Source organism: Streptomyces sp. NPDC048275, assembly GCF_040652275.1.
Lineage (GTDB): Bacteria > Actinomycetota > Actinomycetes > Streptomycetales > Streptomycetaceae > Streptomyces.
This window is the reverse complement of sequence record NZ_JBEZLR010000033.1, coordinates 1-56,740: the sequence shown is the minus strand read 5'-3', so window position 1 is coordinate 56,740 and position 56,740 is coordinate 1. Positions and strand designations below refer to the sequence as shown.

Annotated in this window: 56 protein-coding genes and 1 pseudogene (1 of these 57 cut by a window edge); 22 read left to right on the top strand and 35 right to left on the bottom strand. The window is 69.0% G+C overall.

The genetic code is table 11. The features are described 5' to 3' along the window. Both AB0D57_RS20995 and AB0D57_RS20990 read right to left on the bottom strand, forming a co-directional pair. Positions 1–12: the 5' end (the start) of a hypothetical protein gene (locus AB0D57_RS20995; RefSeq protein ID WP_362074738.1), read on the bottom strand. Its footprint begins 381 nt before the window's first position; only the first 12 of its 393 coding nucleotides appear in the window; its start codon is at positions 10–12; the stop codon falls past the left edge of the window. A gap of 293 nt (positions 13–305) precedes the next feature. Further along, complete coding sequence (locus tag AB0D57_RS20990; protein ID WP_362074735.1) at positions 306–641, bottom strand: hypothetical protein; 336 nt, start codon at positions 639–641, stop codon at positions 306–308. 46 nt (positions 642–687) lie between these two features. Between AB0D57_RS20990 and AB0D57_RS20985 the strand changes: the two genes are divergently transcribed. From AB0D57_RS20985 to AB0D57_RS20970, 4 genes are read left to right on the top strand one after another with little or no spacing between them, the layout of a single operon-like run. Continuing rightward, positions 688–1,002, top strand: a complete 315-nt coding sequence (locus AB0D57_RS20985; RefSeq protein WP_362074732.1) for a type VII secretion target — start codon at positions 688–690, stop codon at positions 1,000–1,002. A 29-nt stretch (positions 1,003–1,031) separates the two neighbouring features. Beyond that, the gene (locus AB0D57_RS20980) at positions 1,032–1,778 is read left to right on the top strand and encodes a hypothetical protein (RefSeq protein ID WP_362074729.1); all 747 of its coding nucleotides are present in this window, start codon (positions 1,032–1,034) and stop codon (positions 1,776–1,778) included. Between the two features lie 26 nt (positions 1,779–1,804). Beyond that, on the top strand, positions 1,805–2,197 hold the full coding sequence (locus AB0D57_RS20975) for a hypothetical protein (protein ID WP_362074726.1): 393 nt from the start codon (positions 1,805–1,807) through the stop codon (positions 2,195–2,197). Positions 2,198–2,214: 17 nt separating this feature from the next. After that, a complete protein-coding gene (locus tag AB0D57_RS20970; RefSeq protein ID WP_362074723.1) occupies positions 2,215–2,532 on the top strand; it encodes a hypothetical protein in 318 nt (105 codons plus the stop codon). A 443-nt stretch (positions 2,533–2,975) separates the two neighbouring features. On the opposite strand, the gene AB0D57_RS20965 is transcribed toward AB0D57_RS20970, so the two are convergent. After that, positions 2,976–3,179: a DUF397 domain-containing protein gene (locus AB0D57_RS20965; RefSeq protein WP_362074720.1), complete on the bottom strand. Its 204-nt coding sequence runs from the start codon at positions 3,177–3,179 to the stop codon at positions 2,976–2,978. Then, positions 3,176–4,060 carry a helix-turn-helix transcriptional regulator gene (locus tag AB0D57_RS20960; RefSeq protein WP_362074717.1) on the bottom strand — a complete coding sequence of 295 codons (885 nt, stop codon included), beginning with the start codon at positions 4,058–4,060 and terminating at the stop codon, positions 3,176–3,178. Before AB0D57_RS20960 ends, AB0D57_RS20965 begins: the two co-directional genes overlap by 4 nt. Positions 4,061–4,263: 203 nt before the next feature. Here AB0D57_RS20960 and AB0D57_RS20955 point away from each other — a divergent pair, with 203 nt between their 5' ends. Continuing rightward, positions 4,264–4,917: an ATP-binding protein gene (locus AB0D57_RS20955; protein ID WP_362074714.1), complete on the top strand. Its 654-nt coding sequence runs from the start codon at positions 4,264–4,266 to the stop codon at positions 4,915–4,917. Positions 4,918–4,947: 30 nt separating this feature from the next. On the opposite strand, the gene AB0D57_RS20950 is transcribed toward AB0D57_RS20955, so the two are convergent. Genes AB0D57_RS20950 through AB0D57_RS20935 form a run of 4 tightly spaced genes read right to left on the bottom strand, consistent with a single transcriptional unit; the run spans position 4,948 to position 7,976 of the window. Next, the gene (locus tag AB0D57_RS20950; RefSeq protein ID WP_362074711.1) at positions 4,948–5,571 is read right to left on the bottom strand and encodes a hypothetical protein; all 624 of its coding nucleotides are present in this window, start codon (positions 5,569–5,571) and stop codon (positions 4,948–4,950) included. Positions 5,572–5,587: 16 nt separating this feature from the next. Next, positions 5,588–6,367: a hypothetical protein gene (locus AB0D57_RS20945; RefSeq protein WP_362074708.1), complete on the bottom strand. Its 780-nt coding sequence runs from the start codon at positions 6,365–6,367 to the stop codon at positions 5,588–5,590. Continuing rightward, entirely contained in the window at positions 6,364–7,665 is a 1,302-nt protein-coding gene (locus AB0D57_RS20940) for a hypothetical protein (protein WP_362074705.1), read from the bottom strand. Before AB0D57_RS20940 ends, AB0D57_RS20945 begins: the two co-directional genes overlap by 4 nt. A gap of 5 nt (positions 7,666–7,670) precedes the next feature. Continuing rightward, on the bottom strand, positions 7,671–7,976 hold the full coding sequence (locus AB0D57_RS20935) for a hypothetical protein (protein ID WP_362074702.1): 306 nt from the start codon (positions 7,974–7,976) through the stop codon (positions 7,671–7,673). A gap of 144 nt (positions 7,977–8,120) precedes the next feature. Between AB0D57_RS20935 and AB0D57_RS20930 the strand changes: the two are divergent. The 4 genes and pseudogenes from AB0D57_RS20930 to AB0D57_RS20915 form a co-directional block, all read left to right on the top strand. Further along, positions 8,121–8,243, top strand: a pseudogene (locus AB0D57_RS20930) (hypothetical protein); the annotation flags it as partial. A gap of 464 nt (positions 8,244–8,707) precedes the next feature. Then, positions 8,708–9,016, top strand: a complete 309-nt coding sequence (locus tag AB0D57_RS20925) for a hypothetical protein (protein WP_362074699.1) — start codon at positions 8,708–8,710, stop codon at positions 9,014–9,016. 2 nt (positions 9,017–9,018) lie between these two features. After that, on the top strand, positions 9,019–9,987 hold the full coding sequence (locus AB0D57_RS20920) for a WXG100 family type VII secretion target (RefSeq protein WP_362074696.1): 969 nt from the start codon (positions 9,019–9,021) through the stop codon (positions 9,985–9,987). A gap of 432 nt (positions 9,988–10,419) precedes the next feature. Then, positions 10,420–10,650 (top strand): hypothetical protein, encoded by a 231-nt coding sequence (locus AB0D57_RS20915; RefSeq protein WP_362074693.1) that lies wholly within the window; start codon positions 10,420–10,422, stop codon positions 10,648–10,650. Between the two features lie 123 nt (positions 10,651–10,773). Here the strand turns inward: AB0D57_RS20915 and AB0D57_RS20910 are convergent, their stop codons facing one another. Together AB0D57_RS20910 and AB0D57_RS20905 are read right to left on the bottom strand one after the other, a co-directional pair. Further along, the gene (locus tag AB0D57_RS20910; RefSeq protein WP_362074690.1) at positions 10,774–10,983 is read right to left on the bottom strand and encodes a DUF397 domain-containing protein; all 210 of its coding nucleotides are present in this window, start codon (positions 10,981–10,983) and stop codon (positions 10,774–10,776) included. Positions 10,984–10,991: 8 nt separating this feature from the next. Further along, positions 10,992–11,843, bottom strand: a complete 852-nt coding sequence (locus AB0D57_RS20905; RefSeq protein ID WP_362074687.1) for a helix-turn-helix transcriptional regulator — start codon at positions 11,841–11,843, stop codon at positions 10,992–10,994. A 236-nt stretch (positions 11,844–12,079) separates the two neighbouring features. Between AB0D57_RS20905 and AB0D57_RS20900 the strand changes: the two genes are divergently transcribed. After that, on the top strand, positions 12,080–12,517 hold the full coding sequence (locus AB0D57_RS20900) for an ATP-binding protein (protein ID WP_362074684.1): 438 nt from the start codon (positions 12,080–12,082) through the stop codon (positions 12,515–12,517). Between the two features lie 148 nt (positions 12,518–12,665). On the opposite strand, the gene AB0D57_RS20895 is transcribed toward AB0D57_RS20900, so the two are convergent. The 11 genes from AB0D57_RS20895 to eccB all read right to left on the bottom strand — a co-directional run bounded on the left by AB0D57_RS20895 (position 12,666) and on the right by eccB (position 23,886). After that, positions 12,666–13,199 (bottom strand): hypothetical protein, encoded by a 534-nt coding sequence (locus AB0D57_RS20895; protein ID WP_362074681.1) that lies wholly within the window; start codon positions 13,197–13,199, stop codon positions 12,666–12,668. Further along, positions 13,199–13,810 (bottom strand): hypothetical protein, encoded by a 612-nt coding sequence (locus AB0D57_RS20890; protein ID WP_362074678.1) that lies wholly within the window; start codon positions 13,808–13,810, stop codon positions 13,199–13,201. Before AB0D57_RS20890 ends, AB0D57_RS20895 begins: the two co-directional genes overlap by 1 nt. A gap of 30 nt (positions 13,811–13,840) precedes the next feature. After that, on the bottom strand, positions 13,841–14,173 hold the full coding sequence (locus tag AB0D57_RS20885; RefSeq protein WP_362074675.1) for a hypothetical protein: 333 nt from the start codon (positions 14,171–14,173) through the stop codon (positions 13,841–13,843). Between the two features lie 680 nt (positions 14,174–14,853). Beyond that, on the bottom strand, positions 14,854–16,212 hold the full coding sequence (gene mycP / locus AB0D57_RS20880) for a type VII secretion-associated serine protease mycosin (protein WP_362074672.1): 1,359 nt from the start codon (positions 16,210–16,212) through the stop codon (positions 14,854–14,856). Positions 16,213–16,535: 323 nt separating this feature from the next. Further along, entirely contained in the window at positions 16,536–17,774 is a 1,239-nt protein-coding gene (gene mycP, locus AB0D57_RS20875) for a type VII secretion-associated serine protease mycosin (RefSeq protein ID WP_362074669.1), read from the bottom strand. A 201-nt stretch (positions 17,775–17,975) separates the two neighbouring features. Next, the gene (locus tag AB0D57_RS20870; protein ID WP_362074666.1) at positions 17,976–19,415 is read right to left on the bottom strand and encodes a hypothetical protein; all 1,440 of its coding nucleotides are present in this window, start codon (positions 19,413–19,415) and stop codon (positions 17,976–17,978) included. A 38-nt stretch (positions 19,416–19,453) separates the two neighbouring features. Continuing rightward, positions 19,454–19,804, bottom strand: coding sequence for a hypothetical protein (locus AB0D57_RS20865; protein WP_362074663.1), 351 nt, complete (start codon positions 19,802–19,804; stop codon positions 19,454–19,456). A gap of 69 nt (positions 19,805–19,873) precedes the next feature. Next, positions 19,874–21,160 carry a type VII secretion-associated serine protease mycosin gene (gene mycP / locus AB0D57_RS20860; RefSeq protein ID WP_362074660.1) on the bottom strand — a complete coding sequence of 429 codons (1,287 nt, stop codon included), beginning with the start codon at positions 21,158–21,160 and terminating at the stop codon, positions 19,874–19,876. Positions 21,161–21,376: 216 nt separating this feature from the next. Continuing rightward, the gene (locus AB0D57_RS20855) at positions 21,377–21,661 is read right to left on the bottom strand and encodes a WXG100 family type VII secretion target (RefSeq protein ID WP_362074657.1); all 285 of its coding nucleotides are present in this window, start codon (positions 21,659–21,661) and stop codon (positions 21,377–21,379) included. Positions 21,662–21,783: 122 nt separating this feature from the next. Next, positions 21,784–22,095, bottom strand: coding sequence for a WXG100 family type VII secretion target (locus AB0D57_RS20850; RefSeq protein WP_362074654.1), 312 nt, complete (start codon positions 22,093–22,095; stop codon positions 21,784–21,786). 207 nt (positions 22,096–22,302) lie between these two features. Next, entirely contained in the window at positions 22,303–23,886 is a 1,584-nt protein-coding gene (gene eccB / locus AB0D57_RS20845) for a type VII secretion protein EccB (protein WP_362074651.1), read from the bottom strand. A 431-nt stretch (positions 23,887–24,317) separates the two neighbouring features. On the opposite strand from eccB, the gene eccE reads away from it, so the two are divergent. The 8 genes from eccE (at position 24,318) to AB0D57_RS20805 (ending at position 36,019) form a co-directional block, all read left to right on the top strand. Next, positions 24,318–25,634, top strand: a complete 1,317-nt coding sequence (gene eccE / locus AB0D57_RS20840) for a type VII secretion protein EccE (RefSeq protein WP_362074648.1) — start codon at positions 24,318–24,320, stop codon at positions 25,632–25,634. Then, the gene (locus AB0D57_RS20835; RefSeq protein ID WP_362074645.1) at positions 25,634–26,467 is read left to right on the top strand and encodes a hypothetical protein; all 834 of its coding nucleotides are present in this window, start codon (positions 25,634–25,636) and stop codon (positions 26,465–26,467) included. Before eccE ends, AB0D57_RS20835 begins: the two co-directional genes overlap by 1 nt. Positions 26,468–26,676: 209 nt before the next feature. Beyond that, the gene (locus tag AB0D57_RS20830; protein ID WP_362074642.1) at positions 26,677–29,610 is read left to right on the top strand and encodes an SCO5717 family growth-regulating ATPase; all 2,934 of its coding nucleotides are present in this window, start codon (positions 26,677–26,679) and stop codon (positions 29,608–29,610) included. Between the two features lie 367 nt (positions 29,611–29,977). Beyond that, positions 29,978–31,819 (top strand): ABC transporter substrate-binding protein, encoded by a 1,842-nt coding sequence (locus AB0D57_RS20825; protein WP_362074639.1) that lies wholly within the window; start codon positions 29,978–29,980, stop codon positions 31,817–31,819. 120 nt (positions 31,820–31,939) lie between these two features. Further along, the gene (locus AB0D57_RS20820; RefSeq protein WP_362074636.1) at positions 31,940–33,007 is read left to right on the top strand and encodes an ABC transporter permease; all 1,068 of its coding nucleotides are present in this window, start codon (positions 31,940–31,942) and stop codon (positions 33,005–33,007) included. Next, positions 33,004–33,996 (top strand): ABC transporter permease, encoded by a 993-nt coding sequence (locus AB0D57_RS20815; RefSeq protein WP_362074633.1) that lies wholly within the window; start codon positions 33,004–33,006, stop codon positions 33,994–33,996. Before AB0D57_RS20820 ends, AB0D57_RS20815 begins: the two co-directional genes overlap by 4 nt. Beyond that, positions 33,993–34,979 carry an ABC transporter ATP-binding protein gene (locus AB0D57_RS20810; protein WP_362074630.1) on the top strand — a complete coding sequence of 329 codons (987 nt, stop codon included), beginning with the start codon at positions 33,993–33,995 and terminating at the stop codon, positions 34,977–34,979. The genes AB0D57_RS20815 and AB0D57_RS20810 overlap by 4 nt, the downstream gene beginning before the upstream one ends. Positions 34,980–35,008: 29 nt before the next feature. Continuing rightward, positions 35,009–36,019: an ABC transporter ATP-binding protein gene (locus tag AB0D57_RS20805; protein ID WP_362074814.1), complete on the top strand. Its 1,011-nt coding sequence runs from the start codon at positions 35,009–35,011 to the stop codon at positions 36,017–36,019. 70 nt (positions 36,020–36,089) lie between these two features. On the opposite strand, the gene AB0D57_RS20800 is transcribed toward AB0D57_RS20805, so the two are convergent. The 10 genes from AB0D57_RS20800 to AB0D57_RS20755 all read right to left on the bottom strand — a co-directional run bounded on the left by AB0D57_RS20800 (position 36,090) and on the right by AB0D57_RS20755 (position 48,920). Continuing rightward, positions 36,090–37,043 carry a bifunctional riboflavin kinase/FAD synthetase gene (locus AB0D57_RS20800; protein WP_362074627.1) on the bottom strand — a complete coding sequence of 318 codons (954 nt, stop codon included), beginning with the start codon at positions 37,041–37,043 and terminating at the stop codon, positions 36,090–36,092. A 116-nt stretch (positions 37,044–37,159) separates the two neighbouring features. Further along, positions 37,160–41,080, bottom strand: a complete 3,921-nt coding sequence (locus tag AB0D57_RS20795; RefSeq protein ID WP_362074624.1) for a trypsin-like peptidase domain-containing protein — start codon at positions 41,078–41,080, stop codon at positions 37,160–37,162. Positions 41,081–41,339: 259 nt separating this feature from the next. Then, positions 41,340–42,245, bottom strand: coding sequence for a tRNA pseudouridine(55) synthase TruB (gene truB / locus AB0D57_RS20790; RefSeq protein ID WP_362074621.1), 906 nt, complete (start codon positions 42,243–42,245; stop codon positions 41,340–41,342). Next, positions 42,242–42,694, bottom strand: coding sequence for a 30S ribosome-binding factor RbfA (gene rbfA, locus AB0D57_RS20785; protein ID WP_362074618.1), 453 nt, complete (start codon positions 42,692–42,694; stop codon positions 42,242–42,244). Before rbfA ends, truB begins: the two co-directional genes overlap by 4 nt. 33 nt (positions 42,695–42,727) lie before the next feature. Beyond that, positions 42,728–43,021 carry a DUF503 domain-containing protein gene (locus tag AB0D57_RS20780; protein ID WP_362074615.1) on the bottom strand — a complete coding sequence of 98 codons (294 nt, stop codon included), beginning with the start codon at positions 43,019–43,021 and terminating at the stop codon, positions 42,728–42,730. Positions 43,022–43,246: 225 nt separating this feature from the next. After that, positions 43,247–46,390 (bottom strand): translation initiation factor IF-2, encoded by a 3,144-nt coding sequence (gene infB, locus AB0D57_RS20775; RefSeq protein WP_362074612.1) that lies wholly within the window; start codon positions 46,388–46,390, stop codon positions 43,247–43,249. 147 nt (positions 46,391–46,537) lie between these two features. Further along, a complete protein-coding gene (locus AB0D57_RS20770) occupies positions 46,538–46,816 on the bottom strand; it encodes a YlxR family protein (protein ID WP_362074609.1) in 279 nt (92 codons plus the stop codon). A 102-nt stretch (positions 46,817–46,918) separates the two neighbouring features. After that, on the bottom strand, positions 46,919–47,917 hold the full coding sequence (gene nusA, locus AB0D57_RS20765) for a transcription termination factor NusA (RefSeq protein ID WP_362074606.1): 999 nt from the start codon (positions 47,915–47,917) through the stop codon (positions 46,919–46,921). Positions 47,918–47,919: 2 nt separating this feature from the next. Next, positions 47,920–48,417 carry a ribosome maturation factor RimP gene (gene rimP, locus AB0D57_RS20760; RefSeq protein ID WP_362074603.1) on the bottom strand — a complete coding sequence of 166 codons (498 nt, stop codon included), beginning with the start codon at positions 48,415–48,417 and terminating at the stop codon, positions 47,920–47,922. Between the two features lie 281 nt (positions 48,418–48,698). Then, the gene (locus tag AB0D57_RS20755) at positions 48,699–48,920 is read right to left on the bottom strand and encodes a hypothetical protein (RefSeq protein ID WP_362074600.1); all 222 of its coding nucleotides are present in this window, start codon (positions 48,918–48,920) and stop codon (positions 48,699–48,701) included. On the opposite strand from AB0D57_RS20755, the gene AB0D57_RS20750 reads away from it, so the two are divergent. Genes AB0D57_RS20750 through AB0D57_RS20740 form a run of 3 tightly spaced genes read left to right on the top strand, consistent with a single transcriptional unit; the run spans position 48,910 to position 50,918 of the window. Beyond that, positions 48,910–49,476 carry a hypothetical protein gene (locus tag AB0D57_RS20750; RefSeq protein WP_362074597.1) on the top strand — a complete coding sequence of 189 codons (567 nt, stop codon included), beginning with the start codon at positions 48,910–48,912 and terminating at the stop codon, positions 49,474–49,476. The genes AB0D57_RS20755 and AB0D57_RS20750 overlap by 11 nt on opposite strands. Beyond that, on the top strand, positions 49,473–49,955 hold the full coding sequence (locus AB0D57_RS20745) for a ferritin-like domain-containing protein (RefSeq protein ID WP_362074594.1): 483 nt from the start codon (positions 49,473–49,475) through the stop codon (positions 49,953–49,955). Before AB0D57_RS20750 ends, AB0D57_RS20745 begins: the two co-directional genes overlap by 4 nt. Before the next feature lie 39 nt (positions 49,956–49,994). Continuing rightward, positions 49,995–50,918 carry an aminoglycoside phosphotransferase family protein gene (locus AB0D57_RS20740; RefSeq protein WP_362074591.1) on the top strand — a complete coding sequence of 308 codons (924 nt, stop codon included), beginning with the start codon at positions 49,995–49,997 and terminating at the stop codon, positions 50,916–50,918. Positions 50,919–51,089: 171 nt separating this feature from the next. Here AB0D57_RS20740 and AB0D57_RS20735 read toward each other — a convergent pair whose 3' ends face one another. Next, on the bottom strand, positions 51,090–51,569 hold the full coding sequence (locus AB0D57_RS20735; RefSeq protein WP_362074588.1) for a carboxymuconolactone decarboxylase family protein: 480 nt from the start codon (positions 51,567–51,569) through the stop codon (positions 51,090–51,092). Positions 51,570–51,805: 236 nt separating this feature from the next. Between AB0D57_RS20735 and AB0D57_RS20730 the strand changes: the two genes are divergently transcribed. Further along, a complete protein-coding gene (locus AB0D57_RS20730; protein WP_362074811.1) occupies positions 51,806–52,672 on the top strand; it encodes an RNA polymerase sigma-70 factor in 867 nt (288 codons plus the stop codon). Between the two features lie 284 nt (positions 52,673–52,956). Here AB0D57_RS20730 and AB0D57_RS20725 read toward each other — a convergent pair whose 3' ends face one another. The 3 genes from AB0D57_RS20725 to AB0D57_RS20715 form a co-directional block, all read right to left on the bottom strand. Continuing rightward, a complete protein-coding gene (locus AB0D57_RS20725) occupies positions 52,957–54,648 on the bottom strand; it encodes a proline--tRNA ligase (protein ID WP_362074585.1) in 1,692 nt (563 codons plus the stop codon). A 56-nt stretch (positions 54,649–54,704) separates the two neighbouring features. After that, a complete protein-coding gene (locus AB0D57_RS20720; protein ID WP_362074582.1) occupies positions 54,705–55,301 on the bottom strand; it encodes a GNAT family N-acetyltransferase in 597 nt (198 codons plus the stop codon). Between the two features lie 125 nt (positions 55,302–55,426). Beyond that, positions 55,427–56,275, bottom strand: coding sequence for a GNAT family N-acetyltransferase (locus AB0D57_RS20715; RefSeq protein ID WP_362074579.1), 849 nt, complete (start codon positions 56,273–56,275; stop codon positions 55,427–55,429). Positions 56,276–56,740: the final 465 nt, after the last annotated feature.

Genomic DNA, 56,740 nt, shown 5'->3' with positions numbered 1-56,740 from the left:
ATGCGTTGTCATGGCAGCGGAGCCTAGCGGTCGACGCCATGCCTGACGGGGGCGCGGAGACGTTCCCTGCCCCCCCGCCTCATGGCGTGTTCCCACGGGCTCTCCCCTCCCCTCCACTGCCACTGTCGTACGCACCGGCCGGCGAGCCTCGCGGCGGATGATTCCCTCTGGCAGCGCGCTCACGACGATCAGACGATCAGTGGCCTTGTCCTGTTCGACGGCATTGCGACAACCGCTGGGTTCGGAGAGGGTGGGCCCGGCTTCGTATGTAGGCGACCGAGGTCACGCGCAAGCTCTGACGCCGCTCAGTTCAGGACCACCGTCAGCACCGCGAACCAGGCGACCTCGACGGCGAGGGCGCCGAGCGACCACGGCCACTCACGACGTCGATAGCCCCTGATCGCGCCCGTCGCGGCCGCTGCCATCAGCAGCGAACCGACGACACCGACGAAGATGCCTCCGCCTACGAACAGCAGGGCGAGGGAGCCGAGACCAGTCATCGCCGCGAGCAGCAGCGAGAGCCCCAGGACGTTGATCCTGATCCGGTGCCACACCTCGGCGCGGGGTTCCTGGCCGTACGCCGCGGACAACGGGGACCGGTTCAGTTCCCCCTGGAGGTCATCATTATTTCGGTTCGGCATGTGGGGTAACGTACCGCAGGGCCAGAATCGGACACGGGATGCATACATGGGATTCGACGTTCAACCGGATGATCTCGACAGCTATGCCTCGCAGGTGGGAAGAGCCGCCGAGGACTTCCAGCACACCGGTCGTTACGCCCAGCAGCACGGCAATGTGGCGGTGTCCAACGAAGGCCTCTTCGGCCTGATCGCGGGGGCGCACAGCGGCGTCCTGGAACGCGTGAGCGCGGCGCTCACCAAGGCGGAGTCCGTGCTGCGTGCCTCCGAGAAGGAACTGTCCAAGAGCGCCACGTACTACCGCGAGACCGATCACGGCAACGCGGCCGGGCTCGACGCCACCTACCCCACCAGCAAGCGCTGATCGCCGCTCACATGCCTGGAGGATGCTGAGTGTCCGGGTTCACCGACACCGCCGAGCCGACGAGCCGTCTGACGCCGCCCAATACGCCCGAGGAGTTCTCGCAGGGCGCGCTGCTCGATCTCTTCAATGACGCCAGCGACCTGGTGAGCCCCACGTATTGGATCACCGAGGCGTACAACGCAGTCTTCGGATTCAATCCGCTCGACGAAGTGATCCAGTGGTTCGCGGGTGACTGGGAGTCCTTCGCCAAGTGTGCCGAAGTGTGGCAGAACATCGGCAAGGCCTGCGACGACATCGCGAACAATCTCAGCTCCGGTAACAAGGCGCTGGATTCGACGTGGAACGGCAACGCCGCCGACTCGGCCTACGTGTACTTCGACGAACTGGCCAAGAACCTCAACCAGAGCGGTCAGACCTTCGATTCCCTGGCCGACACCTACAAGTACCTCGCGCACGCCGCGTACTCGGCCGCGGAGGGCATCAAGGGCTATATCGGCGGAATCATCGACGGTCTGATCATCGTGGGCATCGAGTTGGCCGCCGGCACCTTGCTGTCGTGGACCGGCGCGGGCGCCCTCATCGGCTACGGCCTCGCCGCCCTCGAGGTCACCCGGATCCTGAAGATGTGGGGTGAGGCCACCCAGATGTTCGGCACTGCCCAAGCCATCGTCAACGGCGGGGTGGGCACACTCGAGGGCCTCGGCGCGGCCGTCTACAGCCACCTCCAGAACTTCCCCGAGGTCGGCGCCACCTATGACAATCCAGCCGTCGCTTAGGACGCGGGCGAAAGGAAGCGCAAAGCATGGCCGACCAGGAACGTCAGATCGGCGATGCCGACCTGACGGACATCACGCATGACGAGGTCCGGGCCAGGGCCCTGCGCAAATCGCTTCAGCGGCTGGCAGACAGCCAGTCGGGCAACGGCGCCCTGCAGGAGATGGCCCGGGAGGTTCTCTCCGGCCGCATCGGCCTGCGTGAGGCGCTGCGCGTCGGGCCGTACTCCGAGGCACTCGGCGAGCGCATCGCCCAGGCGCGCGAAGCGTACGAGCAGCAGTCCCCGGAGGAACGGGAGCAGCAGCGGACCGAAGCCCTCCGCTATCTCGAGGCGCAGCGCGAGGAGATCGAACAGGAGCGGCAGGAACAACAGGCAACCCGCCCCGGCACCCGACACAGCGGCCGCGACTGGCGACTCTAGTACTGCGACGAACTCCCGTGCCCCGTCGGCGAGTTGCTGTCGCGGGGGAGAAGAAGCGCGCCGTCGCGCCGGGCAGGGACCCCGACAGCCCCGAAGGCCCTCTGCGCGGGGACGTGTGGCAAGGCACGGTCGCCGTCACCGGCTTGGGCACGCCCGACATCATCATGGTCCAGCTGGTGACGCCCGCTCTCCATCTCGCGGACGTGTACCAGGACATCCTTCTCGGGGTTGCCCGTACGTTGACGTTCACCGACCCGACGAAGCCGGAGCCGACACCGGACAGCGAGCCGCGGGCGGGCTCAGTCGAGGCAGCCATGCGCAACGACTTCGGATAAGGACGAAACCCTCTCATGAACAATCCGCCCGTGGCACCCGACGTTACGCAGGTGCTCAAGCACAACCGCACGCTGCTGTACAGGCACATCGCCACGCGCCTCGCACTCGCCGTGGTCCTGTTCGCGGTGCCGTTCGTGGCGCACCTGGTCGGCTATGGCGCCGCCCTGCCCGCGTTCGGTATCCCGGCCGCCTTGTTCGTGCTGATCTTCCTGGCACTCCGGCTGCGCCACGGGTCGCGGCTCGGGGTATGCGAGAAGGTGCTGCACACCTACCCCCTGGAGTACCGCGATCGGGTGTCCAAGAAGGGCTCCGAGTGGAAGTACAAGAGCACGGTCATGTCCATGAACTGCAACCCTAGCCGTCTGTCCCCAGTACCGGTTATCACTCGGGCGCCACCCCTGTTTTCTGGTCCGCCAAGCCCGGTGCTGTCCCGTACGGCCGTTCACCGCAGGTGGCCGAGGAAGGCGCTCCAAGCATGGTGGCTGAAGGCGAGCACGGGGCCGGTCGGGCGCTTGCTGTCGCGTATGGGGATTATGCGAGGGAGGTCGTCCGCGACCTCGACACACTCGTTGTTGCCGCCGCTGTACGTGCTGCTGCGCCACCTCGCGCCCGACAGATCCGGCGTGCTGCGGCGTGTGGTTCTCATGGTCCCTGCTCCTTGGCCCTGCGCTGGATGAGGGCGCGGGACTCCACCGGAGAGAGAGCGGATGTGCGTGCGGCGTCGAACAGGTCCCGGTATCTCGCGACCTCTGCCTCTCGCTCCAGCCATGTGGATCCGGTCGGGTTGTCCGCCAACACCACGTCCAGCGCTCCCTCTTCGGGAAAGCCCAGCACCACGTACGGGCCGAACATACTCGCATGGGCACCACGGGAGAACGGCAGTACCTGGACGGTCACGTTGGGGCGCTCCGAAGCGTCCAGAAGATGCTGTAGCTGCGCCTTCATCACCTGCGGCCCGCCGACTTGCTGGAGCAGTACGGCCTCCGACAGAACTGCCCAGAGACGTAGAGGTGAGTCGCCGGTCAAACGCTGCTGACGAGCCAGGCGCACCTGCACGAACTTCTCGATCTCGTCCCCCGAATCCCATTGCCGTGATGCCACCGTCACGGCCCTGATGTACTCCGGGATCTGGAGCAGGCCGGGGACGAGCTGTGCCTGGAAGGTACGGATGGACTCCGCCATGGCCTCCAAGGCGATGTAGTCGCGATAGGTGTCAGCGAGGACGGAACTGTACTGGTTCCACCACCCTTGCCTGCGACGCCGGTTGGCCTTGCGGGCCAGTACGGTCAGCCGCTCACGGAGCTCGGCGTCCAACACCTGATACGCCTGCAGCATGGCCATCAGGTCGGGAAGCCGAACCGCCACCCGCCCGTTCTCGATACGGCTGATCTTGCCCTTGGTGCAGTCGAGAGCATCGGCGGCCTGGACCGTCGTCAGCCCCGCCTCCTCTCGCAACCGGCGCAACTCGTCGCCGAGTTGGCGCCCGAGGACGGTCGATGGGTTTGGGGTGACGCTCTTGACAAGCATGCCAACACATTTAGCAGAGCAACAGGTCCGGCGAAACGTCCCTAACTCGAAAGAGGGAATATCGACATCAACTCAAATGGAAACGTTGCAGACTCGCCCGGTGCGCATCCATCCTGCTGCCCATGGACACCGGCGTCCCGCTGCCTAACTGGCCTTCTCTGTAGGGGATCCCGGTCGAACGTCGACTCCCTTGGGGGCTGCCAGTGGCCGTACCGAACCAAGTCTCTTTCCGGCTACCCCGTCGCCGCAGCAGCGTTCCCAGAGCGCGGGCCTTGCTCTACGCGATGCTCCGAGACTGGCTCATCGATCAAGAAGTCCTCGACTCGGCGGAGTTGGTCCTGTCGGAACTGGTAACCAACGCCCTACGGGCTCGGGCACCACGCGACCGCCAAGTCGGTGTGCACATCACACACTCGGAGGAGGACGGGCTGCTGCGGCTGGAGGTGTGCGACGCCGGGGAAGGCCGACCAGAGGTGCGGAACCCCAGCGAGGACGACGCCGGCGGACGCGGGCTGCTGCTGGTGGAGGCGCTGACCCACCGCTGGGGTGTACAGGAACGCGAAGGCGATATTGGGAAGACGGTCTGGGCGGAGATCAAAGCCCCGAACATCGCGGCCGTCCAGGTCGAGAGAGAGATCGCGGCCGTAACGCTCCACGCCGGAGATGAGGTCAAGCTGCGGGGAGCGTGGCGAACAGTCCGCAGTGTCCAGGGCGAGCGGTCTACCTCGGGCGGGTTCGTCATGGTGCTGCGGCTGGATTACGGCCCTACGGTGCGCCTGGACGCCGCCGAGCCGCTGATCATGCGGAGTGGAGGGCGACATGGTCAGTGCGGCTCCGCGGGAGACGGTGCAAAGTGAGTGGCCGAGCGGCTCCGCTGTCGGACTGCGTCAGTCGGCGACCCGCGCACCGATGGCCCGGGCGCGGCGGCGGGCTTCAGGGCTGAGACCTTTGCGGCGGGGGGAGGTGCGGTGGTTGAACGCGCTGGGCTGGGCAGCGTAAGTCAGCGTCTTCAGACCGGTTTTGGCGATTACGCAAGCGAAGCGGGGGTCGCCCGCGTACCACAGGTCACCGTCGAAGCCCTTGCGTGCGATGCGGTCCCAGGGCCGGAAGAAGAATCCGGAGATCTTCGGCGACACCGTCTTCTCCGGCCGGTCGGGATCGGGCAGGACGAAAGAAGCCTTGCGCCCCCGTGCGTCGTACCGAACGCCACCGGGCTGCTGACGCCAGGGGTAGACCGTCAGGATCCGGCGCATCCGCCCGAATCTGCACAGCTTGATGAGCGACATGACGGCGTTGTACATGAGCACGGCCAGCACGACCGTCATGGGCACCACTGCCCCCACGGGCAGCAGCCCGGCCGTGACGAACACCGCACCCCACCACAGCGCCACCCAGCCGAGGAACCTGGCCAGCTGCCCTGCGGCCCAGCGGGACAGGGCACTGGCGGTGCCGGGTCCCTCCCAGGCCACCGGGCCATCGAAGCCGCCCTTGTTGTTCAGGTTCATGCTCACTCGTCGCTCACCTCGGTCAGCCGAAGTCGGCCGTGATGCTGTCCTTGATGCTGTCGGAACTTCCGTCGTGCTTGTCCCCGCGTAGTGTCCGCTCGATGTCCGGCAGCGGATTGTGGAAAGCCACGGTGTGCGCGATGCCTTTCATCAGGTCGCGGTAGTGCCCACGGGCGGAGACGGCCGTGGTGCTCAGCGCGAGGACCGCCAGCTGCGCCCCGGACGGCGCCGGAATGTAGACATCGCACTGGTAGAGATCCTTTGCGGACATGCCCGCCACGGCGGGCACGGTCACGAGGGTGTCGCAGAACGACCCGGGACGGCCTCCGGGCAACGTCAGGAGCTCCACGTTCGTCGCGTTTTCCCGCAGGGAGACCGCGCGTACCGCAGTGAGCTTCGGCGGCGCCCACTCGATGTCCCGCAGCGCCGCCGTGACCACGGAGACCGCCGATGAGCCGTCATCCGCGAAGTGCATGCCGAGGGAGCAGCCGATGACACCCTCGCTGCGCATCTGGGCGACCATGAAGCGCATGTCCCGCAGCGCACCCACATAACGGTCGTGCTGCTCCTCGGGCACGCAGCTCAGGATCAGCGCCATGACGTTCATGAACTGCTCTTCGTGCTCCGTGCCCGGATCCGGGTCGAGCGCTTCGAGCGGTACGTCGACGTAGCCGTCGGGCAGCGCGTACCAGAGCTTGGCGCTCGTGTCCCGGGCCGAGTCATCGATCACCAGGCGCAGCGGCTTCTCCTCGGTGTTCTCCGACATCTCCGCGTTCTCCGCGTTCGCCACGTTCTCCGTCATCGCAGCACCGCCCGCAGCGTGGCCTGGATGGGGCCGATCGCCCCGGGCGCGTCGAAGATGCCGGCACGGCCGCCGTCGATACCCGTGGCTCCGTCCTTGCCGGGCTGGAGCGCGTCGATCTGGTCGGCCGCGAGCCCGAACCCGGCCGTGGCCACACCGGCGACGGGTGAGGCGTAGGCCAGTGCCTTGGTGAGGCCTTCGCCTCCGCCCACGCCCCGGACGATCAGGTTTCCGATGGGACCGGCGTCCGTCGCGCTGGGCATCAGCCGCCCGGCGGCCGTGACGGTGTCATCGCCGAACCGGCCGAGGAACTGGCCCACGCTCACCGACTCGCTCGCGAAACGGGTCGACTGAATCGCACCGTTGAGACCGCGCGTCACGGCGCCCACAGCCGGCACCGCGCCCAGCGCGTCGCCGGCGAGCCCGATGGAGTTCTCCCAGAAGTCGGAGTCGAGCTCACCCTTGGTGATGCCGTCCCAAAGCGAGGCGCGCACCTGGGGGTTGGAGAGCCTGGACGCCATGGTGGCCAGGCTGAGGGCGCCCGCGGCGAGCAGGAACGCGATCCCGAACGGCCCCGTGCACAGCAGTGCGAGCAACCCCGCCACCGCAGCCAACACACTGAGAATGTTGGTGAGGTTGTCCCCGATCCAGCTGAGCGCCTTGCTCAGCCATCCCGGCTCCTCGGGCGCCAGATCCTTCGTGGAGTCCTTCAGCTTCGACGCGAGGTCCCGTGCCTCTGCCTCGTGCGTCCCCTCCAGCTCCCGCGCCTTCCGCATCACCTCGTCCAAGGCGCCCTGCGCGTTGTTGACGGCGGTGACGGCGTCGTTGAGCCGCGCGGTGGCCGCGTTCAGGCGGGTCTGGGCGGCCTCCAGCTCCGAGCCTTCGGCGAACGTCTGCCCCGCGAGCTTCAGGTCCGGGTCCTGCTTGGCCGTCTCGTGCTGGGAGTTGGCGGTCTTCAGGTCGCCCTTGTGGTCGGCCGCCTCGACGTCGTACTTGTGCGCCAGCTCCCTGCGGCCGGTCAGACCGCCGTGCCACGTGCCGAGGTGACCGGCGGCCAGGGTCAGGGACTGGTGGGCGTCCTTCATGTACTTCGGCAGGTCGCCGTCGAGGGCCTCGCGGAAGCCCACGGCGGCGTCGCCCTCCCAGAAGCTGGACTCGCCGAGCAGCTTGTCGATCTTCTGATACGCGGTCTGCAGCGCGCTCGCCGAATTGTTGAGCTGGGTGCGGAGCTTCTCGACTTCACCCGGCTGTCCCGGCACGGGATTCCACCCGAGGTGCACATACGGATTCTGTGCCACCGTGATCACTTCCCCGCAGCCGCGGCGCGCTTGAAGCTCTCCTCCAGGGAGGTCTCCACTTCGCGGTAGTTGTCCGTGTTCTTCTGGAGGCCTTCGGTGAGCTTGCCGATGCGCTCCTTGATCTGCTCGTTGCCGTACTTCCAGCGCTCCTGGAACGCGTCGCACGCCTCGTCCAGCTCCGGCGTCCCGATCTGGTCGGCTCGCACATGCTGGAGGGCTGTCCGCACCTGCTCAAGGGAGTCATGGGCTCCCTTGAGGTCCTTGGTGAAAGCAGCGAGCTGATCAATGTCGGTCTTGAAGTGGTCCCCCACGCAGGTCTCCCCGTTCGCGTATCGGCGGTCGCATCGGCAAGCGACAGCCGGCAGTTGAATGGGCCGATCATGCCATAGGGCGGCAAACACACCGCACTGCTCTACAACTGATGCACATCACGGCTGAGGCTGGCGGAGAGCCATCCCTACGGGTTCTACGACCTGGCCGCGGACACCGGCCGGGGCAACGTCGACCCCCACCCCGACACCGACCTCGATACCTCCACCGTCGCGGTCGCCTCGATCCGCCGCTGGTGGCAGGCCCGGGACCAGCTCGACTGGCGAGGCTCGCCATGGCATCGTTCCGATCAGCAACGTGTGAGGAAGAGCTCGAGGTCGTTGACCCCACGGTAAGCGACGACAACCGAGAGTGCTGCCCCCGCTCTTGCCAGACGGGGTGACGGCGAGCTTGCCAGCCGTCTCGGGCGCGGGGATGCCACCAGCGCCGAGGGTCGCGGAGAAGCCCGCAGGCATCGCATGCCACTTGAAACCTTCGTCCACCCACTCCAGACATGGACGTTCTCGTACGTGGCCCCCAGCAGGCACGCCCGCCTGCTGCCCCGCACTGCGTCCCAGTGACCAATCCGGCCGAAGGTCCAGATCAGCCAAGAACGCGGCTATCGCCTGTGCCCGGCCGGTGAAGCCCCTCGATCGATGCAGTAGAGATCGTTGACTAATCTGGATCTTGATATGAAGTTGAAGGTCTCAACTGCCAATGCACGGGGAATCAGATGAGTCAAGGCTTTGGCGTACAGAATGATGCACTGCGGACGTATGCCCGTCGCACCGAGCCGGACGTCGAGCGGGTCCAGCGAATACGCAACCGGATCCAGCAACTGGAGCTGTCCGCTGGCACCTTCGGCAAGCTGCCCGAGTCGGACGAGCTGAAGGCCGACTACGACGCGAAGCAGCAGGACGCAATCAAGGATTTGGGTGACGCGGCCGACGCCCTGCAGAACATCGTCGACGCGGCGCGGGCGACCGCGGACCGCTACGACGGCAACGAGCAGAACACGGCAGCCGGTTTCGGAGGCGCGTGACCGTGGACATACTCAGCCGGCTCGGCGTCAGCATCAGCGGGCCGTTCTCCGACACCCTCGACGAGATCGTCCGGGGAATCATCAAGCAGTTCGGTCTCGAGGACGACCTGGAGAAGGTCAGCGGTGACAACGAGAAACTCCTCGAGACGGCCGCCACATACCGGCAGGCGGCCCGGGACCTGCGTGGCGTCGTCCAAGACCTGGAGGCTGAGAGGGCAACACTCCTGACACAGTGGAGTGGTGAGGCCGCCGACGCGTTCCGCGCGAAGTCACTGGCGTTCGAGATGGCGCTGAACGGCGAAGCCGAGGACATGGACACCATCGCCACGCTCCTCGAAACGGCTGCGGAAGCCTGTGCCATGGCCGAGCAGCTGATGATCGATCTCATCGTCGAGATCATCGAGATGGCGTTGGCCGCGGCGGCCACGACGGCGATTCTGTCGCTCCTGACGGCCGGCGCTGCCGCCGCGATCGGACCTCTGATCGCGGCAGCCGGGATCGCCCAGAAGGCCCTGAAGGCCGTCAAGATCACTGCCAATCTGGCCGACAAGCTGAGCGACCTTGCGAAGACGCTCAAGGCGATCAAGCGGGCCGAAAAGCTCGCGAGCGAGCTCAAGAAGCTGGGCGCGGGGAAGAAGAAGGCCGAGGACGCCTACCGCATGGGGCTGGCCCGCTACCGCGGCAAGGTGGACGGCGTCGAGGCCGGCAACCAGGCCGACCTGGCCCAGTACGTCGCGTTCCAGGCCGCCAAGCGCGGCATCAAGAAGGGGATCGTCACACCGGTCATCGGCCAGGATGTGGGCGAGCCCATCCAGCGGGCGTACGACGAGTTCGCGCCCAGCGGCGCGCCTGGCGCGACACCGAAGGACGCGACGGCCTACGACCAGCAGCCCGAGTCGCGGAGTTTCGACGAGAGGATGGCCACGGCTGAGACGTCCACCCAGAAGAGAATGCGAGAGGACTTCGGGTGACCGCCGACGGGGTCGATGGACACGACATACAGGAGGGCTCGGATGACACGGGCTAGGACGGACGCCGCACTCCGGCAGTTGGCGATGGCAGCGCTCCAGGGAGACCGCGTGCTCCATCTGCAGCCCGTGGCGCGTCACTCCCGGGTGCCCAAGCCGCCGAAGGGGCGGCGGCCGGGCTCCCGCGTCCTCCCCCACGGTGGGCGCCGCCCCCGGCCTTCCGTCGGCGTACGGGTACGGGCGTGGCTGACTGGCTTCCTGGCGTGGCTTACCGACCCATTGGATTTCCTCGGCGATCTGCTTCTGATGCCATTCCGGGGGCTCTTGTGGCTCTGCCGAAGCAAGGAGAAGCGCCGTCGGGAGAAGAGACTCAACGGCGGATGGGACAGCGCGGCGGGAGGCCTGGGGATCGCTGTGTCCCTCTGGGGTGAACGCGTGCTGGTCGTCGGAGAGCAGCGAGTCAGCCTTCTGTATATCGGCGAGCGCGAGACGGAGATAGCCTGGGCCGTCCCCCGGGACCAGTTGGCCGGTGTGGAGCTTGCCGTCTGGGATGCCCACGACGAGCAGGCCACGCTGCGGTGGCACTTCGGGGATGGGTCGTGGTGCGACGTCAAGGCACAGGGCGCCGGATGGAAGTCCCTGGTCGACGCCCTGCCCGTACGCTGAGTTGGGCGACGGCCCAACCCGTGTCGGGGGGGCTGGACTTGGGTCGAGCAGTGGCTGTCGGCCCGCGTCGGTCGGCAACGCGCGCGCTTGAGGATGCGATATATGCGCCAGAGCCCGAACACGCTACGGGCATTCGACGTCATGACCCGTGTCGGCTTTGAGGTTGCTGATGAACGCTGTGAAGGGTCCGGCCGGGAAGGAGAGCGTGCCCCGAGCCCGGGCCTTCGAGTCGCGTATCGCGACTTGGGCGTGGAGGTTCGCTATCTCCACGCAGTTGTTACCGTCGCCGCTGCCTGAGTAGGACGACTTCCGCCAGTTGTCGGGGGTGGTCACGGCGCGCCTCACAGTTCCTCCGCCAGCCTGTGGATGAAGTCACGCGACCGCTCGGGGTCGAGCGACACAGCCTCCACTTTACGGAAGAGCGTTCGAAAAGCGCCGAGCTGGGCTTCGGAATCGATGAAGCCGGCACCCTGAGGCGCGTCGCGTACCGCCGTATCCAGCTTCGATACGACCCCGCCCACGTACATCATTGAGTTTGTGGCCCCGGCGAAGCCGTCCAGATCGAAGGGAATGACCCGCACCGCGATGTGGTCCGCTTCGGACAGTTCGAGGATGCGGGCGAGTTGAGCCCGTGTTGCCGTGCGGTCACCGACCCTGATGCGTAGCGCCGCTTCGTGAATCACCGCTTCATACGGGACAGGGGCCGGGTCCTCGATGATCACCTTGCGTGCCATCCGGTGGCGAACCCTCCGCTCGAGGTCGTCATCGGGCAGTTCGGGGACTCGGTACGAGAAGACGGCGCGGGAGTAGTCCTCCGTCTGGAAAAGACCGGGGACGTGCAAGAACTCCACATCCAGCCGATACCTGCAGTGGTGTTCCAACTCGGCAAGGTCCAGGAACGCGTTGGGGAGCTTGCCTCGGTACTCCTCCCACCAGCCCCGGGACCGATCGGTCGCCATGCCTACAAGAGCATCAATCAACTCGGCATCGGCGCACGAATAGCTGGCCGCAAGGCGCCGCACCGTGTCTTCACTCACGCCCCCGACGCCGGACTCGATCTGGCTTAGCCGGGCCGCGTCGGTTCCGAGCAATGCGGCAGCCTCGCGCCCCTTGAGTCCCGCCGCCTCGCGCAGTTTCAGCAGTTCGGTACCCAGTCGCGCCTGCCGCGCGGTGGGCTCCCGTCTCCGCGGCATGAGTGCCTCCTTGACCCAACAACCCTGGAACGGTGCCCCGTTCGGAGGCAAGATTACGGCAACGGCTTGCGATGTTCCAACATTGGACCCTACTGTCGGTGTTGCGAAGAACACGCTGCGAAACTGCGGGGTCTCGGAAGCGCACCACTCCGTCCTGCCATGACGGCTGCGGCGCTGCCACCGCCCACACTCCAGCGGAAATCGCCAACTCCCCTTTTCTCGACAGGAGTTCCGTCATGCCTGAAAACGAACCCTGGGAGTACTCCCTCTACATCCCGAACGACCCGCGCGCCGTCACCGTCTGTCGCCGTACCGCCCGCCTGATCCTCACGATGCACGGCATGATCCGCCTCGTCGACACCGCCGAACTCCTCGCGACGGAGCTGGTCTCCAACGCCGTACGACACACCAAGGGGCCCGCCGCCCTGCGTCTGCGGTGGCGGGGCGGTGTGCTGCGTATCGGTGCTTGGGATGCTGACCCCCAGCCGCCCGAACCGCCATCGAAGCTGGGCGACTTGGTCGAAGCGGAGGAAGGTCGTGGTCTTGCGCTGGTTCGCGCCTGTGCCGACGTATGGGGCTGGCAGCCACTGGCCAGGAACGGCAAGCGGGGCAAGTACGTGTGGTGCGAGCTCGTTGCCGCCGTAAGGTCGTGCGATCAGGTCAGCGGGAGCTGACCATCCGGCCAGCCACCGAGTGCCTCCGACCTCTCATCGATCTTCACATTCAGTGTGGTGAGCAAGGTGTCCAAGTCGCTTGCCACATAACTATCTTGTGCGTCCCGTCCACGTTGCCAGTCGCATCGCCAGCACTCGGATGAACTCGTCAGGGGGTCGGCTCCGCGGCCATGGCTATCAGGCTCAGGATGCCTACAGGGATGGCGACCACGACGGCATAGCCCACCCGGTCGGCCACCTTCTGGCGCCGCGAGGGCTCCAGGCTGTGGGATTCCCGCCGCGGCTTGATCGCTTGGTACACGAGGCCCGCGAGGACGGCGACGCAGACCGCGACCTGCCAGAGTTCTCCCACGACGCCCCAGAACCCGACCCGCTGAATCGTCTGCGGCTCGATCCCCTGTTGCGCGCCGAACTCGGTGCCGTCCGGGTAGTCGTGCCCGGTATCCTTGAGGTGCACGTAGACGGCGTCGCTGGCAGTGCCGCCGTCAGGCGTGAAGTCCCCGTAGCAGTCGTAGTCGGAGTTCTTACGGGTGTTGCTGGTGTCGTTGCAGGTCTCCACCTTGTACGTGCCCGAGGTGCCGTAGACCCCTGCGGACAGGGCAAGGCCGGCGGTCGCGGTGACGCACCAGAAGGCGGTCACGAGGCCGAGAACGCCGCCGCACACCCAGCCCAATACGCGCATCAACCGCCTACCAAGATGTTCGGCTCCTTCTCCAACAGCCTGGAGATACCGGCCTGTTCAGCAAGGGCCCTGCGCTGCGGGTCGGCCTGGTCGCGCTCCTGCTCGTACTTCTCCCAGTCCACGGGCTGCACGAAGAGCATGTCGTTGCTCCCCGGCACGATCATGACGCCGCCGAAGGCCGGGTCACCGGCGAACCAGGCGCCGCCCTCCTCGGCCTCCTTCGGCCAGCGGCGCACCGTCGAGGTGTTGACCGCACGCAGAGAAGGGGCGCCGTGCTGCCCGCGCACCGAGAGCCGGACGGTGTGCACATCGCCGAGGTACTTCCACTCGGAGCCCTTCTTGGACACCCGATCGCGGTACTCCAGGGGGTAGGTGTGCAGCACCTTCTCGCACACCTTGAGCCGCGACCCGTGACGCAGCCGGAGGACCAGGAAGATCAGCACGAACAAGGCGGCCGGGATACCGAACGCGGGCAGGGCGGCGTCATAGCCGACCAAGTGCGCCACCAACGGCACCCCGAAGAGGACCACGGCGAGCGCGAGGCGCGTGACGATGTGCCGGTACAGCAGCGCGCGGTTGTGCTTGAGCACCTGCGTAACGTCGGGTGCCACGGGCGGATTGTTCATGAAAGGGTTTCGTCCCTATCCGAAGTCGCTGCGCATGGCCGCCTCGACTGAGCCCGCCCGCGGCTCGCTGTCCCGTGCCGGCGCCGACTTCACCGGGTCGGTGAACGTCAACGTACGGGCAACCCCGAGAAGGATGTCCCGGTACACGTCCGCGAGATGGAGAGCGGGCGTCACCAGCTGGACCATGATGATGTCCGGCGTGCCCGAGCCGGTGACGGCGACCGTACTTTGCCACACGTCCCCGCGCAGAGGGCCTTCGAGGCTGTCGGGATCCCTGCCTGGCGCGACAGTGCGCTTCTTCTCCTCCGCGAGGTAGCCGAGGCCGCATGGCAGTTCGAGCGGGCGCATCCCGGAGTCGGGGGTCGTCCGCGGCTGTCCCCGCGAGACCGGCGATCACCAGCTTTACATTGTGGCCGGACGTCGGGACAGTAGAGATTGTGAGGGTGGACGTCACAATGGTGCCGTCGTCGTCCGGGTGGTAACCGACCGCCCACACGTGCACGTTCTGTGCATTGAGCGTGGTGACCATGCCCGCATAGAACTGCAGGACCTGCGAGGCCTGCGCCCTCTGTTCTGCGGGCAACGTGTTCAGCTCCCGGACCAATTCCTCGATGCGCTCGCGCGGCGGAAACTAATGAACACCTATTGACCCTGGTACGGGGGTTGCTGGCCGTGGGGATTGGGCTGCTGGGGCGGCTGTGCGGGGGGAGTCGGGTATCCCTGATAGGGAGTTGGCGAGTAGGGCTGCTGGGCGGGCGGGTAGATCGGCTGCTGGGGCGCGTAACCCATGTTCTGCGGATAATTTCCGCCGGCGGTACTGCCGTTGCCGGATGTGCGGCGGCTACGGGTTACGGCGAAGACGATGACTGCGGCAATTACGGCTCCTACGCCGATGATGCCGACGACAAGGACGATAGCGCCCATTGACGAGATCCCTTCTCTTACTCGGATTGGTCCGCTGTGCTGATCCGACCGCAGGGTGAGTGGAAAGTCCCCTCCCCACCGCAGATGCGGTGTTACTCCTGCTACTACCTTTGGTACGGGGGTTGTTGGGCATAGGGATTGGGGTACTGCGGGGGCTGTCCCGGAGCAGTGGGGTACCCCTGATTGGGAGCTGCGTTGGGGTACGACTGATGGCCCATCGGGGGCTGGGGCGGGTAGCCCGTGCCATGAGCGGGGGTTCCGCCGTCGGAGCCTGGGCCGCCGTTACCTCCGTTGCGGCGGCTGCGGATCACCACAAGGACGATCACACCGACGATCACAACGGCTGCGATACCGCCAGCGAGGACGAGGACGAGGACGTTACTGGAGGAGGACTTCTTCTTCTTGGCCTGGGCCGAGGCGCCCGTTTCCTCAGATGCCTTGCCAGAAGTCGAGTTGGACGATTTGAGCTGGCCTAGAGGATTCTGCTTGGGTCCTGCAGGGATGTCCATTGTGACCGCCTGGCGGGGGCGTATAATCCCGTAGCCATACTCCTCGTCGGGTGCCTTTAGTCCCTTGTGGCCCAGGAACGAGGCCGACTTGATGAGGCGGTTGATGACCTGGCCTGCGGTGAGGTCGGGGTACTTTGAGCGGACCAGGGCAGCAGCTGCGGATACGTAGGCCGTGGCCTCAGAGGTACCGCTAGACACACCGTACCCATTGGACATTGCGTTATTTGCGCCGACGATTTTCACACCTGGTGCTGTGAGAGTCAGACCCTTTCCAGTATTCGAGTCTGTCCAGAGGTTGGCATCTTGATCAACGGCACCGACAGATACAACCCCGGGTAGTGCTGCTGGTTCACTTACAGCAACAGACCCTTCATTGCCTGACGCTGCAACAACTACAACGTCGTGTGCTTGCGCATACGCGATGGCATCACGACCTGCGCTTAGAGTCTTACCGCCACCATCGTTACCGAAAGAGAGATTTATAACGGTTGCGCCGTGGTCCGCTGCGTATCGAACTGCAGCTCCCCACGTCTCATCCAGATTCCTGTCTTCTCTCGTCTGGAGAGTGCGCAACGGCAAGATTTTAGCCTTCGGCGCAAGTCCAATCACGCCGTCGGCATTGCCCGCGCCATGCCCATGGCCAGCAATGATGCTCGCCATCTTTGTTCCGTGACCGATGATGTCCTCTTGGGCGTCCCCTCCGCCAGTGAAGTCTTTCCCTTCGAGGACCTGACCAGTTAGATCAGGGTGACTGCCGTCCACGCCGGAATCAACAACGGCTACAGTCACGCCTTCCCCCTGAGTCTCGGCCCAGGTGTCCTGCATCGCGAATACGTCCAAGACCCACTGCTGGTCCCTGACATAGTCTGCTGAGGCAGTCGGGGCCGAAGTGAGGAGCAACGCTCCTGTCAGCGCCACGACTCCCGCCGCTGGCCAGACTCGCTTGAAACCCACGTCCTTGCTCCTCACTCAACTACGACTGGCTCCCCCAGTCTTCATGCAGGCGAGCCGCACGGTTACTCCGTACGGCTCGCTGGTTTGCCTACTCGATCGTCTGCCACATACCGGTTGCAGTCTTCTTCCGAAATCCAGATCTCTTCGCCATAGATCAAGTAGTCGGGGCGATCAGACGGATCCGGGGACACGACCGTCCCAAACGACCTCTGCGTCGATTGCGGCGTCTGTGGCTCACGTCGAAGGCAATGCCCAACATCGCCGGGAGTACGAAGACGACGATGCCCAAGCACGATCCGCCGCTGCTGGATGGTAGGTCACTCCTACTGGCCTTGATGCGGAGGTTGTTGGGCGTAGGGGTTGGGGTACTGCGGGGACTGACCTGGAGCAGTGGGGTACCCCTGGTCGGGAGCCACGTTGGGGTACGGCTGATGGCCCGTCGGGGGCTGGGGCGGGTAGCCCGTGTCATGGGCGGGGGTTCCGCCGCCGGAGCCGGGGCCACCATTACCTCCGTTGCGGCGGTTGCGGATCACCACGAGGGCGATCGCACCGACGATCACAACGGCTGCGATACCGCCAGCGAGGACGAGGATGTTGCTGGAGGAGGACTTCTTCTTCCCGGCCTGGGTCGAGGTGTCTGTTCCCTTAGATGCCCCGCCAGGAGTGGAGTTGGACGCCTGGAGCTGGCCAAGAGGGTTCTTCTTGGGGCCTGCGGGGATATCCATCGTGAGCGCCGAGTAGGGCCGGGCAATCCCGTAGCCGTATTCTTCGTCGGGTGCTTTCAACCCTTTATGGTGCGCAAAGGTGGCCGACTTGATCAGACGGTTGATTACCTGGCCTGCGGAGAGGTCAGGGAACTTTGAACGGACCAAGGCGGCGGTAGCGGACACGTAGGCTGTGGCATCCGAGGTACCGTTTGTCAAACTGTATTGCTGCGACCGAGTCGTATCCGCGGCGAGAATCTCGACACCGGGAGCCATGAGGGCAAGCCCTTTTCCGGTGTTGGAGCCTTCCCAGCGGTTGGCGTTCTTATCTACAGCACCGACAGAAACGACCCCGGGCAGTGCTGCTGGCTCATCGACAGCAATGGACCCTTCATTACCTGCGCCCGCAACAACAACAACATCGTGAGCTTGCGCATACGCGATTGCTGCACGACCATCACTCAGAGTCTTGCCACCATCATTGGAGAAAGAGAGATTGATGACCTTCGCACCCTGGTCCACTGCATATCGAACCGCCGCGGCCCAGGTCTCATCATGATTTGGGTCGTCCTCCGTCTGGAGGGTGCGCAGGGGCAAGATCTTCGCTTTCGGCGCGAGCCCGATCATGCCAGACGAATTTCCCGACCCGTGACCGTGTCCAGCGATCAGGCTCGCCATACTCGTCCCGTGTCCGAGCACGTCCTTCTGCGCGTCGCCCCCACCAGTAAAGTCTTTCCCATCAAGGACCTGCCCAGTTAGATCAGGGTGAGTGGCATCCACGCCGGAATCGACGACGGCAACAGTAACGCCCTGTCCTTGGGATTCAGCCCAAACGTCTTCTACTGCGAATGCGTTCAAGGCCCATTGTTGATCTCTGACATAGTCCGCCGATGCGGGTGGGGCCGTAGTGAGGAGCAAAGCTCCTGTCAGCGTCACGACTCCCGCCGTAGACCAGACTCGCTTGAAACTCACTTCTTTGCTCCTCACTCAACCACGACTGGTCCGCCAGTCTTCATGCGAGCGAGCCGCACGTTCTCTCCGTGCGGCTCGCTCGTGTGCCTACTCGATGGTCCGCGGTACGTTTCGGTTGCGGTCCTCTTCCGAGATCCAGGTCTCTTCGTCCTCGACCAGGTAGTCGGGACGGTCGCCCTGGCTATTCTCGTCGTTGGGCCGTCGACCGTTGCGACCACCCATACCGCCAGCCATTGCACCGGCTCCGCGCTGGGTTCCGCCACGGCTGCCGTGCAGGCCCGCACCGCCACCGGTGCCCTTGCCTGTGACGCCCTTGGCCGCTCCTACCACGCCGCCACGGGACTTCGCGAGGGCTCCACGTCCGCCAGCGCCAGCACCGCCTCGGCCGGCTGCGCCGGCTCCCCCGCCGCCCATGCCGCCCATGCCGGCTCGGCCTCCGGCACCGCGACCTGCTGCCGCACCAGTACCAGCCCCGCGACCGCCCGCAACACCGATGCCGCCGCGTCCGGCCGTACCACGTCCGACGCCAGCCCCTCCGCCAGGAGCCACGATGCCCGGGCCTTGAGCCCCGCCGGTCCCAACGCCGCCCCCACCGACGCCGGGTCCCCCGGTGCTAGTGCTGGGACCGGCTCCCGTCAGACCGGGGGAGATGCTGTCGACCTTCGTCTTGGCTGTCGGGAGTTGTGCACCTCCCGTGATGCCTTGGTCACGGGGCACCGTTGGGGCCGGCTTGACGCTCGTGGTCGGACCTGCGCTCCACGGTTTGCTACCTGATCCCGAAACGCCTGGTCGGGACGCACCGACGCCACCCGGGGTCACAGGCGGCGGGTACTCCACGTCGCGGTTGGGTTCCTTGATGTTGCCCTTGTCATCGGTAATCGGTCGATTCCTGTCCAGGTTTCCCTTGACCCGAATGTACTGGGCCGCGAGGTTCTCCATGACGGCAACACCGTTGAGCTGGGCTTCTCGGCTTGCACCGATTTTACCCTCGTTGATTTCCGCTACTTCCTTGGCGGTCAGCTTGCGGTCCTGAAGGTCCTTGGCCGTCGACTCGCCGTTGTCCCAGTGCCAGTCACTGAGAGCATCACCGACCTTAGCCCAGCCACTGGGCTCCTCGATGGCGTCCAGCTGCAACTTGTACTCGCGCAACTGGCCGGCCGCATCAGCCATTTGGGAGCGGTTGAGGTCGGCGTGCCAAGCCGCATTCCTGATGCTCTGAGTGATCTCACGAGCCTTCTTCTCAAAACTCCGGGCTGCATCCCCCTCCCAGTGCTCCAGGACATTGTCGACCGCTTTGTCGAGCAGGCCGGCGATGCCGCCTCCCTCGCCACCGGCAAGAATTTCGTCGACCGTGCCCCAGTGGCGGCCAACGCCCTCGATCGTCACCGGGTCGGTGAGGTCAAGCATCTGCTTGAGTTCTTTTAGCGAGTACTCGATGAATTGAGTCTTGACCTGGGGCCGATTAGGGTCCGCCACGCAGGTGTCATACTCAATCACAGGCTCGGGCAGGTCTTTGTCACCGGCCATTTTGAACTCCTCCGTTTAATAGGCGATTCTCGATCGGGCTATTTTGCAAACTCGCCGTTCGAGCTCCCCGCGTCACCACCCATTTGTTGCTTGTTCGCGTACTCCTGCTCGGTGTACTTGTCCTTGACCTTCGAGGTGCTCGTACCAAACTTGTCGATCAGTCCGTGCAGGCTCTTGATCGCGGTCTCAAGGTCGGTCTTCATGTTCTTGTGGGCCGCGTGCAGATCGCCAGCCTCCAAGAAGAGGCATGAGTTCCCGAATGCATCCATCGGGATCTCCGTGCTGTACCGCGACGTCTGCCCCGCCTTGTCCATGTCGTCCAGCAACGCCCAAAGCTTCCGGATGACCTCATCCATCGCGCTCAGGTCAACCCGCATCCCGTTACTCATACCCCGTTGTCCTCTCCCCTGTTTCTCAAGTTGTCAGCACCTTCTCGGTGCCCAAGTCATCGCCCAGCCCTAGCCGGACCGTCCAGCCCGTCCAACCCGCCTACTACGCCAGTCCCGCACAGCCACCCCGCTCCCCGCAACCACCAGCGCCAGAGCCACGCCAATGCCCAACACGTACATGGCTACCCGACGCTCCCGCTCAGCCTCGCTCTCCCCCATGGTCACCGCCATGGGGACAACGCCACCCGCACCCGCCGCCACCGGCGGATCCGGCTCCGGCGAGCTCTCCGGCGTGGAGTCATCCGACAGAGCGGCAACCGGATCGACGACACCCCACCCAATGAACTGGTTGGGCCCGCGCCCCGGCCGTTGGGCCGTTTCCTCAAGGCGGGTTGCGATCTGGGCCGCGCTCCAGTCCCGGTGCTTCTCCTTCAGGAGGGCCGCGACGCCCGCGACATACGGCGCCGCGAAGCTCGTGCCGTCGGCGGTGCACTGGCCGCCCTTGGGGACGGTGGAGACCATGCCGACGCCCGGTGCCGCGATGTCGACGAAGTCGCCGGACTGTGAGAAGAAGGCGCGTTCGTCGTTGCGGTCGGAGGCCGCCACTGCCAGGACGCCGTCGTACGAGGCGGGGTACGTCTTCGCGGACTTGCCGTCGGCTCCGTCGTTGCCCGCCGCCGCCACGATCAGGGCACCCGAATTCACGGCGTCCGCCACGGCGCCCGCCAGTGTCGGGTTGTCTTCCTTGTTCGCGGTGTCCGAGGAGATGTTGATGATCTCTGCACCCGCGGCGACCGCGGCACGGATGGCCGCCGACATGGTCCCCGAGTCACCCTGCTTCTCCTCCCCGCCCGTGTACCGGAAGGAGAGGATCTTGGCCTCCGGTGCGATGCCCTCGAAGCCCGTGCCCGTGATCGGGCGGGCGGCGATGATGCCCGCGACCCGGGTGCCGTGGCCCTCGATGTCGTCGGTGCCGTCCGCGGAGCCGCCGACGTAGGACTTGCCGCCCGAGGCCATGGCGCCGCGGAGTTGAGGGTTCGAGTCGTCGACGCCGGTGTCGATCACCGCGACCGTGACGCCCTTGCCCGTCGCCTGTTCACGCAGCTGGTCCAGGAGGATCCGCTGGAGTGACCAAGGCGTGGACTTGATGACGTCACCGCCGAAGACGCACTCCGAGCTGGCCGCCAGGCCGAATTCGGGATTGTCAGGGCTGTCGGAGTCGGCCAGTGCCGGCGGAGCCGATGCCAAGCAGATTCCCGTGGCCGCGAGTACGCCAAAGGCCCGCTGCAGTGCGCGGGTTCCACTGTTGCGGCTGCGCGAACGGGCTGTCAGGCCCTCCACGTCCAGGCCCTTCATGTTCCGGCTCCCAGAGCTTCCATGCTTGCTTCGCTTGCTGGCTCGCTTGCTTCGTTGACTCGAAGCTCGCTCATGCGTGTTCACGATTTGTCGGCGACCGTGAAGATTCGCGGGATGTGTTGTGCACGACCCCGGAGAACGGGGCGGCCCAGCGGACGCCTTGGCATCCGCTGGGCCGATCCTCCGCATGTCACGCCCCTCGGGCCACCGGCGGGCTCAGCCCCAGGTGTTGGCGTTGCTCTTCTCAGTGGCCTGGTAGTTGTCGGCCGCGCTCTGCAGCGCCGTGGAGATCTTCAGCAGGGTCGCGTGCAGGTCAGCAGCAGTCTGGTCCCACTCGCGCTGCTTGCGCTGGTAACCCTCCTGCGCTTCACCTTCCCAGGAGTTGGCGACGCGCTTGACCGCGGCCTCGAGGTCGTCGAGCTGCTGCTTGATGCGACCGGCGGTGGTCTTCACGTCCGTGGACGCGTTGGTGATGGTTGCGTAATTGACGAGAATCGACATCGTCGTTCCCTTTCAGGAAGAGTCGAAGGAAGTCGGTGGATACCAGTCGATACCAGTCGAGCCCAGTCGGCATCGACGGGACTGGGAAGAACTGCTAGCGAGTCAGCAGCTCTACGGCTTGATCAGCCGAAGTCCGACATGATCTTGCTGATCTCGGAGTTCTGCTGCTCTTCCGACGCGGAGTAGTTGCTCCGCGTGGAGTCCACGGCTTCCTTGATGTCGTTGAGGATGTCGCTCATCTTCTTCGCGTCCGCGTTCCAGCGTTCCTGCAGCTGGCGGTACGACTGGGCCGCCTGGCCCTGCCAGCCGCCCGCGATCTGGTCGATCACTCCGTTGAGACGGCGGATCTCGCCCTGCAGCTGACCGTTCGCCGTGGTGATGTCACCGGAGAGCTTGGTCAGCTCGTCTTCTGTTACCCGGAACTGGCCGGCCATGTGAACCTTCCCCCATGTCGTCTTTGATCCGGGAAACCCTTACCAGGACCCGGAGTTGCGTCCCGTTCGTGAACGCTGGAAGCACTCTATCCTCCGCCTGTCACATACCCACGGGCAAGGTGTTTCAGTTACAGCATTCACACACCTGCGCGATGTGCAAGTGATCCGCAGCCGTCAAGTCCCCGCGCCCATAACCCCGTTGGTGCATCACTGGCTCTGCGGTTGCGCCGCGCTGCCGGTGTCCAGGGTGGGGCCCTTCGGGATGAACGTCGCCCAGGTCTGCGGCACGAACACGGGACTGGAAAGGTCCTCGTAGCCCAGCCGCGTACGCGCCTTGGCCGTCTCGCTCGCGTCGCTCTCCGACGACGACGACGAGGACGAGGACGAGGACGAACCGCTGCCGCTTCCCTTCGCCTCACTGTCGTTGTTCTGCGGCAACGAGTACCGCAGGCCCGTGTCCGTCAGCAGGTACGTCGCACCGCCGCCCCCCGTCGCACCGGCGACCTCCTGGAAAAGGAGGCCCGAGCCGGACGAGACGTAGGCGCTCAGTGAATCGGTGATGACCTTCGTGGGGTAGTTCGTTCCGGCCCAGGCGGCGAGCTGCGGCTTCTGGTCATCGCCGATGGTGCCCTTGTAGACGCTGCACGAGGTGGTACGGGCCTCGCTGGACGCCGTGGCAGCGGGGTTGGCCTGCCGCGGAACGGTCTCGGGCCAGCCCTTCTCCTTGTAGAAGCTGCCCGCCGAGCCGCCGTTGGCCTCGATGATGTCCCGGGTGCTGACCTGGATGGCACTGGTCCCGTCGCGTGCGACCAGCAGGTTGGCGACGAGGGGCGTGATGGCAGCGACCTCGTTCTGGAGGACGACGTAGAACTGCTCGCCCTGAGCGTCCCGCGCCCTGAGTACCTGGCCCACCGTGCCCGCCTCGGCAGGGAGCCCCTGGACCGAGGTCGAGGCACCGGCGGACGGGACCGTCGGGAAGGTGATGTCCGTGCCCTTGTTGAGGGTGCTCAACCACTCCTGGCTCACCGGCTGCGGCTCGGCCGTGGCACTGCTGCCGATGACGGCGGAACGCAGCTGCTCCATGGAGGTGTCGTCGAGGCCCGACTCGCCGCCCAGCAGGAAGCGGTTGCCCTTGCCGTCGACCAGGTATTCCAGCTTGGTCTTGGGGTCGACGACGTACAGGGCCTCACGGGAAGCGACCTTCCCCGCGTTCTCGAGCGACTTGGCGTCGGCGGCGTCGAAGACGAAGACGGCACGGTCGATGGCGCCTTGCGATCCCGGAGCCGGGCGCTCGCACACCGCCCAGGTCTTCGCCTCCTCCGCGTCCTCCTTGGAGGGCAGCCGGTCGGGGGCGTACGGGATGCCGATCGTCGCGCCGTGCCGGATGCCGCTCTTGTCGATCTCCTTGCCGGGGACCTCGAGGACGCTGCCTTTGCCCTTGTCGAGCAGCAGCTTCGCGGAGGCGTAGTTGAGGACCGGGTGGAGGACCTTCTCCACCTTGCTGTCCTTCGGGTTCGGGTCGAGGACCACGTACCGCGTCGTGGAGTCGCTGTCGACGATGATGTACTCACCCGGGGTGTCCCAGCCCTTGGGTGCCGAAGGCTTGATCACGCCCCAGGCGATGAAGCCGATCACCAGCACAATTCCCACCGCCAGGCTGGGCATCACCGTACGAACGGGACGCGGTGCGCCTTCTTCGGAGCCCCCCGGGGACGGCGCCAGAAACGCCGCGACGGTGCGCTTGCGAGCGAACGTGTAGGCGGCGAGCTCATCCCGACGCTGCTTTGCCATGGTCCCCGTGTCTCCCGAATTCTGGTCCCCGATGGTGCCCGGCCGTGCCTGATCGTTCCTGACCGTGAATCGTGAGGCGATGCCCTACCGCGGTGTGGTGTTCGATACCGCGCTGTGGTGTTCGATCGCGCTCGACGACAGGCCGCCGCTTCGGCCGAGCAGGCACCTACTATGCACTGCGCCGCGGGGCGACGATCCATCAGGGTACGGCCGTTCCGGCATCTTCACAGATCATCTTCACAGAGCTTCACCACAGCCCTCCACCATGCGCGCCTGGTCCGTGCGAGGCTGGCCACCCGGGGCTCGGGGTCCCCTGTGCCGCTGTGCCGCCATTGCTCGGCAGCGGGTACCGTGAGCCACTCTTATGGACGATGCGGGCCGATGAACGCCCGACGAACGGCCACGACTTCGCGAAAGGGATGTCCCGGGGGATGACCAGCGCTACGAGCTCTCGGCGCGGACGCCGCGCACAGCAGCAACCGGACGGTTCGGGCGGTGGACGCGTGCCGACTCCGGCCCCCGCCACCGCGTCGCCGCGCACACTGCCCAGCCCCGGCGGTATGGGCCCGGTACGGCTGCAGCAGCTGATCCTGGTGGAGCTCGCGGCGGGCGTCATGCTGGCCGCCTGGGTCACCGACGTGTCCTGGCTGCTGGCGCCGGCCGGTGCCGTGGCGGCGCTGCTGTTGCTGCTCGCGGTCCTGCGCCGCGGCCGTCGGCCGATGCCCGAGTGGTACGAGACGGCGCGCGCGCTGAGGCGCCGTCAGCGCGAGGCCAAGCTGCCCGTGCCGCCCGGGACCGACCCGATGCTGGCTCCGGTCGTGGAGTGCGACCCCGCCCTGCGGACCGACGGCTTCGTGTCCCGTGACGACCGCTCGATCGGCCTGATCGGCGACGGGACCTTCCTGACCGCGGTGCTCTTCGTACAGCCCTCGGACCAGCCGTTGCGTCCCGAGTCCGCCGGACGCCAGCTGCCGCTCCGGCTGATCCAGGACGCGCTGGAGGTCGACGGGATCCGTCTCGCTTCCGCGCAGGTCGTGCAGCACACCCAGCCGGCGCCCGCGCCGCACCTGCCCCAACAGTCCCTCGCCGCACGGTCGTACGGCCCACTGCAGGCGCAGGCCGGTTCTCCCGCGCTTCGGCTCACCTGGGTCGCCCTCAAACTCGACCCGGAACTGTGCCCGGAGGCGGTTCAGGCGCGCGGAGACGGTGTTCCCGGGGCACAGCGCGCACTGTTGCGGGTGGCGGACCAGCTGGCCAGCCGACTGGACGGGGCCGGATTCAAGGCGACCATCCTGGACGAGAACGAGCTGGTGCAGGCGCTCGCGACATCCAGTTGCCTGAACCCGCGGGTCAACGCCCAGCACGCCCAGGACGGGCGGTCGGCCCAGCGGCGTACGGTCGAGTCGGTACGGACCTGGCGGGTCGACGACCGGTGGCACACCACGTACTGGATCTCCCGCTGGCCGCAGTTGGGGGACGGCGGTGTGGCGCTGCCCGAGCTGATCACGCGGTTCACCTCGCTCCCGGTGCTCGCCACCACGTTCAGCGTGACCCTGAGCAAGGCCGGTAACCGGGGCGTCTCCCTCGCCGGGCACATCCGCGTCACCGCCCGCGGTGACAGCGAACTCGGCCAGGTGGGGCGTGATTTGGAGCAGACCGCGAGTGCCGCGAAGGTCGGACTGGTCCGCCTCGACCGGGAGCAGGTCCCCGGAGCCCTCGCCACTCTGCCGCTCGGAGGTACGTACTGATGTCCCACCCCGCCTCGACCGTGCCCCCGGGACAGCCGGGCCGGACCACCCCCGCGCACGTGGCCTCGCCCACCGACACCGGCATGATCCCGATCATCCGGCAGCCGGAGGCGCCGAGGCAGCAACGGCGCGTCTTCAGCCCGGGTTTCGGGCTGCGCGGGCCGCGCCGGAACCGCCATGTCGTCACCGTCGACGAACTATCGGCGATCAGCATGCCGATCGGCGACGACGGCGTGATCATCGGCACCCATCGGTCGCAGCAGCCGGCCGTGCTCGGCCTGTCCCGCCCCACCCCCTTCGACGTCGTACTCGTCGGCGGCCTCTGGCTCGCCCAGGTGCTGGCGTTGCGTGCCGCCGCGACGGGCGCGCGCGTGGGCGTGGAGACCGGTCGACCGCAGGCCTGGCAGCAGCTGGCCCAGGCGGCGGGTGGCGGTCAGCAGTGCGTGACGGTCTACCCGGTGGGACGGGTGCCCGCTCAGGGTCCCTCCGTTTCGAGCCCGGTCGTCCTGTTCCGGGACTGTGGCATCCGCCCGCCGCGCGGACGAGTGACCTCCCTGCCGTGGCAGGCCGTGGTGACGGTGCTGCCCTTTGTCAGCGACCACGCACCGCGCTGGCTGGCCCAGGCTCAACTGGTCGGGATCCAGCGCATCTCGCCCCAGGAGACCGAGGTCGTTCAGAACACTCTGGGTATCCCGGACGAGCCACTCCAGTACCTTTCGAACCTTCACGACAGCGTCGCCCTGTGGTGCACTCGTAAGCACCGCAGTTTCGTCATGACCGAACCCACCGACGCGGAGACTGGTCTGCTCGGCGCGGCCCGCCGTCTGGACTGACGCGTCGTCGTTTCCGGGAATGCGCCACCGTTTCCGGGAACGCGGTGCGAACCGGTCATGCCCATGGGCGCTTTTCCGTACCGCGATGTGAGTGATTAGGCTTCTGGTGATGCGGTGACGATCGCAGCCGCGTGGGGGGGGTCGCCACTCGGTCCGCCCGGCCGCGACGACGACCAATTCAGCAGCAGTGGCTGACCAGGAGGCAAGCAGTGAACAGGGATCCGTCCGAGTACAACGGCGGCGGCGGTCCGTCCTCTGACGGGGACGAACAAGAGGTGGAACTCACCGGCGAGTTCGAAATCGTCTACACGCCTCCCGCCTGGTACGCGCCGAGCACCCAGTCCGGCTCCGCGGCCGACGATCAGCGGAACGCCGGGCAGGCCTCACCACCGCCGCCGACCGGATCACCCGCCGGGCCCCTGGCCGGACCGCCCGGTGTTGTTCCTGCACCGCAGGCTCCCGCGCCGGCACAGCCGTACGCTCCGAGCGCACCTCAGCAGCCCGCGCCGGGCGTGCCTAGCGCGGGGCAGTACGGCGCAGGTGGCCCTGGGGGCACGGGTGGCCACGGAGTTCCGCAGCCCTCCCAGCCGCAACTGCCACCCCAGGCGCCGCAGCCCTCCCAGCCGCAACTGCCACCCCAGGCGCCGCAGCCCTCCCAGCCTCAGCTGCCACCCCAGGCGCCGCAGCCCTCCCAGCCACCGCAGCCACAGCCCGGTACGGCCCCCGCGGCCGGCGGTCCGGCGACCTCCGGAGGGTACGGCTACCCCCAGCAGACGGGAGCGGGCCTGCCCCAGCCGAGCCAGGACACATCGGGCGGTCACGTTCCGGCTCAGCCGCCGGCGTCGCCCCAGCCGGCCGCCGCGCCCGGCTTCCCCGTGCTGCGACCGGTCGACGAGGACTCCCAGAGCAACCCGCCGCAGGCCGCCGCCCCGGCAGCGGGCGTTCCCGAAGAACCCGCCCCTGCGCAGCCGATGCCCGAGCTCAACCATGCCGCCGCCGATGCCGAGGCAGCCGCGCTGTTCGGCAGTGCCCACGACGCCGAGGAGCCGGAGGAGGAGCGGACCGACGAGGCGGAGCCGGGTGGCTCCGCCGAGTCCGGGTCCGTGTCCGGTGCTGAGGGCGAGGGGACGGGGAACGCCGGGTCCGACGCGGGCGCCCCCGCGCAGCCCGACGCCGATCCGGCGACGGCGTCGGCGACAGCGGAAGCGGCGCCGGAGGCAGAGCCGGAGCCCGTCGTGCAGGCGCCCGCGGCGCCCCCGGCCGGCCAGGGAATTCCCCCGCTGCCGCCGGGCTACATGCCCGTGCACCCCACACAGGGAGTACCGCAGCAGGTAGCAGGGCAGCCCGGCCAGCACGCCCCGGCCGCCGCCGGGCAGACCGACGGATACGGCTACCCCCAGCAGGCGCCCCAGCCCGGGCAACCCCAGCCCGGACACCCGCATCCCGGACAGCCCCAGCCCGCCGGATACGGCTACCCCCAGACCCCCGCCCAGCCCCCGCATCAGCCGGGACAGCCCGAGCACCAGGCCCCGCCGCAGGGCGCGTTCGGCCCGCCCCAGCCGCCGGCCCCGCCGCAGCAGCAGCCCGGTTACGGCTACCCCGCACAGGGCGGACAGCCGGCACCGGTCGACCCGCGGCTGGCGCCCCAGCCCCCGCAGCCCGGACACCCGCAGGCTCCCGGATACGGCTACCCCCAGCAGGCACCCCAGCCCGGACACCCGCAGCCCGGACAGCCCCACCCCGCCGGATACGGCTACCCCCAGACCCCCGCCCAGCCCCCGCACCAGCCGCAGCAGCCACAGCAGCCACATGCGGGCTACAACTACCCGCAGCCCGCGCCCCACCAGCAGCCCCCGGCGCAGCAGCAGCCCCCGGCCCCACAGCCCGCCGCTCCGCCCGCCGCCTACGGCAACCAGGGCTGGACCGCCCCGCCCGGTCCGCAGGCCGGTCCCGGTGCCCCCCAGCAGCAGCAAGCCGCGCCCGGCACCCCGCTCGGCTACAACGCCGCCGTCGAGCTGTCCTCCGACCGGCTTCTGCGCAACCAGCCCAAGGCCCGCAAGAACAACCAGGGCCCGTCCCGCTTCAAGCTCGGCGCCAAGAAGGAGGAGGCGGAGCGGCAGCGGAAGCTGGGGCTGATCCGTACGCCGGTGATGTCCTGCTACCGGATCGCGGTGATCAGCCTCAAGGGCGGCGTCGGCAAGACCACGACGACCATGTCGCTCGGTGCCACGCTCGCCACCGAGCGCCAGGACAAGATCCTCGCGATCGACGCCAACCCGGACGCCGGCACCCTCGGCCGACGGGTGCGACGCGAGACGGGCGCCACCATCCGCGACCTGGTGCAGGCGATCCCGCAGCTGCACAGCTACATGGACATCCGCCGCTTCACCTCGCAGGCGCCGTCGGGTCTCGAGATCATCGCCAACGACGTGGACCCGGCGGTCTCCACCACCTTCAACGACCAGGACTACCGCAGCGCGCTCGACGTGCTGGGCAGGCAGTACCCGATCATCCTCACGGACTCCGGTACCGGTCTGCTCTACAGCGCGATGCGCGGAGTCCTGGATCTCGCCGACCAGTTGATCATCATCTCCACGCCCTCGGTGGACGGTGCGAGCAGCGCCTCGACCACGCTCGACTGGCTGTCGGCGAACGGGTTCGCCGATCTCGTCCAGCGGTCGGTCACCGTGATCTCCGGTGTCCGCGAGACGGGCAAGATGATCAAGGTGGAGGACATCGTCGCGCACTTCGAGACCCGTTGCCGCGGTGTCGTCGTGATCCCCTTCGACGAGCACCTCTCGGCGGGCGCCGAGGTGGACCTCGACATGATGCGTCCCAAGACCCGCGAGGCCTACTTCGATCTCGCCGCGCTCATCGCCGAGGACATCGCCCGCACGCAGCAGGGCTTCGGCAACCCGCACATGCAGTACCAGCAACCCCCGCAGGGGTACGCGCCCCCGCAGCACCCCCAGCAGCCCTACGCCCAGCCCGGCGCCGCCCCCCAGCCTGGGCAGCAGTGGCAGCAGCCTCCGCAGCAGCAGCCCGGACCCGGCGAGGGCTGGCAACAGCAGCCGCCGCCCCAGGTTCCGCAGCAGAACCAACCACAGCACGGCGTCGTACCGCCCGGCTGGACACAGCAGTAGCGGAGGTCCCCAGCAGCGGAGGGCCAGCCCCCTCCCCCGCCCGCGCCCCCTCAGCAGTAACCCGATCGGCCCCTTTCGAGGGGCCGATTTATCACCTGGGCCCGCACCGTTTCCTCACGGTGCGGGCCTTCGTGTGTCCAGGGACGAAACGGGGCGCCACGCCCTGGCCAGGAGGGCTTCACCGGTCTGAACCAATGGGCACGAAATTACCGCCGACTTGTTATTTCCGCAGGCCACACGGGGTCCACGCGCCGTTGACGGGCCAAGACCGCCGCTGGTAGACACGCACATCAACCCAGCCGACGTGCCCGATCGAGTAGGTCAACCAGCCATCCCTGTGCGAGCGATGACGCGAGGTCACCGACCCATGAACAGACAAGATCAGCCCGACAGAAACCGCCGCCCCCGACTCATCGCCGCCGCAGGCGTCGGCGCTCTCGCCCTCACCGCCGCCCTCGCGACCCCGCTCAGCCCGGCCCCGCAACAGGCCCATGCCAAGGAGAGCAAGAAGGTCCTCACCGTCGCGGTCGCGCAGAGCGTCGACTCGCTGAGTCCGTTCCTCGCGACGCGCCTGGTCAGTACGAGCATTCACCGGCTCACGTACGAATATCTGACCAACTACGACGCCACGGACAACCGCGCGATCCCGGGCCTCGCCACCAAGTGGGAGCCGTCCGCCGACAAACTCACCTGGACCTACACGATCCGCTCCAACTCCAAGTGGTCGGACGGCCCGCAGGCCACCGCCGAGGACGCGGCATGGACCTTCAACAAGATGATGACCGACGACGGCGCCGCCACCGCCAACGGCAGCTTCGTCAGCAACTTCAAGAAGGTCACCGCCCCGAGCCCCACCCAGCTCGTCATCGAGCTGAAGAAGCCGCAGGCCACCATGGCCGCCCTCGACGTCCCGATCGTCCCCAAGCACGTCTGGGAGAAGGTCGGGGACTTCTCGAAGTTCAACAACGACAAGAACTTCCCCGTGGTCGGCAACGGACCGTTCATCCTCACCGACTACAAGGCCGACAGCTACGTACGCCTGAAGCCCAACAAGAGCTTCTGGCGCGGGGCGCCCAAGTTCGACGAGCTGGTCTTCAAGTACTACAAGGACGGTGACGCGGCCGTCGCGGCCCTGCAGAAGGGCGAGGTGTCGTTCGTCTCCAACCTGACGCCAGCTCAGTCGGCGGCCCTCGAGAGCCAGCAGAACATCAAGGTCAACGACGCCCCCGGCCGCCGCTTCTACGCCCTGGCCACCAACCCCGGCGCCCAGGCCAAGGACGGCAAGCACTTCGGTGACGGAGCCGAGTCGCTGCTCGACCAGAAGGTGCGCCAGGCGCTGTTCCTGGCGATCGACCGGACGACCCTCGTCGACAAGGTCTTCCAGGGCCACGCCGTCGAGGGCGAGGGATACATCCCGCCGCGCTTCTCCACGTACTACTGGAAGCCGTCGGCGAGCCAGACCCTCGCGTACGACCCGGCCAAGGCGGCCCAACTCCTCGACGAGGCGGGCTACCAGAAGAACGGGGACGGCAAGCGCGTCGAGAAGAACGGCAAGCCGATCAACTACCGCGTCCTGTGCCACGCCACCGACCCGAACGACAAGGCGGTCGGCCAGTACCTCAAGGAGTGGTACGGAAAGCTGGGCATCGGCGTCACCCTGGACTGCCGGGACAACGTGACCGACCCGTGGCTCGCCGGCACGTACGATCTGGCGTTCGACGGCTGGTCCGTCAACCCGGACCCCGACTTCGTCCTGTCCATCCACACCTGCGCGGCCCTGCCCGCCTCCGCCAAGGACACCGGCGCGACCGACAACTTCATCTGCGACAAGAAGTACGACGAGCTCTACGACCAGCAGCTCGCCGAGTACGACCCCGCCAAGCGGGCGGACCTCGTCAAGCAGATGGAATCGCGGCTGTACGACACCGGGTACATGAACGTCATGGCGTACCCGAACGCGGTCGAGGCCTATCGCACCGACCAGATCAAGTCGATCGAGACGATGCCCAAGGCGGCGGGCAACATCTACGGGCAGGACGGGTACTGGAGCTGGTGGTCGGCGGTTCCGGCGGACTCCTCCGGTGCGTCCTCCGACGGTTCGAGCTCGACGGGCGTCATCATCGGCATCGTCGCGGGCGTCGTCGTCCTCGTCGGCGCCGGGGTGTTCTTCGCGAAGCGGCGCCGCGCGACGGCCGAGGACCGCGAGTAACCCCCACACAACCTCCAGTAGCCCCCCACACACAACCTTGAGCAGCCCCCAACACAGAACCGCGAGCAGCCCCCCAACCCACACGGGCACCCCATGAACGTACGAGCGAATGAGTAGTTCATGACCGCTGAGGCAACACCCTCGCTGGTCGAGGCGACCGACGGTCCGGCCGACGCCGGGCCGTCGGTCCGCGGGCCACGGGCGCGCACCGGCGCCGCGTATCTGCGCTATGTGGCGGGCAAGTTGGGCGGCGCGGCCGTCTCGCTGCTCGCCGTTCTCGTCACCAGCTTCTTCCTCTTCCGGCTCATCCCCGGCGACCCGGTCAAGTACATGACGGGCGGTCGCCAGGTGTCCGCCGAGCAACTTGCCAACTACCGCAGGGAGTTCGGGCTCGACCTGCCGATGTGGGAGCAGTTCACGGACTACTGCGGCAAGGCGCTCACCGGTGATCTGGGCACCTCGTACCAATTCCGGGCCCCCGTCATCGACAAGATCACCGAGGCGCTGCCGAACACCCTCCTGCTCACCGGCACGGCGTTCGTCCTCTACACCGCGCTCGGCATCTTCATCGGCACCCGCAGCGCGTGGCGCAACGGCGGACTCTCCGACCGCCTCCACACAGGTCTGGCGCTGACCCTCTACTCCATCCCGTCGTTCTGGCTCGGGCTGCTGCTCATCATCGTCTTCTCGGTGGGCATGGGCCCGATCCCCGGCCTCTTCCCGACCGGCGGCATGGAGTCGGGGGGCGAGGAGGGCTTCGCGTACGTCATCGATGTCGCCCACCATCTGATCCTGCCGGTGGTGACGCTGGTCGCGGTCGAGTACGGGCAGACGCTGCTCGTCACGCGCTCGGCGCTGCTCGACGAGATGGGCAGCGACTATCTGACGACGGCGCGGGCCAAGGGCCTCAGGGACGACCTGGTACGACGCCGCCACGCCGTGCCGAACGCACTGCTGCCGACCGTGACACTGATCTTCATCAACCTCGGCCGGACGGTCGCGGGAGTGATCCTCGTCGAGACCGTCTTCTCCTGGCCGGGGCTCGGCGGGCTCTTCTACCAGGCCCTGAGCGTGCCCGATCTGCCGCTGGTCCAGGGACTGTTCTTCGTCTTCGCAGCGGCGGTGATCGTGATGAACACGCTGGCCGATCTGATCTATCCGCTGCTGGATCCACGGGTGGGCCGATGACCGCGACCGAGTCGGACGGGCCGATGACAACCGAATCCACCACGGCCGAAAAGGCCGACAGCGCCGACAGGGCCGAACCGGCCGCGCCGGTGACGCCGAGGAGCCCCCGCGCGCTCGCCCGGCAACGCCGCCGCCACTCCGCCGCGCGCTTCTGGAAGCAGTACCGCACCCACCGGGCAGGAGTCTTCGGGCTCGCCGCCCTCGGCCTCTTCGCGCTCATCGCGCTGACCGCGCCGCTGACCGTCGGCTCCGACGTGCAGAGCGTCACCGGCGCGCCCGGGCGGCCGATGGAGAGTCCGAGTGCCGAATTCCCGCTGGGCACCGACCAGTTCGGACGCAGCCTGCTCGGGCTGGTGGTGTGGGGCGCCCGGGTCTCGCTGCTCGTCGGGCTGCTCGCGGCGGTACTGTCCGTCGCGATCGGCGCGCTGATCGGCATCACCGCCGGGCACTTCCGCGGCTGGTACGCGACCGTGATCATGCGGATCACGGACTGGTTCCTGGTCATGCCGACGCTCGTCCTCGCGATCGCGCTGGCCACCGTGCTGACCCGGTCGCTCGGCACGATCATCCTGGCCATCGGTGTCACCACCTGGCCCACGACGGCCCGCCTGGTCCGCGCGCAGACCCTCGCCGTGGAGTCGCGGCCGTACATCGAGCGGGCGAAGGCGCTCGGCGGTGGGCACTGGCACGTCATGTCCCGTCATGTGCTGCCCAATGTGATGCCGCTGGTGCTGGCCCAGACGACGCTGATCATCTCCTCCGCGATCCTCGCCGAGGCGACGCTCGCGTTCCTCGGGCTCGGGGATCCGACGGTCGTCTCGTGGGGCGGGCTGCTCCAGGACGCGCGGGAGGCGGGCGCGGTCAGCGCGGGCAAGTGGTGGTATCTGGTGCCGCCGGGTATCGCGATCGCGGTGGTCGCGCTGGCGTTCACCCTGTGCGGGCGCGCGGTCGAATCGGTCCTCAACCCCAAGCTGGGGGTGGCACGTTGACGCTCCTCGATGTCAGGAACCTCGAAGTGACGTACGCGGGTGGGGCGGCCGCCGTACGTGGCGTGGACCTCTCCCTCGAAGCGGGCCAGAAGCTCGGTATCGCGGGCGAGTCCGGCTGCGGAAAGTCCACGCTGGCGCTCGCGCTGCTGCGGCTGCTGCCCGCGGGCACCCGCACGAGCGGGGAGATCCTGCTCGACGGCGAGGACGTGCTGACGATGAAGTGGGGCCGGGTGCGGGCGGTCCGCTGGGCGGGCGCCTCGATCGTCTTTCAGGGCGCGATGCACTCGCTCAACGCCGTGCACCGCATCGGCGACCAGATCGCCGAGCCGATCCTGCTGCACAAGAAGGCGACGCCGGCGGGCGCGCGGAAGAAGACCGGGGAACTGCTCGAACACGTCGGCCTGCCCGCCGCCCGCGCGGACGCGTACCCGCACGAGCTGTCCGGCGGCCAGCGCCAACGCGTCATGATCGCCATGGCGTTGGCCTGCGACCCCCGGCTGGTCATCGCCGACGAACCGACCACGGCCCTCGACGTGATGATCCAGGCACAGATCCTGCGCCTGATCGAACAGCTCGTCGCCGAGCAGGAGCTGGGCCTCGTCATGATCAGCCACGACCTCGCCGTACTGGCCGACACCTGCGACCGGCTCGCGGTGATGTACGCGGGCCGGGTCGTCGAGGAGGGCCCCGCCCGGCAGGTGTACGAGGACGCCCGGCATCCGTACGGCACGGCCCTGTCGGCGGCGTTCCCGCGCATCGGCGACACGGCGTCACGGTTCGCGCCGCGCGGCCTGCCGGGCGATCCGCCGGATCCGTCGGCACTGCCGTCCGGCTGTACGTTCCATCCCCGGTGTCCGGTTGCGCTGGAGTCGTGCGGCACGCAGGACCAGCCCTTGCGGGACGCGGGTGAGGGGCGGTGGGCGGCCTGTGTGCACGTGGGCGCCGCGGCCGTAACAGCGGAACCAGCCAGGAGCACCCCATGACGACGCCTCCCACACCACCCACGCCTCCTATGACGACACCGCCCGTGCCGACACCGCCGACACCTCCTCTCCTCTCCGCGGAAGGCCTGCACGTCTCCTTCCCCGGCCGGCACGGCGCCGCCCGCGCCCGTGCGGTCGACGGCGTCGACCTCGACATCCGGCCCGGTGAGATCGTGGCCCTCGTCGGCGAGTCGGGCTGCGGCAAGACGACACTGGCCCGCTCCCTCCTGGGCCTCGTCCCACCGACCGGCGGCCGCGTCACCTTCGACGGCAAGCCGCTCGACTACTCCTCGCGCTCCCTGAAGGCCTACCGCAAGCGCGTCCAGCTGGTCCTCCAGGACCCGAGCGGCTCACTCAACCCCCGGCACACGGTGTACGACGCGGTGGCCGAGGGGCCCCGCATCCACGGTTACGGCGGCGACGAGCAGGCAGCGGTCGCGGGAGCCCTCTCCCGGGCCGGACTGCGCCCGCCGGAGCGCTTCTTCCTCCGCTACCCGCACGAACTCTCCGGCGGCCAGCGCCAGCGTGTCGTCATCGCGGGCGCACTCGTCCTGGAGCCCGAACTCATCGTCGCCGACGAGCCGGTGGCCTCCCTCGACGCCTCGGTACGCGGTGAGATCCTCGCCCTGCTGCTGCGACTGCGCGCCGAACTCGGCCTGTCCGCCCTGGTGGTGACCCATGACCTGGGCCTGGCGTGGAACATCGCCGACCGGGTCGCGGTGATGTACCTGGGCCGGATCGTGGAGACGGGCGAGGTGGAGAAAGTACTGACGGCACCTCAGCACCCGTACACCCAGGCCCTGTTGTCCGTGCTCCCCGAGGCGCCGGGCGCCCCCGTCGTCCTGACCGGCGAGCCGCCGGACCCCTCCCGCATCCCGTCCGGCTGCCGTTTCCACGCGCGCTGCCAGATCCTGGCGAGCGGGGAGGCGGAGCGGGCGGGGGTCGCGGACGCCTGCCGCGGCCGGGATCCGGAGGTGCTGGGCGGCGGCGGTGCGGCGCAGGTGGCCTGCCACTGGGCGACATCGGCGGTCACTCGGTAGGTACGTCGATGGGGGCGGCCGGTGCTTTTCAGCGCACCGGCCGCCCCCATCGACGTATCCGCCGAATGACCTAATCGGCGTCGTACGCCTCGATCAGCTCCCGCGACCGCTTCACGTCGTCCGCGATGGCCTCGAGCAGCGCCTCGATGGAGTCGAACTTGGCCATGCCGCGGACGTAGGCGAGGAAGTCGACGGCGACGTGCAGCCCGTACAGGTCGAGGCCGACGCGGTCGATGGCGTACGCCTCCACCGTGCGCTCGGTGCCGTCGAACTGCGGGTTCGTACCGACCGAGATCGCGGCGGGCATCGCCTCGCCCTCGACGTGCAGCCAGCCGGCGTAGACGCCGTCGGCGGGGATCGCGGTGTGCGGCAGGGTCTCGACGTTGGCGGTCGGGAAGCCGAGATCGCGGCCGCGCTGGGCGCCACGGACGACGATGCCCTCGACGCGGTGCGGGCGGCCCAGGATCTCGCGCGCGCCCTCGACGTCGCCCTCGGCGACGAGCCGCCGGGTCAGGGTCGAGGAGAAGGGCAGGCCGCCGCCGGCCGCACCGCTCACGTACAGCTCCACCACCTCGACCTCGAAGTCGTACGTCTCGCCCTGCTCACGGAGGAAGTCGACGTTGCCGGTGGCCTTGTGGCCGAAGCGGAAGTTCGGACCCTCGACGACGGCCTTGGCGTGCAGCTTGTCGACGAGGACCTTCACCACGAAGTCGGCGGGCGACAGCTTCGAGAACTCGGTGGTGAAGGGGAGGATGAGCAGCGCGTCCACACCCAGCTCGGCACACAGCTCGGCGCGACGGTGGTGCGGGGCGAGCAGCGGGGGGTGGCTGCCGGGGCGCACGACCTCGCTCGGGTGCGGGTCGAAGGTGACGACGACGGAGGGCACGCCCAGGTCACGGGCGCGCTCCACCGCATGCCGGATGATCAGCTGGTGTCCGCGGTGCACCCCGTCGTAGGAACCGATGGTGACGACGCTGCGCCCCCAGTCCTCGGGGATGTCCTCCAAGCCACGCCAGCGCTGCACTGTGACCGCTCCTTGTCGAACCTGTGTCCGTGATTGCCTCATTCGCAGCTCTAAGGGTGCCATGCCGCGTGGGCGCGGTTCGCATCGGCATCGGGGTGTGACGCATCGCGCACGGGTCAGACCGGAACCCGCACCCCGGCCAGGCTCTCGATCATGCGGCGGGTGCTCGGGCCGACCACGCCTGCCCACTCCTCCGGAGCGCAGGTCAGCCAGCGGGCCACGAGTCCGGCGAAGCCGGGGACCTGGCGGGCCAGGTCGACGAGACCGCGGTCGAAGCCGGTGGCACCGGCAGGGGTACGGACCATGAGCAGGCCCGTCCGGTGCACCAGCTCGCGGGTGGGCTCCTCGCCCCGAAGTGCCATGCCGTCCACGGCGGCCCGCAGCAGGGTGTCGAGGACGGCCGGGTCCTCCTCGTGCGCGAGCAGCAGGTCCAGCAGCTCGCGCCGCAGCGCGCCGGAGGTGCGGCTGCCGGGAACCGCCAGCACCGCCGCGAGGGCCGCCCGCACCGGCGCGGGGCAGCCGACCAGTAGGCCGGTGACCAGGGGAAACAGCACCGCGCGAGCGGCCGGTCCGTGTTCCAGACGCCGGTCCACATACGCGGCGACGTCCGCGGCGGCCGCCGGGCGCAGCTCCACCACCTCCCGTACCAGCGTGGCGACGCGGCGGGCGAGGGCGGGCGTGGTGACGTCGGCGAGCGTGCGCAGCACCTCGCCCGTGTCCGGGCCCGGCTGCCGCAGCCGGGCCCGGAAGGCGCCGAACACCGGGTCCGGGTGCGTGGCCAGGGCCGCGACCAGCGCGCTCGCGGGCACCTGCGCGTCACCCGCCGCGAACCGCTCCAAGGCCTGCGGCAGGTGCCGGGCCCGGGTCCATGGATCCCGTACGAGGAGGCCGAGCGCTCCGCCGTGCAGCGTGCTGTCGGCGGGGCGGGCCAGCAGGGCGAGCGCCGCGTAGCGCAGCAGCTCGCGGTCGGCCTCGGTGCGGACGTGCGGCGCGGCGCGCAGTCCGTACGCCAGCGCCGCCACCCGCCGCGCCGGTCGCCCGTCGTGTGCCCACCGGTCCACCGACCGGCACACGGCCGACGGCTCCTCCTCCGCGAGCACGGCCAGCAGTTCGTCGCCCCGCCGGTGCGCACAGCCGACCAGCGCCTCCGCCAGGTCGTCCAGGGCGCGCCTGCGGTGCGTGTACAGCAAGGCCTGTGCGGCGGTCGCCACGGTCGCGTGGGGCGTCGCGGGCAGCGGGCGGTCGTCGTCGAACCAGCGGGTGAGGTGGAGCGGTACGCCGGTGGGGTCGGCGGCGAGGAGACGGGCCACGGCGTCCAGGTAGCGCGGGGAGGCTGTCGCGGAGTCGCGGGGAGCCCTGTCCGCGACGACCAGGCGCCTCAGCAGGTCGAGCCGCTCCGCCTTCGGCAGTGGCAACGCCTCCCAGAAGGACGGCCCGAACTCCCCCGGCACGCCCCGGCCCCGCGCCCGCCACGTCACGATCCGCTCGGCGAGCAGCCGCAGGACGCCCGCGTACGGCGTCGCGTCGGGCACGCGGGACACGACGTCACCGAGGAGACGGGTGGCCCACCAGGTGGGGTCCCCGGGCGGGGCGGATGCCTCCGGCGGCAGGGCGTCCATGGCGTGGACCAGGTCCTCCAGGCGGATGGCCAGTTCGGCGGCGCCCTGCTGACGGGCCAGCAGGAGCAGGGCCTGGACGACGGGGCCGATGCGGTGGCGAGGGAGGGAATGGGCTTGGGTGTGGGGCGGGGTGGCCGAGGTTGCTGGGGTGGCCGAGGTTGCGGGGGTGGCCGAGGTTGCGGGGATGGCCGGGGAGACTGGCCGGCGCGGGCCACCGGCCCTCCGGCGACGCGTCGCGGTCGCCCCGGCTCCCGGTCCGGCTCCCGGTGCGGCTTTTGGTCCGGCCAGTGGCCCGGCCGCCTCGGCCGACAGGGACGAGGGCACCCGTTGCGCCGGGACGCGATCCGTTCCCGTGGTCGTGGCCGCCGCTGCGGCCGGGGGTGCCGACGGGGTTCCCGTCGCGACCGCGACCGCGGTACTCGTCACGGAAGACCCGGCCGTGCCCCACCCCGCAGGCGCCGCCGGGGCGTCGCGGCCCCGGTGGACCAAGGCGTGCAGGGCCGCGTCCAGGTCCAGGTGGGTGCCCTGGATCCAGTCGGCGAGTTCTTCGTGGGCGAAGCGGTAGCCGTTACCGGCGGGGACCAGGAGGCCCTCGGTGAGGACGGCGGAGGCCCAGCCGGTGGTACCGCCGAGTCGGCGCCCGGGGGCGGGGCCCCACGGGAAGACGGCTTCGAAGGACTCGCGGTCCAACTCGCCCTGCCCGGGCCCCAGACAGCGCCGCGCGGCCTCGTGCACCTGGCCGGAGACCTGGGCGGCGAGACGTCGTACGGCCGTGCCGCGCAGCCCGTTCGCCGCCGCGAGTCGGACCGCGATACGCAGACACATCAGGTCCAAGTGGGCGGCGAAGACCTCGTCCCGCTCCAGCCGTAGGGCGGGCGTGTCCGGCAGCGCGGCCAGCACCTCCGACAGCAGCCGCAATGTCAACGGGTGCCGTGCGTCGGCCTCCGCCAGCGCGTCCTCGGGGATCCCGGCCCGCGTCCGGACCTGCCGCGCCTCCCTCTCGGTCAGATCGCCCAGCCGGACACCGGGCGGAAACAGCGGTTGCTCGTCGGCCCCGGCCCGGTGCAGCAACTCCCCCGGAAACTCCGCTCCGGCCTGCTCCCAGTACTCGGCCCGGCACGCCACGACGAGCCGCGCCCCGGTCGCCCGCAGCCACTCGGCCGTCCCCGCGGTCCAGTCAGGCAGCCGGTCGGCGAGCGCGCTCGGCATCTCCTCGGGTCCGTCGAGAAGGAGCAGCAGCGGGCGTCCGGTGTCCCGCGCCAGCCGGGCCAGGCGATCGGGACCGATGTCGCCCAGTTCACCGCCGTACCGGTCGGGAGGCAGCACCCCCGAAGCGCCGGACCGTCGCTCCTCGGACTCTCCATCCTCCCCTTGCTTCCCGGGCTCCCCCGAGGCCGCCACGATCCGCCCCGCCCGCTCCAGCGTCCGTGCCGCCGCGTCCGCGACAGAGGTGTCCGTGGCGAGGAGATCGGCACCGCGCAACCAGAGCGTGGGGGCCGGTTCCGCGCCCCGGGCGCGGCGGGCGGCGAGGGCCGCGAGTTCTGTCGTACGACCGCTGCCGGGCGGGCCGACGAGCCCGAGGACGGCGGCCGGACCGTCGGTGAAGGCCGCGAACTCCCGTACCACGGCGGCCCGTTCGACGGGAGGACCGGACACCCCGCCGCCGGTTCCCGCCGACGTCGCGGACCCCGGCCCGTCCGACCCCACCGAGGTCGCCGTGAGCTCCAGGACGCCTGCCGGATTGAGATCGGCCCCGTACGCGGGCACCGTCGCCGCGTTGCGGGCCAGCAGCGCCGCTAGCGGCTCCTCGACGCCCGGTCGCCGCAGCGGGACGGCGAAACCCACCGTCCGGTGCCCGGTGTACAGCGCGGTGCCGAGGACGCCGATCACCGCCCCGGTCGACGCGTCGAGCACCGGTCCCCCGGCCGCGCCGCCACCCAGGCGGAGCGCGTCCGCACCCGCCGTGCCGATCGCCAACTCCACGGCGTCATCGAGGAGATGGAAGCGATCGGTCGCCGTGTACGTCGCGGTGGTGGTGCCGAGCACCCGCGCCTCGCGCCAGCCGCCCGCGGCGATCCGGACGTACCTGCCGGTCTCGACCCGGTCCCGCACGGTGATGGGCAGCGGGTCGAGGCCGAGGCCTTTGGTGCGTACGAGCGCCAGATCGGCTTCCGGGAGGGGTGTGACGGCGTCGGCGCTCACCACGCAGATGCGGTCGCCGGGGGTGTGGAGAACGAGGCGGGTGAGGCCGTCGACGGCCTCGTGGCTGGTGATCACCGTGCCGTGGTGGTCGGCGGCGAAGCCCGTGCCGCGCGGGCGTCCCGCCAGGTCGCGGATGCACACCAGGCCTTCGTCCCGCGCCCGGCGGGTGTCGTCCGGTGTCTGCTCGTTCCCGGTCCGCGGGCCCCGTCCCGCCATGCTCGAACCTCCCCGCCGCGCTCCTGTTTCCGACGGTAGGCGCGGGGTGATCAGCGGGATAGATCGCGTGGCGAACGCGCCCCCTTCCGCTCCCTCGGTTCACTCCGAGCGCCTGCTCGATGGGGTGAATAGGGGAGGGCGGATGGATACACCCTTGGGTGGGGGAACCGAGGGGGGACCGTGGAGCGGCGGACACGAGCCCCGTGACCGCCGCTCCACGCGCGAGCGGCCTCCGGCCGCCCCGCAGGGCCCATCGGCGTCAGCCGAACACCGCGAGGCTCTTGGCCTTCCCCTTCTGCTCCTCCACCAGCGCCAGGAACGCTCCCGACGGGTCGAAGACCGCCACGGCGCCCTTACCCGCGTACGTCTCGGGCATCTCCAGGCGTACGCCGTTGAGGAGCAGCCGCGCCCGCTTGGCGTCGACATCCCAGCGCGGGAACGCCGCCGCGGCAGCCTCCGCGATCGGCATCACGGTCAGCTCCTCCTGGAGCTGGTCGAGGGTGCGCGCGGAGTCGAGCTTGTACGGGCCGACACGGGTGCGGCGCAGCGCGGTGAGATGACCGCCGACGCCCAGGTCCGCGCCCAGATCGCGAGCGAGCGCGCGGATGTACGTCCCGGACGAGCAGACCACCGAGACGACCAGGTCGAGCACGGGCGTGCCGTCCTCGGCGACCGCGTCGCGGATGTCGTACACCGCGAACGAGGAGATGGTCACCGGGCGGGCCGGGATCTCGAAGTCCTCGCCGTCGCGTGCCCGCTTGTAGGAGCGCACGCCGTCGATCTTGATGGCGCTGACCTTGGACGGGACCTGCATGATGGCGCCGGTCAGCTTGGCGACGCCGGCGTCGATGGCCTCACGCTTGACCTCCGACGCGTCCGTGGACGACGTGATGTCGCCCTCGGCGTCGTCGGTCACCGTGTTCTGGCCGAGCCGGATCGTGCCGAGGTACTCCTTCTCCGTGAGCGCGAGGTGCCCGAGGAGCTTGGTCGCCTTCTCGACGCCGAGCACGAGCACGCCCGTCGCCATGGGGTCGAGGGTGCCGGCGTGTCCGACGCGGCGGGTTCTGGCGATCCCGCGCATCTTGGCGACCACGTCGTGCGAAGTGAAGCCCGATGGCTTGTCGACAATGACAAGCCCATCGGGCGTCCGGTGCTTCTGGGTCATTCGGCGGCGTCGTCCGTCTCGTCTTCGTCGTCCGGCTTCTTGTACGGGTCCGCGTCACCGGCGAAGGTGGCGCCGGCCGAGACCTCGCGCACCTTCGCGTCCGAGGCCCGTGCCTTGTCGAGCAGGTCCTCGATGGTCTTGGCGGTGTCCGGAAGGGCGTCCGCGACGAAGGTCAGCGTCGGCGTGAACTTCACGCCCGCCGCCGCGCCGACCGCGGAGCGGAGCACGCCCTTGGCGCTCTCCAGGCCCGCGGCCGCGGCCGCGCGCTCCTCGTCGTCCCCGTACACCGTGTAGAAGACGGTCGCCTCCCGGAGGTCCCCGGTGACCCGGGTGTCCGTGATGGTCACGTGTGAACCGAGCCGCGGGTCCTTGATCCCGCGCTGCAGCTTCTGGGCCACCACCTCTCGGATGAGGTCCGCCAGCCTCTTCGCCCGCGCGTTGTCGGCCACTGGTCCGTCTCCTTCTTCGCCTTGCTTGTTTCGTCAATCTTCGTCTTTGTGGAGCCTGCGCCGTACCGAGAGCAGCTCCACCTCCGGTCGTGCCGCGACGAGCCGTTCGCACCGGTCCAGTACGTCGGTGAGGTGCTCGGTGTCTCCGGAGACCACCGCGAGGCCGATCTCGGCCCTGCGGTGCAGGTCCTGGTTGCTCGTCTCCGCCACGCTCACGGCGTACTTCCGCTGGAGCTCGGCCACGATCGGCCGGACGACTGAGCGTTTCTCCTTCAGCGAGCGAACATCGCCGAGGAGCAGGTCGAAGGACAGTGTCCCCACATACATGTGTAACCGGATGTCCCGCCGGTACGGGATAGATGGCCTGCCGATGCACTTGGCAGGATCATCAGAACCGTACAACGAACGGGCCGGGGTGCTCGACGGGATATTCGCCCCCGCCGCCCCTGCCCTGCGGGCCGGTGCGGGCTTGTCGCGCATTTCCCCGCGCCCCTAAACGGCAAGGTTGGCCGGCGGGAACTTCTTCCCGCCGGCCAACCTCACACCACCGCTTTACGAACGCGGCTTCTCGCGCATCTCGTACGTCGCGATGACGTCGTCGACCTTGATGTCGTTGAAGTTTCCGAGGTTGATACCACCCTCGAAGCCTTCGCGGATCTCGGTGACGTCGTCCTTGAAGCGACGCAGACCGGAGATGGTGAGGTTCTCCGCGATGACCTTGCCGTCGCGGATGAGGCGCGCCTTGGTGTTGCGCTTGACCTCGCCCGAGCGGACCAGGACACCGGCGATGTTGCCCAGCTTGGACGACTTGAAGACCTCGCGGATCTCCGCCGTGCCGAGCTCGACCTCCTCGTACTCCGGCTTGAGCATGCCCTTGAGGGCCGCCTCGATCTCCTCGATGGCCTGGTAGATCACCGAGTAGTACCGGACGTCGACGCCCTCGCGCTCCGCCATCTGCGCCGCGCGGCCCGCAGCGCGGACGTTGAAGCCGATGACGATCGCGTCGGAGCCGGTCGCCAGGTTGATGTCGGACTCGGTGACCGCACCCACACCGCGGTGCAGGATGCGGATGTCGACCTCTTCGCCGACGTCGAGCTGGAGCAGCGAGGACTCGAGAGCCTCCACCGAACCGGACGCGTCGCCCTTGATGATGAGGTTGAGTTCCTGCACCAGACCGGCCTTGAGGGCCTCGTCCAGGTTCTCCAGGGAGAACCGGACACCCCGGCGGGCGAAGTTGGCGTTGCGCTCACGCGCCGCGCGCTTCTCGGCGATCTGACGCGCCGTGCGGTCCTCGTCGACAACCAGGAAGTTGTCGCCGGCGCCCGGGACGTTGGTGAGACCGAGGACGAGGACCGGGGTCGAGGGACCCGCCTCTTCCACGTTGTCGCCCTTGTCGTCGAGCATCGCGCGGACACGGCCGTACGCGTCGCCGACCACCATGGTGTCGCCGACCCGCAGGGTGCCTCGCTGGACCAGGACGGTCGCGACGGCGCCGCGGCCACGGTCGAGGTGGGACTCGATCGCAATACCCTGCGCGTCCTGCTCCGGGTTGGCCCGCAGGTCGAGCGAGGCGTCCGCGGTGAGGACCACGGCCTCCAGCAGCTGCTCGATGTTGAGCCCCTGCTTGGCGGAGATGTCGACGAACATCGTGTCGCCGCCGTACTCCTCGGCCACCAGACCGAACTCGGTGAGCTGACCGCGCACCTTCGTCGGGTCGGCGCCCTCGACGTCGATCTTGTTGACCGCGACCACGATCGGCACATCGGCCGCCTTGGCGTGGTTCAACGCCTCGATCGTCTGGGGCATCACACCGTCGTTGGCCGCCACCACGAGGATCGCGATGTCGGTCGACTTCGCACCACGGGCACGCATGGCGGTGAACGCCTCGTGACCCGGGGTGTCGATGAAGGTGATCTTGCGCTCTTCGTCGTTGACCTCGGTCGTGACCTGGTACGCACCGATGTGCTGCGTGATACCGCCGGCCTCGCCCGCGACGACGTTCGTCTTGCGGATGGTGTCGAGCAGTCGGGTCTTACCGTGGTCGACGTGACCCATGACGGTCACGACCGGCGGACGCGCGACGAGGAACTCCTCGCCACCCTCGTCCTCGCCGAACTCGATGTCGAAGGACTCGAGCAGCTCGCGGTCCTCCTCCTCGGGGCTGACGATCTCGAGGACGAAGTTCATCTCGTCCGCGAGGAGCTTCAGCGTCTCGTCGGAGACGGACTGCGTGGCAGTGACCATCTCGCCGAGGTTCATCATCACGCCGACGAGCGACGCCGGGTTGGCGCCGATCTTCTCGGCGAAGTCGGTGAGGGACGCACCGCGCGACAGGCGGACGGACTGTCCGTTGCCGCGAGGCAGCATCACGCCGCCGACCGACGGGGCCTGCATGGCCTCGTACTCCTGGCGCCTCTGCCGCTTCGACTTGCGACCACGACGCGCGGGACCGCCGGGACGGCCGAACGCACCCTGCGTGCCACCACGGCCACCGGGACCACCCGGACGACCGCCGAAGCCGGGACGGCCACCGCCGCCACCACCGGGACCACCGGGACGGCCGGCGAAGCCGCCGCCACCACCGCCGGGACCAGCGGGACGACCCGCGAAACCGCCACCGCCGCCACCGGGACGACCGGCGAAGCCGCCGCCACCGGGACGACCGCCGCCGCCACCGGGACCACCGGGACGACCGCCGCCGCCAGGACCGCGGCCACCGGGGCCACCGCCGGGACGCGGGCTGCCCGCGGCAGGACGCTGCGGCATCATGCCGGGGTTCGGACGGTTACCGCCGGGGCCACCGCCGGGACGCGGAGCGCCACCCTGCGGACGGGGCATACCGCCCGGAGTCGGACGGGCACCGCCCGGACCGCCCTGCGGACGCGGAGCGCCGCCGGGACCGCCCTGGGGACGGGGAGCACGGTCCTGACCCGCGCCCTGCGGACGCGGAGCGCCGCCGGGACGGTCGCCACCGGGACGCGGGGCACCGCCCGGACGGGGCGCCTGCGGGCGCGCCATGCCGGTGGAGCCACCAGAGGTGAACGGGTTGTTGCCCGGACGCGGTCCGGCCGGACGAGCACCGGGACGCGGGGCCTGGCCACCCGGACGCGGAGCGCCCTGACGGTCGCCACGGTCACCGCGGTCGGGACGCTCACCACGGTCGGGACGCTCGCCACGACCCTGACCGCCCTGGCCGGGACCGGCCGGACGGGCACCGGGCTTCGGAGCGCCGGGACGGGCACCCGGACGAGCGCCGGCGGCCGGAGCCGCAGAAGCCGCGGGAGCCGACGGGGGGGCGGTGAACTCAGCCGCGACCGGAGCCGGAGCCGCCGGAGCGGGCTTCGGAGCAGGCTTGGGACCCGGAGTGGGACGCGGGCCCGGCGCAGCCGGAGTGACCGGCGCCGAGGGGCGCTCGGACACGGCCGGCTTCGGAGCCGGCGGGCGCGGGGCGGCCGGACGGGCTGCCTGCGCGGGAGAGGGGGCGCCCGGCTTTGCCGGGGCAGCCTTGCGGGCGGAAGCGGGCTTGCCGCCACCGCTGCCCTGCTGGAGGGCGTCAGTCAGTTTGCGTACAACGGGCGCCTCGATCGTCGAGGACGCCGAACGGACGAATTCACCGAGTTCTTGGAGCTTGGCCATGACGACCTTGCTCTCAACCCCGAACTCCTTGGCGAGTTCGTATACCCGGACCTTAGCCACTTCGCTCCTTTTAGGTCCGGGATGCGTCCGGACCGTCGCTACTTCATGGGCGTACTCATCGCGTGCTCATCGAGTGCTCATCGCAATCTCGACCTACTTCCAACTCGCGGGGTACCAGGGCCGCACGGGGGTTCCGTGCGACACGTCTTACGGTGTTGCCTGCTCGACGTAGAGGCGCAACGCCGCCGTGTCGAGCGATCCCTGGGCACGCAGCGCCCGTGGGAATGCCCGGCGGCGTACCGCCAGGTCGAGGCAGACCAGGGCGGGATGTACATACGCACCCCGGCCGGGCAGCGTACCGCGATGATCGGGGACACATTCGCCCTCGACCGCCACGATGCGCAGCAGATCCTTCTTGGCCGCTCGCTCCCGGCACCCCACACAGGTGCGTTCAGGGCATGCGCGGGCTCGCGTCCGGCCAGACACTCTTAAGTCTACCTCCCCGTACCGACCTCACCCCTTTGAGGCAAGAATCGAACGGTTGTTGTCGTGATCTAAGCCACCTGAGGCTTGGATCTATTCCCCGATCTATTCCCCGCGCTGCTCGGCAGGCTGTTCGGTGTCCGGGCGGATGTCGATCCGCCAGCCCGTGAGACGGGCCGCGAGGCGGGCGTTCTGCCCTTCCTTGCCGATCGCCAGCGACAGCTGGTAGTCCGGGACGGTCACGCGCGCGGAGCGGGCCGCGAGGTCGACGACCTCGACCTTGGAGACACGGGCCGGGGACAGCGCGTTCGCCACCATCTCGGCCGGATCGTCCGACCAGTCGACGATGTCGATCTTCTCGCCGTTCAGCTCGGCCATCACATTGCGGACCCGGCCGCCCATGGGGCCGATGCAGGCGCCCTTGGGGTTCAGTCCGCTACGGGTCGACCGGACGGCGATCTTCGTACGGTGGCCGGCCTCACGCGCGATGGCGGCGATCTCGACCGAGCCGTCGGCGATCTCCGGCACTTCGAGCGCGAAGAGCTTCTTCACCAGATTGGGATGCGTACGGGACAGGGTCACGGACGGGCCGCGGACACCCTTCGCCACCCGTACGACGTACGAGCGCAGCCGCACGCCGTGCTGGTACGTCTCGCCCGGGACCTGCTCCTGCACCGGCAGGATGGCCTCCAGCTTGCCGATGTCGACGAGCACGTTCTTCGGGTCACGGCCCTGCTGGACCACACCGGTGACGATGTCGCCCTCCCGCCCGGCGTACTCACCGAGCGTCGCGTCGTCCTCGGCGTCCCGCAGGCGCTGCAGGATGACCTGCTTGGCGGTGGTCGCGGCGATCCGGCCGAACCCGGACGGGGTGTCGTCGAACTCGCGCGCCTCCTGCCCCTCCTCCAGGTCCTGAGGGTCCTCCTTCGCCCACACGGTCACATGACCGGTCTCCCGGTCGAGCTTCACGCGCGCGTGGCGGCGGCTTCCCTCGGTACGGTGGTAGGCGATGAGGAGGGCCGACTCGATCGCCTCGACCAGCAGGTCGAAGGAGATCTCCTTCTCCCGCACCAAGCCACGCAGGGCACTCATGTCGATGTCCACGGCTACGCCTCCTCTTCCTTCTTGTCCTTACGGCTGAACTCGACCTGAACGCGCGCCTTGACGATGTCCTCGAAGGCGAGCCTCTTGGCGGTGGGCTTGCGCCCCTTCACGCCGGGCACTTCGACGTCGATACCGGCGTCGTCCAAGTCGAGGATTCTGGCGACCAGTTCGCCGCCTTCGCCGAGCTGGAACTTCACCAGCCGGTCGATGGCGCGTACGTAGTGACGGTGCTCCTTGAGCTCGCGCTCGGCACCGGGGGTTCCGACCTCGAGGGTGTACTCGCCCTCGCCCATCGCGTCCGTCTCGTCGAGCTTCGCCGAGAGCGCGCGGCTCACATCGGCGATCTGGTCCAGGTCGGCACCGGTGTCCGAGTCGACGACGACACGCAGCACGCGCTTGCGTCCGACCGAGTCCACTTCGATCTCCTCGAGATCGAGTCCCTGGGTGACGACGAGCGGTTCCAGTAGTTCTCGCAGCCTCTCGCTCTGGGTCGTGCTCATCCGGGTGACTCCTCGGCCGCGTGTGCTGTTGTGGGTAGGTCGTGTGTCAGGTCAAAGGGTATCCGGTCGCGGAGGGTGTTGCCGTCCACCGGAACACGGGCGTGTGCGGGCCGTCAGCGCCTGCGGCGGGGCTCCTCGCCCCCGCCGCCCCTACCCGTCCCATCCCCGGGGGCTCCGCCCCCGGACCCCCGGCAGATTGTTGATTTGCTGCGGGCGGTGGGGGCTGGGCGCGCCCACGCGGCGGAGCCGCACAATGTCACAGCCCCGCGCCCCTAGGCATCTCAGCCCGTCCGGCGATTGAGGACGAGGCCGTTCAGGCCGAACGGGGGCCTGGGGGGGCGGAGCCCCCAGGTACGGATGGGACGGGTAGGGGCGGCGGGGGCGAGGAACGGGTGGGGGGAGAGCCGCTGGGTGGTGATCGGGTCCGGCGCGGGTACCGTGATCACGGGCGTGCCGCCCTCCCGTTCGTACGAGCCTTCGAGGACGTCTGCCGTGCCGTTCACCCTGCCGTCGCGCACCCCCACGGGACCGCGCCGAAGGAGCCTGCTCGCGTCCGCCGCGGGCGCCGTCGTGCTCGCGGGCTGTTCCGCCCCCGAGTCGTCCACCGACACCACGGGCGGGAGCCCCTCGGCCGCGGACCGCGCACGCGCGCGTGCGGCCCGCGACAGCGAAACGCTCGCGGCGCGGTACGCCGCCGTGATCACCGCCCATCCTCCCCTGGCGGAGCGGCTGAGCCCGCTGCGGGCGGAGGTCGTACGGCATGCGAAGGCGTTCGGGGGCACCGGGAGCAGCAAGCCCTCCGCGACCGCTCCCAGTCCCAGTCCCAGTCCCACTCCCGCTTCCCCTTCCGCTTCCGTATCGGCTTCCGCCTCCGCCTCCCCCACGGTGCCCACCAGCGAGAAGGACGCGCTCACCGACCTCGCCTCGGCCGAGCGCACCCTGGCCGACCAGCGCGCGAAGGCCCTGCTGGAGGCCCCGGGAGAGCTGGCCAGGCTGCTGGCCTCGGTGGCGGCTGCCGGGGCCGCGCACGCGTTCTTGCTGACGGAGGGTGCGAAGTGAGGTCGACCGACGACACGAAGAAGGCCACGGCCGCGGAGCTCGACGCCCTGCAGGCCGCGCTGGCCGCCGAGCACGCCGTGGTGTACGGCTACGGAGTCGTCGGCGGCAGGATCGGTACGGAGCGCCGCAGCGACGCGCGGGCGGCGTACGACGCCCATCGGGCGCGGCGCGACGAACTGACCCGGGCCGTGCGGGACCTGGGCGGGAAGCCCGTGGTCGCGGCGGCGGCGTACGCACTGCCGTTCGCCGTGAAGGACTCGGCCGCGGCCGTACGGTTCGCCGCTGAACTGGAGGAGCGGGTGGCCGGGGTGTACTCCGACCTCGTGCGCGCCTCCTCGGGCGACCGGCGGGGCACAGCCGCACAGGCGCTGCGGGAGGCGGCGGTGCGGGCGGTGCGCTGGCGCGGGGAGAGCGTACCCTTCCCTGGGCTCGCCGAGCGGACGGCCACCCCGTCCGCGTCGGCACCCTCGCCCACGTAACGCGACCTGGAAGGGAACAACTCTCGGATGGACTCGCGCATGGCTTTCGAACCGCCGCAGCGCCTGGTGCGGGCGCTCGGCGAGACGCAGCGGGGCGGGTCCGACGGGGGAACCGACGGCACCAGTGAGTGGCTGGACATGCTGCCCGCACTGGTGCAACAGGCTGTTGATCTACGCGAGTTGACCGTCGAGCGGGTGCAGGCACCCGGTGGGCGCAGCAGTCTGGTCGTGCTGGTGCGGCGGTTCGACGGGACGCCCGCCGTGCTGAAGCTGGCGCCGGAACGGGCCCGTCCGGAGAGTGAGCGGGCCGCGCTCGCGCACTGGGACGGTCGAGGCGCGGTGCAGCTTCTCAATCCCGGCGACACGCACGGCGTCATGCTGCTGGAGCGGTTGCGTCCCGACCTGTCGGTGCGCTCGCTGCCCGAGGCGAAGGCGCTGCTGGAGGCGGCGGGTACGCTGCGCCGGCTGTGGGTCGAGCCGCCCGCCGCCCATGTCTTCGAGACGGTCGCGGAGCGGACCGGACGACAGGCCGAGGCGATGCGGGCGACGGCGAGCGCCGACTCCGACGTCACGTCACTGGTCGACGCGGCGCTCGCCGCCCGCACCGAACTCCTCGCCGACCCGCCCGAGGAACGGCTGCTGCACGGCACCTTCCGGCAGAGCAAGGTACTCGCCGGTGAGCGCATGCCCTGGCTGGCCGTGGGCCCCGACCCGGTGGTCGGCGAGTGCGCCTTCGACCTGGCCCGGCTGGTCCGTGACCGGGTCGAGGACCTGATCGCGACCCCCTCGGGGGCGTCGACCACCCGGCGGCGTGTGAAGCGGCTCGCCGAGTCCCTGGACGTGAGCCAGGAGCGGCTGCGGGGCTGGACCCTGTTCCGGGCGGTCGAGTCCGGCGTACGGGCGCGGCGGGTCGGGCGGGCGCAGGATGCCGAGCTGCTGCTGGAGTTCGCCGACTGGCTCTGACCTCCGTGCGCGGAGGTCGCCTTGACGGCCAGGACGGGGTAGTCGGCCGCGGCTCTGCGGGCGTGTTTCCCAGTGCGGGCGAGGACGGGGAGAACGGCCCTTCGGGCGGTTTCCGCGCGGGCCCGGCCCGGATCGAACGATCCTGGGACGGGCCGCGTTTCGCCTGTCAGGTCAGCTCGACGTACTGGCGAACATGCCGGGCTCGTACGAACCCCCCGGCTGGTGCACGATCACGTTCATCCGGGTGGCCGCGTTGATCAGGGAAACCAGGCAGACCAGCGCACCGACCTGGTCGTCGTCGTAGTGCTTGCGCACCTCGGCCCAGGTCTCGTCGGTCACGCCGTGGTCGCCGAGCCGGGTCCCCTCCTCGGTGAGCGCCAGCGCGGCCCGCTCGGCCTCGGTGAACACGGTGCTGTGCCGCCAGGCGGCGACCAGGTGGAGCCGGAGCGCGGTTTCACCGGCGGCCGCGGCCTCCTTGGTGTGGATGTCGACGCAGAAACCGCAGCCGTTGATCTGGCCGACCCTCAGCTGCACCAGTTCCCGCAGGGTCTTCGGCAACGTCGACCCTTCAAGGGCCAACGAGGTGTTGTAGAACCGCTTGGCGACCTTCGCGGCGGTCGGGCTGTCGAACAGGTTGAAACGGGATTCCATGACGTCGTCCTCACTCCTGCTGTTGTGCGCTGCCGCGCTGAACGAACACAAGATGCCGACGCCCCGATCCCTGTGACGGTGCGGCGATGTGACGTACGCCACCGAGCGCGGGTGTCACAAAGCGATGGGGACCGACGTCTCGTGCACAGCACAGTCGACAGCGAACGAACGGGCAGGAGCCGGCGATGAACGAGCGGACAACGGACACACCCGAGACGGACGCTCATGGCGCCCGCATGGACCGCGTCACCGAGGCGTTCGTCGCCCACCGGAACCTGCTGTTCACCGTCGCCTACGAGATGCTCGGCTCGGCCGCCGACGCCGAGGATGTCCTGCAGGAGACCTGGTTGCGGTGGGTGGGCGTCGATCTCGACACCGTGCTGAATCAGCGTGGGTACCTGGTCCGGATCACCACCCGGCAGGCGCTGAGCCATCTACGCACGCTCGACCGGCGCAAGGAGTCCTACATCGGCCCCTGGCTGCCCGAGCCGCTGCTGACCGCGCCCGACGTGGCCGAGGACGTCGAGTTGGCCGACAGCGTCTCGATGGCGATGCTGCTGGTCCTTGAGACGCTCACGCCGACCGAGCGAGCGGTGTTCGTGCTGCGCGAGGTGTTCGCTCTGGAGTACGACGAGATCGCCGAAGCCGTCGACAAGAGCCCGGCCGCGGTCCGTCAGATCGCCCATCGGGCACGGGCCCATGTCGCCGCGCGCCGACCGCGCGGGGTCGCTTCCGCTGCCGAGACTCGCCGCACCGTCAAGGCGTTCCAGCGGGCGGTCGAAACGGGCGATCTGCAACGCCTGCTCGACATCCTCGCGCCGAACGTCGTCCTGCTGACCGACGGCGGCGGACTCGTGCAGGCCGCACTGGCGCCCGTCGTGGGGGCCGAGCAGGTGGCCCACGTGCTGGGCAGGATCGCAGCCGCGATGTCGCTGCAGCCGACGCAGGTCAACGGTGACCCGGCGCTGATCGTCCGGCTGGACGGCGAGATCGACACCGTGATGGCGATGCGTATCAACGGCGGCCTCGTCACCGGGCTCTACGCCGTGCGCAATCCCGAGAAGCTGTCGCATCTGGAGCGGGAGACCACCTTGCGCCGCTGAGCCCGAGGTCTTCTCGACAGCAGCAGGAGGTCGGCGTTTCGGCTCGCCCCGGCCGTAGCCCCCACGGTCGGCGCGAGCCCGGTCGACGAGATCCCGTTGCCGGGCCGGTACGCCACGGTCGCCCTTCGCGACGGCGGCCTCGCGGACCTCCGGCACCGCGGCCCGCCGCGGGCGCCGAGGCGCCCACGACGTCCACCGCATCCTGGGCATGACCCAGAGACGCCAGAAACCCGCCACGCGATGATCTTGGACTCCTGGGCGGGTCCGCCCGTCACCCGCTATGGCTACGCCGTCAGGCGGGCGATCGCCTCGTCGACGGTCAGCTCCTCACGCTCACCGGTACGGCGGTCCTTCAGCTCCAGGACACCCTCGGCCGAGCGCCGCCCCGCCACCAGGATGTGCGGTACGCCGATGAGCTCGGCGTCGGTGAACTTCACGCCCGGCGAGACACCCGCCCGGTCGTCCACCAGGACCCGCACGCCCGCGGCGCCCAGCTTCTCGGAGACATCCAAGGCCAACTCCGTCTGCAGGGCCTTGCCCGCGGCGACGACGTGGACGTCGGCGGGAGCGATCTCCTGGGGCCAGCACAGGCCCTGCTCGTCCGCCGACTGCTCGGCCAGCGCGGCCACCGCACGCGAGACGCCGATGCCGTACGAGCCCATGGTCACGCGGACCGGCTTGCCCTGCTGGCCGAGGACGTCCAGCTGGAAGGTGTCGGCGTACTTGCGGCCGAGCTGGAAGATGTGGCCGATCTCGATCGCGCGGTCCAGCTTGAGGCCGGCGCCGCAGGACGGGCAGGGGTCGCCCTCCTCGACCACGACGACGTCGAGGTAGTCATCGACCTCGAAGTCACGGCCGGCGACGACGTTCTTCGCGTGCGTGTCGATCTTGTTCGCGCCGGTGATCCATGCGGTGCCGGGGGCCACCCGGGGGTCGGCGATGTAGCGGACCTTCTCCAGTCCCTGCGGGCCCACGTAACCGCGTACGAGGTCCTCGCGGCCCTCGAAGTCCTCGGCCGTCACCAGTTCCACGACGGCGGGCGCGAGGTGCTCGCCCAGCTTGCCGAGGTCGACCTCGCGGTTGCCGGGGACGCCGACGGCGACGATCTCGCCGTCGACCTTGACCAGCAGGTTCTTGAGGGTGGCGGAGGCCTGGACGCCCAGGTGCTCGGCAAGCGACTCGATGGTCGGGGTGTCGGGGGTGTCCAGCTCCTCGACGGGGCCGTGCTGCGTGTCCACGGGCGTCAGCTTGAAGGTGACCGCCTCCGTGTTCGCCGCGTAGTCGCAGGCCGGGCAGTCCACGAAGGTGTCCTCACCGGCCGCGGCGGGAGCCAGGAACTCCTCCGACGCCGAGCCGCCCATGGCGCCCGAGACGGCCGACACGATGCGGTAGTCCAGGCCCAGGCGCGCGAAGATCTTCTGGTACGCGGCGCGGTGCAGCGCGTACGACTCGGCGAGTCCCTCGTCCGTCGTGTCGAAGGAGTACGAGTCCTTCATCTGGAACTCGCGGCCGCGCAGCACTCCGGAGCGCGGGCGGGCCTCGTCCCGGTACTTGGTCTGGATCTGGTAGAGCATGACCGGCAGGTCCTTGTAGGAGGCCACCTGGTCCTTCACGACGAGGGTGAAGATCTCCTCATGGGTCGGGCCGAGCAGGTACTCGGCGCCCTTGCGGTCCTTGAGGCGGAACAGCAGGTCGCCGTACTCCTCCCAGCGGGCCGACGCCTCGTACGGCTCCTTGGGCAGCAGAGCGGGCAGCAGTACTTCCTGCGCGCCGATCGCGTCCATCTCCTCGCGGACCACGCGGGAGACGTTGTCGAGGACCTTCTTGCCGAGCGGCAGCCAGGTCCAGATGCCCGCGGAGTTGCGGCGCACGTAACCGGCGCGCACGAGCAGTTTGTGGCTGAGTGTCTCGGCGTCCGCCGGGTCGTCACGCAGTGTCTTGACCATCAAACGGGACATGCGCTGGACCTGGGCCATGATTCTCGACTCCTGCTGCTCAAGGGTGATGGCAAGGAGGTTAGCCGGGCGGCCCATCACGGTGGAAATCGGTTAGCGCCTGTCCGGCGCCTGCGCAGTGGCAGTGGGGCGCCCATCACGGCGTACGGCTTCGGTGCGCTCGGGAAGAGGACCGGGCGTGCGAGGTCCTCGTACCCCAGCGAGCGGTACAGGCCGCGGGCCGGGCTGTCCGTGTCGATGGCGGAGAGGATCGAGCGGGGTTCGGTGGCGCTGTCGGTGATGTTGGTGATCAGGGCGCGGCCGATGCCGAGGTTCTGGTAGCGCGGGTGGACGTGCAGTTCGGTGATCACGAAGGAGTTGTCGAGCCACTCGTCGTATCCCTGGGCGCGCAGATAGGGCTCGACGACGGTGGACCACCAGTGCGTACGGTCGTTGGGCATGCCGTACACGAAGCCGACGAGCCGTCCGCGGGCGGTGGTGGCGCCGAGGGCGCGGGCCCCCGGGGAGGTGAGGTGCCGCAGCACGATCTGGCGGCGTACGGCGATCTCGTCGGCGCCGAGCCCGAAGGCCAGGGCCTGCACGGTGAGCGCCTCGTCCACGCGCGCGGCGAGATCCAGCGGGCCGATGACCACGTCGTCGGGGTTGCGGGAGCCCTGACCGGGAAATCGCAGCATGTCGGCGAGACTACCGGGGCGCTTCGCTGGATTACGCCGGGGACTACAGGTTGTCGTATGACTGCGGGCCGTCGACGGCTGGTCGCGCCCTCGCGGCGGAGCCGCACAGCGCCGTGATGGGAAGTTCAGAACAGGACGCTCATGAACGCGCCGATCTCCTGGAAGCCCACTCTGCGGTACGTCGCCCGGGCCGGGGTGTTGAAATCGTTGACGTAGAGGCTGACGACGGGGGCGACGTCCGCGAGGGCGTGGCGGAGAACGGCCGCCATGCCCGGGGCCGCCAATCCCTGTCCTCGGTATTCGGGCGCGACCCAGACGCCCTGGATCTGGCAGGCCTGCCGGGTGGCGGCGCCGATCTCCGCCTTGAAGACGACCTTGCCGTTCTGGTCGATACGGGCGAACGAGCGTCCGGAGCTGACCAGTTCGGCCACCCGTGCCTGGTAGAGGAGTCCGCCGTCACCGGCGAGCGGCGAGACCCCGACCTCCTCGGTGAACATCGCCACGCAGGCCGGCATGATCGTCTCGATCTCGTCCTTGCGGATGCGGCGGACGTACGGATCCGGGGCGATGCCGGCGGGGAGCCGGTCGGCGATCATCAGGGGCTGTCGGGCGCGGATCTCGCGGGCGGGGCCCCAGCTCGGTTCGAGCAGCCGCCACAGTTCGGCGGTGGCCTCGGCGGGGCCGACGATCGAGGAGCAGCGGCGCCCGGCCCTGCGCGCCCGGTCGGCGAAGCCGCGGATGGCACGCGGGGTGGCACAGATCGGGACCAGGTTGGCGCCCGCGTAGCAGAGGGAGCGCAGCATTCCGTCCTCGTACCAGCCCCACATCTCACCGCCGAGCCGCCACGGGTCGAGGCCCGCGACCTGTACCCGGGATGCGACGAAAGCGTTCGCGACCGGCTCGCGGTCGAGGACGGCGAGCGCGGCGTCCAGGTCACTCGGTTCAAGGACCCTGGTGGTTGTCTGGGTCAACAACGGGACGACTCCATCACTCCTTGCGGGCAACAACAGCGCGTCGCTCACCCTAATAGCGTCGTCGTGTGCTCGTTCGCGGACACCGGTCAGGGCTTGACCGTCGTATCACGGCGAGAGGCCCTCGGGGCGGGAGTCACACGGTCGGCTGATCTCCGTACTTTAACCGGAGATGCCGAACGGCACCGCACGCTAGGGCCTGTCCGGCGGATCAGGCCGGAGGAAGCAACGGCGCCGCATCAACGCAGGCGAGCGGGGTCCGGTGCGTCCAGCTGGAGGGCGGCGACGCGATGGGGGTCCCTGAGTCGGCAACCGACGACAACGCCGCAGATGGGCGTGCCACCCCACGTCTCCGGCATGCGCCTTGTGACGCGAGGGACCCGGGCTCCCCTCCGGAGGGGAGCCCGGGTCCCTCGCGGCACCGTGGGGGGGAGGTCGTGGCCGCCGGGGAGTGCACGCGCGGTGGGC

Coding starts and splice junctions, on each gene's coding strand:
- AB0D57_RS20990 (WP_362074735.1), bottom strand. CDS start 641: ATGCCGAACCGAAATAATGATGACCTCCAGGGGGAACTGAACCGGTCC.
- AB0D57_RS20985 (WP_362074732.1), top strand. CDS start 688: ATGGGATTCGACGTTCAACCGGATGATCTCGACAGCTATGCCTCGCAG.
- AB0D57_RS20975 (WP_362074726.1), top strand. CDS start 1,805: ATGGCCGACCAGGAACGTCAGATCGGCGATGCCGACCTGACGGACATC.
- AB0D57_RS20965 (WP_362074720.1), bottom strand. CDS start 3,179: ATGAGAACCACACGCCGCAGCACGCCGGATCTGTCGGGCGCGAGGTGG.
- AB0D57_RS20960 (WP_362074717.1), bottom strand. CDS start 4,060: ATGCTTGTCAAGAGCGTCACCCCAAACCCATCGACCGTCCTCGGGCGC.
- AB0D57_RS20945 (WP_362074708.1), bottom strand. CDS start 6,367: ATGACGGAGAACGTGGCGAACGCGGAGAACGCGGAGATGTCGGAGAAC.
- AB0D57_RS20925 (WP_362074699.1), top strand. CDS start 8,708: ATGAGTCAAGGCTTTGGCGTACAGAATGATGCACTGCGGACGTATGCC.
- AB0D57_RS20905 (WP_362074687.1), bottom strand. CDS start 11,843: ATGCCGCGGAGACGGGAGCCCACCGCGCGGCAGGCGCGACTGGGTACC.
- AB0D57_RS20900 (WP_362074684.1), top strand. CDS start 12,080: ATGCCTGAAAACGAACCCTGGGAGTACTCCCTCTACATCCCGAACGAC.
- AB0D57_RS20895 (WP_362074681.1), bottom strand. CDS start 13,199: ATGCGCGTATTGGGCTGGGTGTGCGGCGGCGTTCTCGGCCTCGTGACC.
- AB0D57_RS20885 (WP_362074675.1), bottom strand. CDS start 14,173: ATGCGCCCGCTCGAACTGCCATGCGGCCTCGGCTACCTCGCGGAGGAG.
- AB0D57_RS20870 (WP_362074666.1), bottom strand. CDS start 19,415: ATGGCCGGTGACAAAGACCTGCCCGAGCCTGTGATTGAGTATGACACC.
- AB0D57_RS20865 (WP_362074663.1), bottom strand. CDS start 19,804: ATGAGTAACGGGATGCGGGTTGACCTGAGCGCGATGGATGAGGTCATC.
- mycP (WP_362074660.1), bottom strand. CDS start 21,160: ATGAAGGGCCTGGACGTGGAGGGCCTGACAGCCCGTTCGCGCAGCCGC.
- AB0D57_RS20855 (WP_362074657.1), bottom strand. CDS start 21,661: ATGTCGATTCTCGTCAATTACGCAACCATCACCAACGCGTCCACGGAC.
- AB0D57_RS20850 (WP_362074654.1), bottom strand. CDS start 22,095: ATGGCCGGCCAGTTCCGGGTAACAGAAGACGAGCTGACCAAGCTCTCC.
- eccB (WP_362074651.1), bottom strand. CDS start 23,886: ATGGCAAAGCAGCGTCGGGATGAGCTCGCCGCCTACACGTTCGCTCGC.
- eccE (WP_362074648.1), top strand. CDS start 24,318: ATGACCAGCGCTACGAGCTCTCGGCGCGGACGCCGCGCACAGCAGCAA.
- AB0D57_RS20835 (WP_362074645.1), top strand. CDS start 25,634: ATGTCCCACCCCGCCTCGACCGTGCCCCCGGGACAGCCGGGCCGGACC.
- AB0D57_RS20825 (WP_362074639.1), top strand. CDS start 29,978: ATGAACAGACAAGATCAGCCCGACAGAAACCGCCGCCCCCGACTCATC.
- AB0D57_RS20820 (WP_362074636.1), top strand. CDS start 31,940: ATGACCGCTGAGGCAACACCCTCGCTGGTCGAGGCGACCGACGGTCCG.
- AB0D57_RS20815 (WP_362074633.1), top strand. CDS start 33,004: ATGACCGCGACCGAGTCGGACGGGCCGATGACAACCGAATCCACCACG.
- AB0D57_RS20805 (WP_362074814.1), top strand. CDS start 35,009: ATGACGACACCGCCCGTGCCGACACCGCCGACACCTCCTCTCCTCTCC.
- AB0D57_RS20795 (WP_362074624.1), bottom strand. CDS start 41,080: ATGGCGGGACGGGGCCCGCGGACCGGGAACGAGCAGACACCGGACGAC.
- truB (WP_362074621.1), bottom strand. CDS start 42,245: ATGACCCAGAAGCACCGGACGCCCGATGGGCTTGTCATTGTCGACAAG.
- AB0D57_RS20780 (WP_362074615.1), bottom strand. CDS start 43,021: ATGTATGTGGGGACACTGTCCTTCGACCTGCTCCTCGGCGATGTTCGC.
- rimP (WP_362074603.1), bottom strand. CDS start 48,417: ATGAGCACGACCCAGAGCGAGAGGCTGCGAGAACTACTGGAACCGCTC.
- AB0D57_RS20740 (WP_362074591.1), top strand. CDS start 49,995: ATGGCTTTCGAACCGCCGCAGCGCCTGGTGCGGGCGCTCGGCGAGACG.
- AB0D57_RS20735 (WP_362074588.1), bottom strand. CDS start 51,569: ATGGAATCCCGTTTCAACCTGTTCGACAGCCCGACCGCCGCGAAGGTC.
- AB0D57_RS20730 (WP_362074811.1), top strand. CDS start 51,806: ATGGACCGCGTCACCGAGGCGTTCGTCGCCCACCGGAACCTGCTGTTC.
- AB0D57_RS20725 (WP_362074585.1), bottom strand. CDS start 54,648: ATGGCCCAGGTCCAGCGCATGTCCCGTTTGATGGTCAAGACACTGCGT.
- AB0D57_RS20720 (WP_362074582.1), bottom strand. CDS start 55,301: ATGCTGCGATTTCCCGGTCAGGGCTCCCGCAACCCCGACGACGTGGTC.